Below are 56,428 nucleotides of genomic sequence, written 5' to 3'. Positions count from 1 at the left end.
CGGTAGCCGAGGAAGGCCCCTACGCGGGCGACGGCCGCGGCGAAGTCGATCGCGCCGAACACCACCATGCGGGCGGCGGGCGCGAAGGAGTTCACGAAGAGGGTCAGGTCGTCGCCGCGCCGCTCGCCGTCGTGGCCGACGTGCAGCAGCCCGGTGCGGCCGGCGGCCAGCATGCCGCGGGCGTCGTCGGCGACGGCGTCGTCCAGCCGCTGCGCCCCCAGCGAGCCCGAGGCCCGGTCCGGCCACAGCACCAGCCGGCGGCCCAGCCGGTCGTCCGGCCCGGCGACCACGGTGACGACGGCGACCGGCTCGTGCCGCCCGACCGACTCGGCGATGTCGCCCAGCTCGGGGAACGACTCGCGCGACACCGGCTCGACGAAGACGTCGAGGATCCCGCCGCAGGTCAGCCCGACGGCGAAGGCGTCGTCGTCGCTGACGCCGTAGCGCTGCAGGACCGGGGTGCCGGACTCGACGGCGTCCTTGGCCTCCTCGTAGACCGCGCCCTCGACGCAGCCGCCGGAGACGCTGCCCACCGCGGTGCCGTCGGGGCCGACGAGCATCGCCGCACCCGCCGGCCGGGGCGCCGAGCGCCAGGTGCCCACCACCGTGCCCACGCCGACGGTCTCCCCCGCCTGCCACCAGCCGATCAGCTCATCGAGAACGTCCCGCATGCGCGATCACCCCTGTCAGCTCCTCGAACGCGGCCATGCTGTGCCCGGCCACGAAGGCGTCGATCGACGGCAGCGCCGCCTGCATGCCGCCGGTCAGCGGCTCGTAGCCGCTGCGGCCCTTGTGCGGGTTGACCCAGACCACGGCGTGCGCGAGCCGGCGCAGCCGCGCCATCTGCTCGCCCAGCAGCTCCGTGCCGCCGCGCTCCCAGCCGTCGCTGCAGACGACGACGATCGCGCCGCGGGCCGTGCCGCGCTGCCCCCACCGATCCAGGAACGCCTTGAGCACCTCGCCCAGCCGCGTGCCGCCGGACCAGTCGGGGATCGCCGAGCCGCTGGCGGCGAGCGCCCGGTCGGCGTCGCGCAGCCGCAGCTCGCGGGTGACGCGGGTCAGCCGGGTGCCGATGGTGAACACCTCTGTCGAGGCGGGCCGGGCCCGCACCGCCGCGTGCGCGAAGCGCAGCAGCGCGTCGGCGTAGGGGGCCATCGAGCCGGAGACGTCGACCAGCAGGACGACGCGGCGCGGGCGCGGCCGGCGCCGGCGGTGCATCAGGCGGGTCACCTCACCGCCCTCGCGCAGCGCCCGGCGGACGGTTCGGGCGGGGTGGACCTGCCCCAGGGAGCTCGGCCGGCGCCGGCGGGCCGGCCGCATGGGCTGGGCCGGCACCAGCAGGGCGAACAGCCGGCGCAGGTGCTCCCGCTCGGCGATCGTCAGCTCGGCGACGTCGCGGTGCCGCAGCAGCTCCTCGGCGCTGGCCTTGGCGGCGAGGTCGGGGGTGTCGGGGTCGTCGTCCCCGCTGCCGGTCCCGGCGTCCAGCGGGGCCGATGCGGCCAGCTGCGGCGGTTCGTGCTGAGCCGGGCGCGAGCGCCGGGGGCGCTCGCCGGAGAACCAGGCGGCGAACGCGGCGTCGTAGCGATCCAGGTCGTCCGGTCCCGAGCAGAGGGTCAGTCGTCCGGCCCAGTAGACGTCGGAGGGCTGGAGCACGTCGAGGTGTCCGAGGGCGCCGAGCATCGCCTCGACGCGGTCGGGCGAGGCCGCCACGCCGGCGGTCCGCAGCGTCCGGGCGAAGCCGAGCACGGTGTCGACCACGTCGCGCCTAGGCACCGAAGAGGGCCTCCTTCACCGCACCCTGGACCCGCTCGGTGTCCTCCCGGTACTTGAGGACAGCGCCGAGCGTGCGCGCGGCCAGGTCGGGGTCGAGCTCCTTCGCGCCCAGCGTGTGCAGCGCCGTGGCCCAGTCCATCGCCTCGGCGATGCCGGGCGGCTTGAGCAGGTCCAGGGTGCGCAGCTTTGCGGTCGCCCGGGCCACCTCGCGGGCCAGCTGCTCGGTGACGTCGGGCAGCCGGCGCCGCAGGATCGCCACCTCGCGGTCGAAGTCGGGGTGCTGCAGCCAGTGGTAGAGGCAGCGCCGCTTGAGCGCGTCGTGCACCTCGCGGGTGCGGTTGGAGGTGAGGACGACCAGCGGCGGGGTCTGCGCCCGCACCGTGCCGAGCTCGGGGATGGAGATGGTGAAGTCGCTGAGCACCTCGAGCAGGAACGCCTCGAACTCGTCGTCGGCGCGGTCCACCTCGTCGACCAGCAGCACGCTGGGGGAGTCCTCGAGCGCGCGCAGCAGCGGGCGGGCGAGCAGGAACCGCCGGTCGTAGAGCGAGGCCTCCAGCTGCTCGGTGTCGCCGGTCGCGTGGGCGGCCTCGGCGGCCCGCAGGTGCAGCAGCTGGCGGCCGAAGTCCCAGTCGTAGAGCGCCTGGCTGGCCTCCAGCCCCTCGTAGCACTGCAGCCGGTGCAGCGGCCGGCCGGTGACCTCGGCCAGCGCGTGCGCCAGCGCGGTCTTGCCCACACCCGCCTCGCCCTCGAGGAACAGCGGCCGGTGCATGGCCAGCGCCAGGTAGGCGGCCGTCGCCAGCCCCTCGTCGGGCAGGTAGCCGGTCCGCTCCAGGGCGGCGGCCAGCTCGTCGGGGTCGGCGGGGACCGTGCGCTCGCTCACACGCAGCAGCATCCCACCCGGCGCCACCCACCCGTCGGCGGCGGGAGACGATGAGCCCATGCCGACTCCCGACGCCCTCGCCGCGGGCGACGACCTGCGGGCCTTCGTCGACGCGTCCCCCTCGCCGTCGCACGCCGTCGCCGAGCTCGCGCGGCGGCTGACCGCCGCCGGCTTCACCGAGCTGGCCGAGGCCGACCGCTGGGCCCCGGCCCCGGGCGGCCGGCACTTCGTGGTGCGGCACGGCAGCATCGTCGCGTTCCGGGTCGGGACGGCGGCGCCCGCGGAGAGCGGCTTCCGCGTGGTCGGCGCGCACACCGACTCCCCCACCTTCAAGGTCCGGCCGAACTCCGACGTCCGCCAGGCCGGCTACCGCCTGGTCGGCGTGGAGCCCTACGGCGGCGGGCTGTGGCACACCTGGCTCGACCGCGAGCTCACCGTCGCCGGGCGGGTGGCGCTCCGAGGTGGGACGACCACCCTGGTCCGGCTGCCGGGCGCGCCGCTCCGGCTGCCGTCGCTGGCCATCCACCTCGACCGCGGCGTGCGGGAGGGGCTGACCCTCGATCCGCAGCGCCACCTGGTGCCGGTCTGGTCACGCGACCTGGGCGACGAGCCGGGGCTGCTCGCCGCGCTGGCCGAGGCCGCCGGCGTCGACGTGGCCGACGTGGTGGGGCACGACCTCGTGCTCGCCGACACCCAGCCGGCGGGCCGGGCTGGGGCCGACGGCACCTGGATCGCCGCGCCGCGGCTGGACAACCTCGCCTCGTGCCACGCCGGGCTGCTGGCCCTGCTGGCCGCGCCGGCGGGGGAACGCACCCAGGTGCTGGTCTGCAACGACCACGAGGAGGTGGGCAGCGGCTCGATGGCCGGCGCCCGCGGCAGCTTCCTCGAGGACGTGCTCCGCCGGCTGGCCGGCCTCGCCGATCCCGCGGACGCGCAGGCGGTGCACCGGGCGATCGCGCGCTCGGTGCTGGTGTCGGCCGACATGGCGCACGCGGTGCACCCGACCCGGTCCGACCGGCACGAGCCGGCGCACCAGCCGCAGCTGGGCGGCGGCCCCGTGCTGAAGGTCAACGCGAACCAGTCCTACGCGACCGACGCCGCGACCGGCGGCTGGTTCCGGGAGCGCTGCGCCGAGGCGGGCGTCCCGCTGCAGATGTTCGTCACCCGCGCCGACCTGCCCTGCGGGAGCACGATCGGCCCGCTGACGGCCACCCGGCTCGGGATCGCGACGGTCGACGTCGGCGCCCCGATGCTGGCCATGCACTCCTGCCGGGAGCTGACCTCGGCGCTCGACGTCCCGCACGTGGTGTCGGCCCTGACCGCCTGCCTGGCGGACTGACCGACGGCGGGCAGCCCGGCGGCCGGCCGGGGCATCGTGGTCGCCCGGCCGGCCGCGGCTGATCCGGCCCCCTCCGAGGAGGGGTGCTGTGTCACATGCGCCGGTCGTCCCGGGCGCCGTCCACCTCGATCTCCTCCTTGCGGACGTCGGCGCTGACGGTCTCCTGGTCGGTGACGGTCTCCTTGTCCAGGCGGACGCGCTCGACGGGGACGGCCTCCTTCTCCACCACGGGGCGCTCGGCGCGGAGCGTGACCTCGTGCTCCTCCTCGCTGATGGCGGGGCCGTCCAGCGCGTTGCCGACGTTCGCGTCGGTGATCGGCTCGCGCTCGACGCGGACCTCCTCGCGGCTCACCGGCACGGTCTCGGTCACGTTCTCGGTGACCACGTACTTGCGCAGGCGGGCGCGGCCGACCTCCTCGCTGCGGGTACCGACGTTCAGCCGCTCCTCGGAGCGGGTCATGGCGTCGTCGGTGGTCGGGCCGGAGGTGTCGTGGCCGACCGTCCCGTGGCGGTTGACGTCGGTCGTGCCGCCCGCGGCCATCCCGGTGCCCGCCGTCCCCGTCCCGGCCATGCCGGTCGTGGACTCGGTGGTCGTCATGGTGTCGGTGGTCCGCCCGGTCGTGCCGGTGCCGGTGCCCATGCCGTAGTAGTGGTAGAGCTCCTGCTCCTCCTGCGGGGACAGGTGACCGTCGGTGTCGATCTTGGGGGCGTCCTTGACCCGCTCCTTGCTGATCGGTACGCGGAGGCCGTCATCGGTCAGGTCGGCGTCCCGGATGGGGACGAAGGACTCCTTCGTGCCGAACATGCCGGTCTTGACGGTGACCCACTCCGGCCGTCCCGTCTCGTCGTCGAGGTAGACCTCGGAGGCGGAGCCGATCTTCTGCCCGGACTCGTCGTAGACGTCCTTGCCGATCACGCGGTCGAGGGTTTCGGTGCCGATCATCGTTGGGTTCGCTCCCATCTCAGCGGTGTTCGCGGTCACTCTTCTGGGTGACCCCCACCGGCACGGCGAAACGGCCGCGGCCGGTTCGCATCGGTCCGCGACGGGTGTCCGGGCGCCCTGCCGGACCGGCGGGTACCTGTGACCCGGTATCGCTCCTGGCCGGTTTCCGCAGGTCACCGGCCGATGCGCGGGGCACAACCGGATCGGCCGTTGCACAGTCCAACGACCGGCGGGACCGGTGACGGTCCGCGACCGGGCCGCGCCCGGGCGTGTCGGAACGGTCCGCTCTCCGGCGCGTCGTCGCCGTGCGGCGGGTCCGGCTGCTCAGCATGGAGGCATGCCGCCGCGTTCCCCCTACGACAACCTCGTCCACCCGCGCACGGTCAAGAAGCCGTCACCGCAGGTGGAGGCGGAGCACGACCTCGTGGTGGAGGACCCGAGCTCGGGCTTCGTCGGAGCCGTGGTGCGGTGCGAGAAGGACGTCGTCCACCTGGAGGACCGCTTCGGGAAGGTGCGCGCCTACCCCCTGGGCCCCGGCTTCTGGGTCGACGGCCGGCCGGTGGTCCTGGTGCGGCCCAAGCCGAAGGCGCCGGCCGGCCCGGCCCGCAGCGCATCCGGCTCCACCTACGTGGCCGGCGCCCGCGCCCGGGTCGCGCGCGAGGGCCGCATCTACGTCGAGGGCAAGCACGACGCCGAGCTCGTCGAGAAGGTGTGGGGCCACGACCTGCGGATCGAGGGCGTCGTCGTCGAGCCGCTGCACGGCGTGGACGACCTGCCGGGCATCGTGCGCGAGTTCCGCCCGTCCTCCGGCCGGCGGCTCGGCGTGCTCGTGGACCACCTGGTGCGCGGCTCCAAGGAGAGCCGGATCGCCGAGCAGATCACCGGCGAGCACGCCCTGGTCGTCGGCCACCCGTACATCGACATCTGGCAGGCGGTGAAGCCCTCGGTCGTCGGGATCGCGGCCTGGCCGACCGTGCCGAAGGGCGAGGACTGGAAGACCGGCGTCTGCAGGCGGCTGGGCTGGGAGGACGACACCGGCTACGTGTGGGCCCAGCGGATCCTGGCCCGCGTGCGCACCTGGACCGACCTCGAGCCGCAGCTGATCGGCCGGGTCGAGGAGCTCATCGACTTCGTGACGACGGACTAGCCCATCCGGCGGGCCATCGGCAGGCGGGACCGCACGAACAGGCCGGTGACGGCGACGGCCACCAGCGGGACGGCGATCCCGACGGCCGCCAGCACTCCCCACGGGACGTCCACCACCGGCTGGGCGCCCGAACCGTAGTCGGTGCTGGTCAGCGGGTAGGCGACCGCGATCCCGGGCGCGATGCCGACGAGCACCCCGAGCAGCGCCCCTCCCCCGCCGACCACCGCGGCCGAGGCCATCGCCATGAACCGGCGGGTCCGCGGCGCCGCGCCGACGGCGGCGAGGGTGGCGAAGTCCGGCCGGGCGTCGGTGAGCGCCAGCCCCGTGGCGGTGAGCGTGGCGATCAGCACCAGGGCGCCGCCGACCAGGACGAGGATCACGCGCGCCAGGGCGAGGTCGTCCTGCCAGCCCCGCTCGACGGAGATCCCGCCCTCGCCCGCCGTGACGGCCAGCGCCTCGTCGATCCGCTGCTCCTGCGCCTCGGTCACCGGGTCGTCCGGTCCGCCGGTGACCAGGCCGGTGGTCTCCACCGGGATCGGCAGCCGGTCCAGCAGGGACGGGGGGACGACGACGAGCGCGGGCACGCTGATCGCCCGCTGCGTGGCGCCGGGCAGCTGCACCTCCACCGCGGGCAGCTGCGCCGTGCCGAGCGTCGTGCTGCCGCCCGCGCCGTCGTACCGCGCGCCGGCCAGGGTCACCACCCCGTCCTCGCCGACGGCGCCGTCCCCGAGCACGGCGACCCGGCCGGCGTCGACCGCCGCCAGCACCTCATCGGGGACCTGGTCGCCGGCGACCGCACGCAGCGCGGCGGAGTCGGCGACGAGCAGCTCGCCGGCGGTCGTCATGACGTTCGACCCGACCGGGAACCAGCGGCAGGAGGTGACGGCGCCGGTGCAGCCGTCCTCGATCGCGACCAGTTCGTCCTGCACCCCCGTCCCGGCGTAGGTGTTGCCGCGCAGCCGGTGCACCGGACGGTCCGGCGCCTCGCCCTCCAGCACGGCCACCACCGCGTCCCAGTCGGATTCCGCCATGTCCGTGCCGCCGTGCACCTGACCCGCGCCCAGCGGGGCCGACGGCACGTAGTCGCGCCGCGCCTGGGCGCTGTCGCTGGCGCTGCCGATGACCAGCGCGGTGATGCCGGCGACCGTCGCCATGACGGCGGCGACGGCGGGCGCGGTCCGGCTGCGGTTCCGGGTGGCATCCCGGACGGCCAGCCGGCCGGGCACCGGCAGCCGCTCCGCGAGCGGGGCGAGCAGGCCCACCAACCAGGGGGTGGCGACCACGATGCCGATGATCAGCAGCGCCGCTCCGGCGGCGACGGCGAGTTCCGTGCCCCGCGCGCCGAGGACGACGAGGGCCAACCCCGCGGCGCCGGCCACCAGGCCGGCCACCGGGGAACGCCAGGAGGTGCGGATCTGCCCGCGCCGGCCGGCCAGGGCGTCGACGACGTCGGTGCGCGCCGCCTGCCGTGCCGGGAACCAGGCGGCCGCCAGCCCCGCGAGCACCGCGACCGCCACGACCAGCAGCACCTCGAGGACCGGGACGTCGAACGGCCCGAACACCAGGTCGGTGCGCGCCTCGATGACCGGGACCGCCGCGGCGGCCAACCCGATCCCGGCCGCCGCGCCCAGGACCCCGGCCCCGCCGCCGAGGACCACGCCGTTGGCGAGCACGATCCGGCGCAGGTCGCCGGCCGAGCCGCCGGTGGCGCCGATCAGGGCCAGGTCGCGCCGCTGCCTGCGGACGCCGACGGCGAAGGCGGGGCCGGCCAGCAGCACCACCTCCAGGACGAGTGCGGCCACGACCAGGGCGATGACCGCGATCTCGGCGGCATCGCTGCCCGGCTGGGAGTAGCCGACGGCCTGCGGCGGCAGCCAGGCGGCCTCCGGCGGCGGGTCCAGGGCCACCTCGCGGGAGAGGACGGAGAGCCCGCGCCGGTTGAGCGCCTGCACCGCGGCCCAGTCCAGACCCGCGGGCACGTCGGCGAAGAACCGGCTCAGCGGGTCGGACAGCAGGTCGGCGTCCTCGCCCGGGACGACGAGCAGGTCGCCGGACTCGAAGGGCCGGCGCACGACGCCGACGACCTCCGCGGGGACCTCGTCGCGGGTGAGCGCGACCTCCTCGCCGAGGCCGCCGACGCGGTCGGCGACGTCCGGGCTGACCGCGACCTCCCCGGGCCGGTCCGGGAGCCGGCCGTCGAGCACCTCGTAGCGGCCGTCGATCATCGGGTCCGCGGCGTCCTCGGCGTACGCCTCCACGCGGGCGTAGCCCCCGTCGGTGCGCAGGTAGAGCCAGCCGGTTGCGGCCTCCACCAACCGGGAACCGGCCGGGAGCAGGCCCTGCACCTCGTCCGCGGTCCACGGCGGGTCGGCGAACCGCCCCTTCCCCCAGACGATGCCCGTCGCGGGGTCGGCCCAGACCTCCTGCCGGGACTCCCCGGTGATCCGCACGTCGGCGCCACCGAGGCGTGCGGGCAGCTCCTCGGCCGCGGTGACGCCCTCGGTCCGGAACAGCGTGTCGCCCCCGGTGATCACCAGCACCGGCAACCCGACCATGAGCACGACCAGCAGCGTGCGGCCCCTGTGCCGCCGCGCGTCACGCCGCGCGATGCGCAGCGCCAGCCGCCACCGGGACAGCCAGCCGCTCACGCCCCGCCGCCGGCGGTCAGCAGCGACTCCGCCCCCGCGGCCGGGCCGCTCTGGTCGACCACGACGCCGTCGCGCAGGAAGACCACCCGGTCGGCCCACGCGGCGTGCCGGGCCTCGTGCGTGACGAGGACGCCGGCGGCGCCGGCCTCGCAGCGGGCGCGGAGCACGCGCAGCACCTCCTCGCCGGTGGTGGAGTCCAGCGCCCCGGTGGGCTCGTCGGCGAGGAGCAGCCGGCGCGGCCCCACCAGCGCGCGGGCGATCGCCACCCGCTGCTGCTGGCCGCCGGACATGTCGTCGGGGAAGCGCCCGGCGAGGTGGCCGACACCGACCTCGTCCAGCGCGTCGCGGGCCGCCCGCCGGGCGAGCCCGCCGCGGGTGCCGTCGAGCTCCAGCGGCAGCGAGACGTTCTCCAGCGCGGTGAGCGAGGGCAGCAGGTTGAGGTCCTGGAAGACGTACCCGATGCTGCGCCGGCGGACGGCGGCCACCTGGGCGGCCGACAGCTCGGCGAGGTCGCGGTCCTCGACCAGCACCCGGCCGGCGGTGGGGGTGTCGAGCCCGCCGGCGACGTGCAGCAGCGTGGACTTGCCCGACCCCGAGGGGCCCATGACCGCCACCAGCTCGCCGGGGTGCACCGCGAGGTCCACGCCGCGCAGCGCGTGCACGACCGTGTCGCCCTGCCGGTGCTCGCGGGTGACGCCGGACAGGACCAGCACCGGGGCGCTCACCGCCGCACCGCCGGACCGGTCGTGGAGACAGGGACGACGGCGTTCTGCGGACGGGCGGCGGCGGCCCGCGCGACGCGCGCCTCGCAGTGGTCCAGCCAGCGGATCTCGGCCTCGGCGCGGAAGACCAGCGAGTCGAGCACCAGCGACCAGGCGAGGTCGTCGCCGGCTGCGCGGGTCTTCAGCCGGGTGAGCTCCTGCAGCGCGGTCATCGTGCCGGTCCGCTGCGTCTGGACGACGGAGAGGACGTCGACGCCCGGCGTCGTCACGGCCAGCGCCAGCTTGATGGCCAGCTCGTCGCGCGGCGCGCCCTTGGGGCTGACCGGGGAGGCGAACCAGCCGCGCACCTCGGCGTGCCCGGTGTCGGTCAGCCGGTAGGCGATGCGGCCGTCGGGATCGGGGTCGCCGTCCTGGGCGACGAGGCCGTCGCGCTCGAGCCGGTCGAGGGTCGAGTAGACCTGCCCGACGTTCAGCGGCCAGGTGGCTCCGGTGGCAGCGTCGAACTCGGCGCGCAGCTGGTAGCCGTGGCGGGGACCGCGCTCCAGGAGCGCGAGCAGACCGTGTCGGATGGACATGGATACGGAGTATGCATACTCGGTATGCCCACGTCCAGCGTCTAGGCACCGACACGCGAACGGTCCCGTCCGCGGCGCGGACGGGCCCGTTCGGGGTGGTTCAGCCGGGGATGTAGTTGAAGGTGTCGGGATCGGGTCCGGTGCGCTCGGCGCGGTCCAGCCCGGTCAGCGTGGCCATGTCGTCCTGGCCCAGCTCGAAGTCGAACAGCGCGAAGTTCTGCGCCATGCGTTCGCGGGACACGGACTTCGGGAAGACGACGTCGCCGCGCTGGACGTGCCAGCGGAGCACGACCTGCGCCGGGGTCCGGCCCACCCGCTCGGCGATCGCGGTGATCGCCGGGTCGTCGAGGACCTTGCCCTGCGCGATGGGCGACCACGCCTCGGTGACGATGCCGTGCTGGGCGTCGAAGGCGCGGACGTCGTCCTGCGCGAGGTAGGGGTGCACCTCGATCTGGTTGACCGCCGGGACCACCTCGGTCTCGTCGAACAGCCGGTTCAGGTGGTGCGGGTTGAAGTTCGAGACGCCGATCGCGCGGCAGCGGCCGGACCGGTAGATCTCCTCCATCGCCTTCCAGGTCTCGACGTAGTCGACGTCGATGCCCGGCAGCGGCCAGTGGATGAGGAACAGGTCGAGCTGCTCGAGGCCGAGGTCGGCCAGCGTCCGGTCGAACGCGCGCAGGGCGTCGTCCCGGCGGTGGAAGCCGTTGTTGAGCTTGCTGGTGACGAAGACCTCGGCGCGGTCGAGGCCGGAGCGGGCGATCGCCTCGCCGACACCCTTCTCGTTGCCGTACATCTCGGCGGTGTCGATGTGCCGGTAGCCGACCTCGAGCGCCTGGGCGACGACGTCGGCGGTGTCCTCCGGCGGGACCTGGTAGACGCCGAAACCGAGCTGCGGGATCTCGACGCCGTTGTTGAGGGCGATGCCGGGCACTGGGGCAGAAGCCACAGGGATGTCCTTTCCACGGTCGGGGGGAGAGCCGGGGCCGCCGCGATCGGCGGTGCACAACCGGCCCGTCGCGCCCTACCCGTTGATGCGGTCCTCAACCAAGGTCGCGGCAGGAGAGCCCTCGGCCGCGTCGCGGGAGCGCAGCAACGGCGCCCCGAGCAGCGCGAGCACGGCGGCCATCGCCGCCGCCGTCGCGGGGACGGCGAAGGCCTCCTCGGCGCCCCACGCGTCGACGGCGGCCCCGGCCAGCGCCGAGCCGGCCGTGACACCGACGGTGAGCCCGGTGATCGTCCACGCCAGCGACTCGGTCAGCACGCCGGGGGCGACGCGCGACTCGACCAGCGAGGTTCCCGAGACCAGCACCGGTGCGATGGTCAGCCCGGCGAGGAACCCGCAGGCGACCAGCACCGGCAGCGAGCCGACGCCCCACAGCAGCTGCGCGGCCAGTGCGAAGGCGAGCGCCGTCCCGACGAAGCGCTGGGCCAGCGTGCCGGGCAGCTTCGCCAGGCCGTAGGCGAGCCCGGCGACCAGGCTGCCGCCCGCGAACACCGCCAGCACCAGGCCGGACAGCGCCTGCGCGCCCTCGTGCTCGGCGAACCCGACGACGACGACGTCGATCGCGCCGAACACGGTGCCCACCGCCAGGTAGGTGACCGTGACGACCAGCAGCGCCGGGGTCAGCACCGACCGGCGCCTGCGGGGCGCGGCGTCGTCGACCGGGTGCAGCGGCGGCTCGGTCGCGCGCAGCCCGGAGAGCCAGAAGCCGCCGACGACGCCGGAGACGATGCCGGTGAGGAAGCCGACCGGCGGGGCGATCAGCGTCGCCAGCAGCGTGACCAGGGGCGGGCCGAGCACGAAGACCACCTCGTCGGCGACGGCCTCGAAGGCGTAGGCGGTCTGCGTGCCCTCCCGGTCCAGCGCGGCGGACCAGCGCGCCCGCACCATCGAGCCGATGTTCGGCCCGAAACCGCCGGTGAGCGCGGCGAGCGCGAACCAGCTCCACCGCGGGGCACCGACCTCGACCGCGGTGACGAACGCGATCCCCGCCAGCAGCAGGCCGACCATGGCGACCCGCAGCACGGGGCCCTGGCCCCGGCGGTCCATCGCCCGCGCCCACTGCGGGCCGGCGAGCGCGAAGCTCAGCGCCAGGGTGCCCGACACCGCGCCGGCCACGCCGTAGCTGCCGGTCTCGCCCTCCACCAGGAGGACCGCGCCCAGACCCAGCATGGGGGCCGGGAGGCGGCCCACCCAGCCGGCGGCGGAGAAGGCGAGGGCGCCGGGAACGGCGAACAGGCGCAGGTAGGGACCGAACAGCTTGCGGGGGAACACGGGCTTCTCGCGCTTCCTGGCCACGGGCGAGTGCGGGTCTCGTGCTCCGCCGGGCTCTCGGGTGGCGGCGCGAGCCTAGCCGCGGCCGGGTGGACGGCGGCACCGCGTTTCGTCGTCCGCGCGGCTACATTCGGGCCATGACCGGCGCCGAGCTCCCCGATCCGGTGGTGCGCCGCGCCGACCCGGTGCCCGCCCCCGGGTCCGGCGGGCTGGTCGACCGGCACGGCCGGGTGGCCACCGACCTCCGCGTGTCGCTCACCGACCGCTGCAACCTGCGCTGCACCTACTGCATGCCGCCCGAGGGCCTCCAGTGGCTGCCCAAGGTGGAGCAGCTCACCGACGACGAGGTCGTCCGGCTGGTGCGCATCGGCGTCGAGCAGCTGGGCATCCGCGAGGTCCGCTTCACCGGCGGCGAGCCGCTGCTGCGGCCCGGCCTGCCGGGGATCGTGGCGGCGGCGACCGCGCTGCGGCCGCGACCCGAGGTGAGCCTCACGACGAACGCGATCGGCCTGTCGCGGATGGCGCCGGCGCTGGCGGAGGCCGGGCTCGACCGGATCAACGTCAGCCTCGACACCCTCGACCGCGACCGCTTCAAGCAGCTCACCCACCGCGACCGGCTCGACGACGTCCTGGCCGGGCTGGCGGCGGCGCAGGCGGCCGGGCTGACCCCGGTCAAGGTCAACGCCGTCCTGCTGCACGGCCTCAACGACGTCGACGCCGTCCCGCTGCTGGAGTTCTGCGTGGAGCACGGCTACCAGCTGCGCTTCATCGAGCAGATGCCGCTGGACGCGCACCACGCCTGGACCCGGGGCCGCATGGTCACCGCCGAGGACATCCTCGAGCGGCTCTCGGCCCGGTTCGCGCTGACGCCGGACTCCGAGGAGCGCGGCTCGGCGCCGGCGGAGCGCTGGCTGGTCGACGGCGGCCCGGCGACGGTCGGCGTCATCGCCTCGGTGACCCGCTCGTTCTGCGGCGCCTGCGACCGGACCCGGCTCACCGCCGACGGCCAGGTGCGCAACTGCCTGTTCGCCCGCGAGGAGTCCGACCTGCGGACGCCGCTGCGCGAGGGCGCCACCGACCAGGAGCTGGCCGACCGGTGGCGGATCGCGACCCTGGGCAAGCTGCCCGGCCACGGCATCGACGACCCCAGCTTCCTGCAGCCCAGCCGCCCCATGTCGGCGATCGGGGGCTGAGCGGTGTCGTCCACCCGCCCCGCCACCCCGGCGACCGTCACCGTGCGCTACTTCGCCGGGGCCCGCGCGGCCTCCGGCGTCGACACCGAGCAGCGCGAGGCCGGCTCGCTCGACGAGCTGGTCGGGCAGATCGTGGCCGACCACGGCGAGCGGCTGGAGCGGGTGCTGACGGCGTGCTCGTTCCTGGTCGACGGAACCACGACCCGCGACCGGGCGTTGGCCCTGACGCCGGGCGCCGTGGTGGACGTGCTGCCCCCGTTCGCAGGAGGCTGAGCGCATGAGCATCTTCGAGAAGGCCAAGGCCAAGGCGGAGGAGCTGCTCGGCCGGGCCGAGCAGGTGTACGGCGAGTCCCACGGCGATGCCGCGGCCACCGCCGCCGGCGAGGCGCACATCGCCGAGGCGGAGGCCGAGGAAGAGGCGCTGGAGCGCCGGGAGCACCCGCACCGCTCCGACGACGACGGGCTCGCCGGCGCGCGCTGACCGCCGGGTCCGCGGTTGGGCGGGGGCGCCGCGGGGAACAACGGTCGACATGGTTCCGGAAGGGATCAGCGACATGGCCCCGTGGCCGGACTGGTGCTCGGCCGCGGAGGGAGCGCTGCGCTTCCTGCACGAGCACGTCGGCTGGGACCTGTGGATGGTGACCCAGGTGGTCGACGGCCGGCAGGTGGTCCTGCTGGCCGAACCGCCCGACTCGGTGCGGCCGGGGCTGGTGCTGCCGTGGGCGGACAGCTTCTGCCGGCAGATGGTCGAGGGGACCGCGCCGCGGCTGGCGACCGTGACGGCCGCGGTGCCGGCCTACGCGTCCCGGACCACCGGGCCGCTCCAGGACATCGCGGCCTACGTCGGCATCCCGCTGGTCACCCGCGACGGCGAGCTGTTCGGCACGCTCTGCGGCGTCGCCTACCGGGCCAAGCCGCGCAGCGCGGTCCGTGAGCTGTCCGTCATCGAGGCAGCGGCCCGGATGCTGAGCACGCTGATGGCGGCCGGCATGGACCCGCCTCCGCTCCCGGAGCCCCTGACGTGATCAGGGGACGCCCGGTCAGGGGCAGGCGACCCACTCCTCCTCGCCGTCGGTGAAGACCTGCCGCTTCCAGATCGGCAGCCGCTTCTTCACCTCGTCGACGAGCTCCGCGCAGGCCGCGAACGCCTGACCGCGGTGCGAGGCGCTGACCGCGCAGGCCAGTGCCACGTCGCCGATGCCCAGCAGCCCGATCCGGTGGCTGACCGCGATGGCGTGCACGTCCTCGCGGGCCGCGAACTCCTCGGCCAGCTCCCGGATGACCTGCTCGGCGGTCGGGTGGCCCACGTACTCCAGCTCGGCGACCGAGCGGCCGCCGTCGTGGTCGCGGACCACCCCGGAGAAGCTGACGACGGCGCCGGCGGCCTTGTCGGCGACGGCCTCCTCGTGCTCGGCGACCGACAGCGGCGCGTCGACGACTCGGGCGATCATCGGGCTGGCGATCACGGCGCCGACGGTACCCCGGGCGGCGGGACGTCGAGGTCGGCCGGATCGGCCAGACCGGTGCAGTCGACCTCGGTCACCTCGTGCTCGGCGAGGTACCGGCGGGCGCCCTCGTCGCCGGTCGCGCTCCCGATGACGCCGGCCCAGTGCTCACGGCCCAGCAGCACCGGGTGGCTGCGGACGCCGTCGTAGGTGGCGACCGCGAGGGCGCCCGGCGCGGCGTGCGCGGCGACGGCGGCCAGCGCCGCCGGGGTCATGCCCGGCATGTCCACGAGGGTGATGAGCGCGGCGTCGACCGTGCCGGGGAACCCCCGCAGGCCCTCCAGCCCGGTGCGCAGGGAGGAGGCCATGCCGGTCTCCCACTCCGCGTTCGCGAGCACGGTGGCGCCGGTGAGGTCGGCGGTGCGCCAGACGTCGAGCGCCTGCGCACCGAGCACGACGAGCACGACGTCGCAGGCCGCCCGCGCCGTCCGCACCGCCCGCTCGACCAGCAGGCTCCCCTCGAACTCGACGAGGGCCTTGGGCATCCCGTAGCGGCGGCCGCCCCCGGCGGCCAGGACGACGGCGGCTGTGGTCATGCCCCCACCCTCTCAGCGCTCGTAGACGGACACCTCGGAGGCCTTGACCGCGGCCCACACCTCGTCGCCGGGGACCAGGCCCAGCTCCGCGAAGGCGGTCGCGGTGACGTCGCCGACCAGGGGCACCTCGCCGCCCAGGTCGCAGCGGACCGTCGCACCGTGCGGGGTCGCCCCGGTGAGCCGCAGCCGCCAGACGTTGCGGGGGCTGCCGTCCGGGCGGCTGCGGTACAGCGCGACGGACTCGGGGCGGACGGCGGCGAAGACCGGTCCGCGCACCTCCTCGGCGACCGCGACGACCCCGCCGTCGTCCAGCCGGACCGTCGTCCCCTCGCCCGTGCCCGGCAGCAGCGAGAGGCCGACCAGCCGCGCGACGTAGTCGGTGCGCGGGTGGCGGGCGACCTCCGCGGGCGCGCCCTCCTGCACGACCCGGCCGCCTTCGACGACGACGACCCGGTCCGCGAGCGCCATCGCGTCGACCGGATCGTGGGTGACGAGCACCGTGCTGCCCCGGAACGCGGCGAGGTGGCGGCGCAGCTCGGCGCGCACGGTCAGCCGGGTGCGGGCGTCCAGCGCGGACAGCGGCTCGTCGAGCAGGAGCAGGGCCGGATCCCCGACCAGCGCCCTGGCCAGCGCCGCCCGCTGCGCCTGACCGCCGGAGAGCTGCGCCGGCCGTCGGTCGCCCAGGTCGCCGAGGCCGACGCGGTCGAGCCAGGCCGCGGCGGCGGCCCGGCGTCCCGCCCTGGGCACGCCGCGGGTGCGCAGCCCGTAGCCGACGTTGTCCGTCACGCTGAGGTGCGGGAAGAGCAGCGCGTCCTGGAAGACCATGCCCAGTGCGCGGCGGTGCGGGGGCAGACGCGTTCCCGCGGGAACGTCGTCCCAGGGGTTCCCGTCGACGGTCACGCGCCCGTCGTCCGGGGGCAGCAGCCCGGCGAGCACCCGGAGCAGCGTCGACTTGCCGGCCCCGTTGGGGCCGAGGACGGCGAGCACCTCGCCGTCGGCGACCTCCAGGTCGAGTTCCACGTGCAACATCCCGCGCTGGACGCGCACCCGGGCGGAGAGGCTCACGACGCCGCCCCGCGCAGCCAGCGGTCGCGCAGCAGCAGGAGCGTGGCCAGGGAGACGCCGAGCAGCACCAGCGAGAGCACGACCGCGGCCTCCGGGTCGCGCTGCAGGGCGAGGTAGACGGCCAGCGGCATCGTCTGCGTGGTGCCCGGGAAGTTGCCGGCGAAGGTGATGGTGGCGCCGAACTCGCCGAGCGCGCGAGCCCAGCAGAGCACCGCGCCCGCGGCGATCCCGGGCGCGACCAGCGGCAGCGTGACCGTGCGGAACGTCGTCCACCGGTCGGCACCGAGGGTGGCCGCGACGTCCTCGAAGCGGGCATCGGCCGCGCGCAGCGCGCCCTCGACGCTGATGACGAGGAAGGGCATCGCGACGAACGTCTCGGCGATCACGACGGCGGTCGTGGTGAAGGGGATGGTGATCCCGAAGGCGTCGTCGAGCCAGCTGCCGACGATCCCCTGCCGGCCGAGCACCAGGAACAGCGCGACGCCGCCGACCACGGGCGGCAGCACCAGCGGCACGGTCACCAGGGCCCGGAGCACGCTGCGGCCGCGGATGCGCGAGCGGGCGAGCACCCAGGCCAGCGGGACGCCGAGCAAGAGGGACGCGCCGGTGGCCGCCGTCGCGGAGACGAGGGAGAGCCGCAGCGCCTCCCCCACGCCCGGAGCGGTGAGCTGCTCGCCCAGCGACGACCAGGGGGTGCGGACCAGCAGGCCGATCACCGGCAGGACCAGGAAGGCGACCGCCAGGGCCGCCGGCACCACCAGCGGGAGCGGGACGCCGGTGCCCTCGCGCGGCCGGCTCACGGTTCGCGGAAGCCGGCGTCGGCCAGCGCCTCGCGGCCGCGGTCGGAGCGCAGCAGCTCCACGAACGCCTGCGCCGCGGCAGGGTTGGGGGCGTCGGCGAGGACGCAGACGGGGTACACGTTGAGCGCCTCCTCCGCGTCCGGCACCGGGATGCCCTCGACCTCCCCGCCGGCGGTGGCGACGTCGGAGGCGTAGACGAGGGCGGCATCGACCTCGCCCAGCTCGACCTTGGTGAGGGCCGCGCGCACGTCCTCGTCGAGCGTGTCCGGGGCAGCCGTGATCCCGGCCGAGGCCAGCACCTGCTCGGCGGCGCTGCCGCAGGGGACCTCGGGGGCGCAGAGCGCGACCGCCAGCTCGTCGCGGCCCAGATCGGCCAGCCCGGTCACGCCGCCGGGGTTGCCGCGGGGGACGGCGATCTCGAGGACGTTGGCGGCGAAGACCTCCGGCCGGTCCGCCAGCCCGGCGTCGACCACCACCTGCATCTGCGGCTCGTCGGCCGAGGCGAAGACGTCCACCGGTGCGCTCTGGGTGATCTGGGTGGCCAGCGCGGAGCTGCCGGCGAAGTTGAACCGGACCTCGAGGCCGGCGTTCTCGTCCTCCAGCTGGTCGCCGAGCTCGGTGAAGACGTCGGTGAGCGAGGCCGCGGCGAAGACGGTGAGCGTGCCGCTCGGGCCGTTCCCGTCGTCGCCGGACGCGTCGGTACCGCAGCCGGCGAGGAGCCCGGTCGCGGCGAGCAGCGCGAGGCGGCGCCTCACGGCACGTCCACGCTGACCTGCGTGGCCTTGACCGTGGCCACGGCCCGCACGCCGACCTCCAGGCCGAGCTCGTCGGCGGCCTCCCGCGACATGAGCGAGACGATCCGGAAGGGCCCGGCCTGCAGCTCGACCTGGGCCATCACCGTGTCGCGCACGACACCGGTGACGATGCCGGTGAGCCGGTTGCGGGCCGACGACGGCGTCGTCCCGGGCTCGGGTGCCTCGCGCAGGCCCGCGGCCAGCCGGGCGAGCTCGACCCCGTCGACGGTGGCCGGTCCGCCGCCGTCCCGGTGCGCGGTGAGCCGTCCGGCGTCCAGCCACCGGCGGACGGTGTCGTCGCTCACCCCCAGCAGGGCGGCGGCCTCGGCGATCCGGTAGCGGTGCGGCACGGCGGCACTGTAGCTCCGCGACTGCGGATGTCCATAGGCGCAGCCCCTCCGCATCCGCGGAACAGCGGACCTGTGGACAGACCCTCGCCGTCCACAGGCCGTCGACCGCGCCGTCGGCGGGACGGGGCAGCATGCCGCACGTGGACGACGACGCCTGGCTCACGGACCTGCTCCGCCGCCGGTTCGACGCGGCTGCTGCCCAGGAGCTGGCCGCCCGCCTCGCCCGGCAGGTCCCCGACGTCGACGCGGGCGGGCTGACCACTCGTGCGCTGACCGAGGCGCTCGACGAGGTCTGGGAGCGCGGCTGGCAGCCGGCCGATGTCGCGCACGCGGCCCGGCGGGACGCCACCGCCGGGTCGGTCCCGCTCGTGGTCGCGCTGATCGGGGCGCACGCGCGGCGGACGGAGGCCGAGCGGCGGGCGCCGGCGGCCTGGGTGGAGCAGCTGCGCGACCTCGGTGCGCTCGACGCCGGCGACGGTGACGTCCTCCCGGAGTGGCAGCGGGCGCAGCGCCGTCCGCCGGCGGAGGCGTGGCGGATCGTGCTGCAGCTCGCCGGCGTCCTGCGCGGCGCCGCGCGGATCGAGGTGCTGGTGCCGCCGCCGTCGCGGTGGGGGCCGGCCCCGTCGGAGCCGGCCGCGCCGTCAGCGCCGGGCGAGGAGCGCGCCCTGCGCCGGATACGGGGGCTGCTGGCCAAGGCCGAATCCACCGAGTTCGCCGAGGAGGCGGAGGCGCTCACCGCGAAGGCGCAGGAGCTGATGACCCGGCACGCGGTGGACGCCGCCCTGCTCGACCCCGGCGCCCGCCCCGCCGGTGCGGGCGTGGACACGCGACGGGTGCACGTCGCCGACCCGTACGTCCGGGCCAAGATGCAGCTCCTCGCGGCGGTCGCCGAGGCCAACGACGTCCGGCTGGTCTGGTACCAGGGGCTCGGGATCGCCAACCTCGTGGGCGGGCGGGCCGACCTCGACGCCGTCGAGCTGCTGTTCACCTCGCTGCTGCTGCAGGTCGCCCAGGCCCTCGGTGCCGCCGAGCGGCGCGACGCCCGCGCTGCCGGCTCGCGGACGTTCCGTCGGGCCTTCCTGCTCGGCTACGGGCAGCGCGTCGGCGAGCGGCTGCAGACCGCGCGACGGGACGCCACCGCGGCCGCCGCCGCGGAGACCGGGGTGGACCTGCTGCCGGTGCTGCGCGACCGCCGCGAGGCGGTCGATGCGGCGCTCGCGGAGCTCTTCCCAAGAGTCCGCGCCGGCCGCAGCCGGTCGTCGGTCGACGCCGGCGGCTGGTACGCGGGGCGGTCGGCGGCCGAACGCGCCGATGTCGGGACCCGCCGCTCCCCGCTGACCTGAGCGCCCGCACGTTCCCGCGGGAACGTGCGCCGCGATGGCCCCGCCCAGCTTCAGCGCGCTGACCTGCGGAAACTGTCGGAGCCCGCTCCTACTGTTCGAACATGGGTGCGAATGCGGACGGCGGCCGGGTGCCGCTGGCGGAGCTGGCGCTGGCGATCACCACCGGGGCGGTGCGGATGGCGGCGGCCACCGCTGCCTGGTTGCGGCTGGTGCGGGACTTCGACGAGCTGGAGGGCTGGGCCGGGGCGGGCATCACGTCCTGCGCGCACTGGCTGGCCTGGCAGTGCGGCATGGGGCCGGGCGCGGCCCGGGAGCACGTGCGCGTGGCCCGGGCCCTGGCCGGCCTGCCGCGGATCGAGGCCGCCTTCGCCGCCGGCCGGCTCTCGTTCTCCAAGGTGCGGGCGCTGACCCGGATCGCCGATCCGTCCTGTGAGCAGCCGCTGCTGGAGTTCGCGCTCACCGCGACGGCGTCGCAGACGGAGCGGTTCTGCCGGTCCTGGCGCCGGGTCGACGACGCCGCCGACCACACCCGGCGCGGGCAGCGCGAGCAGTCCTTCGAGCACTGGTTCGACGACGACGGCACGCTCACCATCAAGGTCCGCATGCCGGCCGACCGGGGCGCGGAGGTGATGACCGCGATCGAGTCCCGGGTCGAGCGAGACGCCCGCCGTGAACGCGCCCAGGCCGAGCTGGCCGCCGCCGCGCACGAGCGGATCCGCGCCGCGGGCGGCAGCGTCGACCCGGAGGTCGAGCAGCGGTGCCTGGACGACACCACCGCCCCGCTGGTGCGGGAACGCACCACCGCCCGCCGCATCGCCGCGTTCGCCGACCTGGTCACCCGCCCCGACACCGACCGGCGGGCCGGCGACCCACCCCGTCGCGAGGTCGTCGTGCACGTCGACGCCGACGTGCTGGCCGCCGACACCGCGGCCGGGCGCGCCTACGTCGACGGCGGGCCGGCGCTCACCGCCGCCCAGGCCCGGCGGCTGCTGTGCGAGGCCACCGTCGTCGCGATGATCGAGCGCGGCCGCGAGCCGCTGGCCCTGGGCCGGCGTCGCCGGCTGGCCAGCAAGGCGCAGAGGCAGGCGCTGCTGCGCCGGGACGGCGGCTGCGTGCGGCCGGGCTGCCCGGAAACCCGCATCGAGCGGCTGCACGCCCACCACACCCGGCACTGGATCTTCGGCGGGCGCACCGACATCGAGGGCATGGTGCTGCTCTGCGACGTCGACCACGGCCTCGTGCACGACCACGACCTGGTGATCAGCCGCCGGAACGGCACCCTCGTGGTCACCGGTCCGGACGGGCGCCGGGTCTGGGGCGGCGCCGACGCCGCGTTCACCACCGGTCTGGACGGACCCGCACCCGACCCGGCCGGCGGCGACGACCCCTTCGCCGGCGTCCACCCGGTCGACACGACCGCGGGCCGGCGCCCCGGCGGCGCTCCCGCGGCCGGCGAGATCCCCAGCGCGACGGAACCCGCCACCGGTCCAGGTGCCCACCTCCTCACCCGACGCCCGCTGCCGGCCGGTCCGGCACGGAGGACGCCCTCGCGCCACCCGCGGTCGAGGCCCACCGAACGGCGATCCGAGCTCCGACCGCGCCGGCGGCCCGGGCCGCGGCGTGCACCGACCGCCTCGACCGCCACGTCGCGGGCAGCGGAACGGGAGAGCAGGCGGATCGACCGGGCGCTCTTCCCCGACGGAGCACCCGCGCTGCACGTCCCCGGCAACGTGCCCCACGAGCGGCTGGACATGGCCTACGCGATCGGTGTCCTCATGACCAACCGCGACCTCGTCCGCCGGCTCGCCGCGGAGCAGGAGGTCCGCACCCGCACCGGCGTTCCCGCGGGAACGCCGTGAGCCGCACCTCTCCGCGCGACCGACCCGAACCCGCGTTCCCGCAGGAACGCGGGTGAGCACGGGCACCGTTTGCCGCGGCGCGGCACCGGGGACACGGAGCCGGTGCCGCGCACCTCGCCCTCCGCCCCGTCCGACGTCGACCCCGCGGAGGAGAAGCCCGCGGAGGAGAACCCCGCGGGGGCCACCGCCTCGGTCCGCACCCGCCGCATCCGCGAGTTCGCCCGCGACGTCCTCGGCTACGAGAGCTTCCGGCCGGGCCAGGAACTAGCGATGCAGGCGGTCGTCGGCGGGCACGACACCCTCGCCGTCCTGCCCTCGGGCGCCGGCAAGACGGCGATCTACCAGGTCGCCGGTCAGCTCCTCGACGGCCCGGTCGTGGTCGTCTCGCCGCTGATCGCCCTGCAGCGCGACCAGGTGGACCGGCTCACCGAGCTCGAGGACCGCGCCGGCCGCGCGGCCCAGCTCAACTCCACGCTCTCGGCCGGCGACCACCGCGAGGTGCTCGAGCAGGTCGGTGACGGAACGGTCCGCTTCGTCTTCCTCGCCCCCGAGCAGCTGGCCAAGCCGGAGGTGGTCGACGCGCTCGAGGCCGCGCACCCCGCCCTCTTCGTCGTCGACGAGGCGCACTGCGTGAGCGCCTGGGGTCACGACTTCCGCCCCGACTACCTGAGACTCGGCCCCGTCGTCGAGCAGCTCGGCCACCCGACCGTCCTCGCGCTCACCGCCACCGCCGCCCCGCCGGTGCGGGCCGAGATCGTCGAGCGGCTGGGCATGCGCGAGCCGGAGATCGTGGTCGCCGGGTTCGACCGGCCCGAGATCCGGCTGGAGGTCGAGCAGCACGCCGACGCCCACGGCAAGGACCGCGCCGTCCTCGACCGGGTGCTCGCCGAGATCGGGGAGGGCCGCGGCCCGGGCATCGTCTACAGCGCCACCCGCAAGGGCACCGAGCAGATCGCCGCCGACCTGGCCGACCGCGGGCTGCGCGCGCGGCACTACCACGCAGGCCTGAACAAGGGCGACCGCGAGGACACCCAACGGGCGTGGATGGACGACGAGCTGGACGTCGTCGTCGCGACCACCGCGTTCGGCATGGGCATCGACAAGCCCGGCACCCGCTTCGTCGTCCACGCCGAGCCGGCGGACTCGATCGACAGCTACTACCAGGAGATCGGCCGGGCCGGTCGCGACGGCGACCCGGCCCTCGCCCTGCTCGTCTACCGGCAGGAGGACCTCGGCCTGCGCCGCTTCTTCGCCGCCGGCGCCCCCGCCGAGGAGGAGCTGCAGCAGGTCGCCGGGCTGGTGGCCGCCGCCCCCGCCGCCGGCCTCGAGGACGGCGTCGACGTCAAGACCCTCCGCGAGGAGACCGGCCGGGCCGCCACCCCGCTGGCCCGCGACCTCAACCTGCTCGAGCAGGTCTCCGCCGTCGTCCTGGACGAGGACGGCGCCGCGCACCCCGCCGACGGCGCCCCCAGCCCGGGCGACGCCGCCGCGGCCGCCCGCGAGCTCGCCGAGCACCACGAGCGGGTCGACCAGAGCCGCGTCGAGATGATGCGCGGCTACGCCGAGACCACCGAGTGCCGCCGCCAGTTCCTGCTCGGCTACTTCGGCGAGCAGCTCGACGAGCCCTGCGGCAACTGCGACAACTGCGACGCCGGCACCGCCCAGGAGCACCCGGGCGCCGACGACCACGACACCCCGTTCCCGGTCGAGACGCCGGTCGAGCACAGCGAGTGGGGCCCCGGCGTCGTCATGCGCGTCGAGGACGACCGGATCACCGTGCTGTTCGACGAGGTCGGCTACAAGACCCTCGGGCTGGCCGCCGTCGTCGACAACGACCTGCTGCGCGCCCGCGGCTGAACGGCTCTCGAGCTGCGGGCACCGCGCCGGGGCTTGATCATCAGCACCAGGACGGGTCGGCGCCTCGAAGGAACGGGCCGGACGACCCCAGGAGGAGGAGTGCACGCGTGAAGGTCCTCGGCATCAACGCGATCTACCACGACCCCGCGGCGGCCCTCGTCGTCGACGGGAAGACCGTGGCCGCCGCGGAGGAGGAGCGGTTCAGCCGGCGCAAGCACGGCAAGCGACCGCTGCCCTGGAGCGCCTGGGAGCTGCCCGAGCTCTCCGCCGCCTGGTGCCTGGCCCAGGCCGGCATCCGCCCCGAGGAGCTCGACGCGGTCGCCTACTCGTTCGACCCGGGCCTGATGACGACGCCCGAGGAGACCGGCCTGTTCGACGACGGCGACGTCATGCGCAAGCAGTACGCCGAGATGGCCCCGGACTTCCTCGCCCACGCGCTGCCCGGCCTGGACCCCGCCAAGGTCCGCTTCGTCAAGCACCACGTCGCGCACGCCGCGTCCGCCGGGCTCGCCGCCCCGCAGCGGGACAACGCCGTCCTCGTCCTCGACGGCCGCGGCGAGGCGCACAGCCACCTGGCCGGCCGCTACGTCGACGGGCAGTTGGAGGTCCTCGCCGGGCAGGCGCTCCCCCACTCGCTGGGCCTGATGTACGAGGAGCTCACCGACCACCTCGGCTTCCTGCGCAGCTCCGACGAGTTCAAGGTCATGGCGATGGCCTCGTACGGCAAGCCGCGCTTCCTCGGCGAGCTGTCGGAGCTGATCCGCGCGACCGACGACGGCGGGTTCCGCACCGAGAAGATCGACTTCGCCGAGTTCGCGCCCCGCCTCGGCAAGGGCGACGACTGGACGGAGGCGCACGCCGACCTCGCCGCCAGCGTGCAGACCCGCCTCGAGGAGGTGCTCGTCGACCTCGCCCGCTGGGTGCACGAGCAGACCGGGGAGAAGACCCTGACCCTGGCCGGCGGCACCGCGCTCAACTGCGTCGCCAACACCCGCATCCTGGCCGAGAGCCCGTTCGAGCAGGTCTGGGTGCAGCCGGCGGCCGGCGACGCCGGCACGGCCCTGGGTGCCGCGCTGCACGTGGCCCGCGAGCTCGGTGAGCAGACCCAGCCGATGCCCGGCGCCGCGCTCGGCCGCGGCTGGAGCGACGACGAGATCGAGCAGGTCCTCGTCACCGCGGCGATCGACTACGAGCGCCCGGACGACGTCGCCGAGGCGGTCGCGGAGGTGCTCGCCGACAACGGCATCGTCGCCTGGCTCCAGGGGCGCAGCGAGTACGGCCCCCGCGCGCTGGGCCACCGCTCGCTGCTGGCCCATCCCGGGCACGAGGCCAACCTCGAGCGGATGAACAACGTGAAGGGCCGCGAGCAGTTCCGCCCCGTCGCGCCCATGGTGCTGCTGGAGCGGGCGCCGGAGATCTTCAGCCGGGGACCCATCCCGTCGCCGTACATGCTCTTCGTGCACGACGTCGCCGAGGAGTGGCGCGAGCGCATCCCCACGGTCACCCACGTCGACGGGACGGCGCGGATCCAGACCATCGACCCCGACAAGCAGCCGCTGGTGCACCGCATGATCTCCGCGTTCGAGCGGCGCACGGGCATCCCGGTCGTGGTCAACACCAGCCTCAACACCGCCGGCCGGCCGATGGTCGACGACCCGCGCGACGCCCTGGAGTGCTTCGGCTCGGCTCCGGTCGACCTGCTCGCCATCGGCCCGTTCGTCGTCCGCCGGGCGAAGGCCACCTCGCGCACCGGCGACTGACCGGGACCCGGCCCGGCGCGGCGAACCGCCGGGCCGGTCGGCGCCGAACACGGGGGGATCCGTCCGTCCCGCCGCCGGTCCGGGTGACGATCCGGTTGCGAGACCCCCGACCGGGTGATCTGCCGTTACCGCAGGTCCGGCCAGGGGTACAGCGGATCACGACCGTCCAGAACCGGCGGCACACCTACCTCCGGGAGGAACACATGGCCGCATCCGCGGACCGCTCCGCCGCACGTCGGGGCAAGACCTGGCCCGAGCTGCTGGCGCTCGCCTTCGGTGCGATCTACCTGCTGATCGGCATCGTCGGCTTCTTCATCACCGGGTTCGGGAACTTCTTCGGCAACGAGAACGGCGCCACCGCCCACCACGTGGACGAGAACCTGCTCGGGTTCATGATCAACCCGTTCCACAACGTGGTGCACATCCTGATCGGTGCTGCCGGTCTGCTCCTGGCCCGCACGCTGGCCGGGGCCCGCACCTACGGCTGGCTGCTGGCCGTGGGCTACGGCGCCGCGTTCATCTACGGCCTGTTCGCCGTCGGCGAGGACTGGGACTTCCTGAACCTCAACGGCGCGGACAACGTCCTGCACATCCTGACCGCCGCGGTGGGCCTCGCCATCGCGCTGGGACCGGTGAACGACCGGGCGGACGCCCGTCGCGCCTGACCCGCGCCCGGCACGACCGACCGACGATCCGGCCCTCCTCCCTCCGCGCACGCGGGGGGAGGAGGGCCGGACCGCGTCCGGGCACGGAACGCGCGCCCGGCGGCTCCCGACCCTGGCGGGAGGGGACGAACGGCTCTCCGGCCGCCCCCGTCACCCGCCCAGACTGGACGGCGTTCGAGGTCCCACTCCGCCGAGGAGCGCGCCGTGAGAGCAACCCGGTCTGCCATCGTCCTCGCCGTCATCGGTGTGCTGCTCCTGGCCGCGGCCGCGGTCGTGCGCTTCGCCGTCGTCCCGGCGGTCAGCAAGCTGCCCACCGACCTCGACATCACCCTGGAGTTCTAGGGCACCTACTCCGGCCTCGATCCCGCCGCGCTCTCCGGCCAGAGCGCCCAGGTGCTCGTCCAGGACGTGCCGGTCACCGCCACCCGCCAGGTGACCGCCGACTCCGTGGACGGCGACACCATGGTCGTGACCAGGACCCTCGAGCGCAGCATCGGCGGCACGGAGGAACCCGCCCAGGAGCTGCGCTACGCCGTCGACCGGGAGACCGCGGAGTCGGTCGCCCCGCCGGACGACGCGGAGGGCGTCCTGGACAGCGAGGGCCTGGTCTTCACGCTGCCGATCGACCCGTCCACCGACGACGGCGAGTACACGCTGTGGGACCAGACCACCGAGACCGCCAACCCGCTGGAGTACGCGGGCACCGAGACCCTCGAGGGGCGCACCGTCCGCGAGTTCCGGTCCACCGCGGCGGGGCCGGTGGCCGATCCCGAGGCGCTGGGCCTGCCGACGGCGCTGCCGCGTGCCGCGCTGGCCGCCCTCGGCCCGGCGCTGGCCGACCTGGTCCCGCCCCAGGTGGCCGCCCAGCTGCCGGCGATCCTGCCGCAGCTGCCCGCGCAGATCCCCCTGAGCTACGACTCCAGGACCGAGGCCACCCTCTTCGCCGACGCCGAGCTGGGCGCCACCATCTCGGGCGCGAGCACCCAGGAGATCACCGCCCGGCTGGCCCTCGGCCCGACCGAACTGGAGGTGCCGTTCTCCACCGTCGAGCTCGCCTCCACCGACCGGTCGATCAGCGACCGCGCCTCCGACACCGCCGACAGCGCGACCCAGCTGACGCTCATCGGCACGGTGGCGCCGCTGGTCGCGCTCGGGCTCGGCCTGCTCCTGCTGGTCCTCGCGGCGTTCCTGGCCCGGCGGGCCGCCACCCGGCGCGGCAGCACCCCGCCGCCGGCCGCCACCCCCGCGTCGCGTCCCCGCCAGCGGGTGTGAGCCCGGGGGCGCCGTGGACGACGACCCGGTCCTGCGCGCGCTGGCCGACGACGACCCGCGCCTGTCGAGCATGCTGCGCCGTGGACGGCCGCGGCGCCGGGCGTGGTGGCCGCTGGTGCCGGCACTGCCGGTCGCGGCCTTCGTGCTGCTGCCCCCGACGACCGCCGTCGGCGTCCTGGCCGTCGCCACCGTCGTCCTCGCGCCGCTGGCCGTCCTCTAGCTGCTGTCCCAGACCCCGCCGCCACCCCCGGGCTGACCGGCCGCGCACCCCCGGTGCGACGCGGGTCACGTCCGCCGCTAGCGTGCGGGCATGGACTTCGCTCTCTCCGCCAAGGCCGAGGACGCCTGCGCCCGTGCGTGGGACTTCATGCGCGAGCACGTGTTCCCCGCCGAGCCCGTCTACGACGCCTGGCGCGCCGAGCGGGGCCACGACAACCACGAGCACCCGCCGGTCCTGGAGGAGCTGAAGGCCGAGGCGCGCAAGCGCGGGCTGTGGAACCTCTTCCACCACGAGCTGGGCGGGCTGTCCAACCTGGAGTACGCCTCCGTCGCCGAGATCACCGGCTGGTCGCCGGTCATCGCCCCCGAGGCGATGAACGTGGGCGCGCCGGACACCGGCAACATGGAGACGCTCATGCTGTTCGGCACGCCCGAGCAGAAGGAGCGCTGGCTCGACCCGCTGCTCGAGGGCGAGATCCGCTCGGGCTTCGCGATGACCGAGCCCGACGTCGCCAGCTCCGACGCGCGCAACATCCAGACCTCGATCGTCCGGGACGGCGACGAGTACGTGATCAACGGCCGCAAGTGGTGGACCTCGGGTGCCGCCGACGAGCGGTGCCAGATCTTCATCGTCATGGGCAAGACCGACCCCGACGGGCCGCCGCACCGGCAGCAGTCGATGGTCCTCGTCCCCCGCGACACCCCCGGCCTGGAGATCATCCGGCACCTGCCGGTCTTCGGGTACCAGGACCAGCACGGACACTCGGAGCTGCGGTTCACCGACGTCCGCGTGCCGGTCGGCAACATCCTGTCCGGCGAGGGCGACGGCTTCATGATCGCCCAGGCCCGGCTGGGCCCCGGCCGGATCCACCACTGCATGCGCGCCATCGGCATGGCCGAGCGGGCGCTCGCGCTCATGGTGGAGCGGACCAAGAACCGGGTGGCGTTCGGCCGTCCGCTGGCCGACCAGGGCACCGTGCGCGAGGCGATCGCGCTGTCCCGCATCGAGATCGACCAGGCGCGCCTCTACGTGCTCAAGACCGCCGACCTGATCGACAAGTACGGGGCCAAGGGCGCCAAGACCGAGATCTCCGCGATCAAGGTGGCCGCACCGCGGGTGGCCCTCGACGTCATCGACCGCGCCATCCAGGTGCACGGCGGCGCCGGCGTCAGCAACGACACCGTGCTCGCCCGGTTCTACGCCTCGGCGCGCACGCTGCGGATCGTCGACGGCCCCGACGCCGTGCACATCCGCGGCGTCGCCAAGGAGGAGCTCGCCCGGGAGCGCCCCTTCACCGGCTGATCCCGCGCTCGGGGGCCTACGGCGCGACCGTGCCCCCGAGCGAGCCGCCGGCCAGCTTCGCCATCAGCTGGGTGCGGTCGAGCCCGACCGCGGCGAGCGCATCGGCGTCCCGAGCGGTGTCCAGCCGATCGGGGAGCTCGGCCTCCACGCGGTCGGCGGTGTCGTTGTCGCCCTCGGTGCGCAGGATCCGCACCAGCTCCTGCCTGTCGAGTTCCACGACCGCGAGTGTGACGCGGCTCACCTGCTGCCGCAAAGCGACGGTCAGCCGCCGGTCGTCGCCCGCCGGTGGAGGAACCCGCCGACCCCGGCGACGACGAGGCCGACCACGAGTTGCGCGATGCCCCAGCCGGACCGGTCGCTGCCGAACCATGTCACCGACGAGAGCAGCAGGACGACGGCGACGCCGAGCACGAACAGCGCGATCTGCCGCTCCCGGCGGGAGTTCCGGGAGGGTTCGGGAGAGCCGGAGGTCATGCGTCCGGGTCTACCAGACGCGCAGCGGTGGTCCCGAGCGGGCAGACCAGCAGGATCTCGTCGCGGTCGTCGCCCGGGGCCACCCGGATCGCCCCCGGCAGCCGGCCGACCTCGGTGTAGCCGAGGCCGCGGTAGAAGGCGTCGACGCCGGTGCCGTCCCGGGTGGAGAGGGTGAGGAACTCGTAGCCGCGCTCACGCGCGATGCGGTGCACGCCCAGCACGAGCGCCCGGCCCAGGCCGTCCCCCTGCCGCGACGGGTGCACCTGCACGCGCACCACGCTGCCCCAGTGCCGGCGCAGCGGGCTGCCGTTGGCCGTCAGCGCCGCGAACCCGGCGGTGGCGCCGTCGACCGCGAGCACGCAGAGCACGTCGCGGCCGGCGGCCGCGCCCTCCACCAGCTTGTCGAGCACCGGCGCGACGTCGTCCGCGGTGACCGGCGGGACGAACCCGACCGCGCCGCCGGCGTTGGTGACGTCGACCCAGCAGGCCAGCAGCTCGGCCCGGAGGGTGTCGTCGACGGCGGTCACGGGGCGGACGTCGACCTCGGGCACGCCCCCATCCTCCCGCGCGGCGCGCGGGCGCCTGCCCGCGGGGCTTGTCAGGCAAGCAGCTGCTTGCCTATGCTCCGGTCGTGGGCGACGTGTTCAAGGCCCTCGCCGATCCGACCCGCCGCGCGATCCTCGACGAGCTGCAGGAGCGCTCCGGCCAGACGCTGTTCGAGCTGATCAACCGGCTGGTCTCCCGGCACGGGCTCAGCTCCTCGCGCCAGGCCGTCTCCCAGCACCTCGACGTCCTCGAGGCCGCCGGGCTGGTCCGGACCCGGCGCGAGGGCCGCTACAAGTTCCACGACCTGGACACCTCACCCCTGCGCGCCATCACCGAGCGGTGGCGCATCCCACCCGCCACCGACCCCCGAGGAGGGACCCCGTGCGGATCACCCTGACCAGCGTGCACGTCGACGACCAGGAGAAGGCGCTGCGCTTCTACACCGACGTGCTCGGCTTCGTGAAGAAGAACGACGTGCCGCTCGGCGAGCACCGCTGGCTCACCGTCGTCTCCCCCGAGGCCCCCGACGGCGTGGAGCTCGTGCTCGAGCCCGACCAGCACCCCGCCGCGCAGGCGTACAAGAAGGGGCTCGTCGCCGACGGGATCCCGTACAACTCCTTCACCGTGGCCGACGTGCAGCAGGAGTACGAGCGGCTGACCGCCCTCGGCGTCCGGTTCACCCAGCCGCCCACGCAGATGGGCCCGGTCACCACCGCCGTCCTCGACGACACCTGCGGCAACCTGGTGCAGATCGCCGCCATGTGACGGGGGTCAGCCGTTCTTCGACGGCGGCTTCCCGGCGGCCAGCGCCTCCTCGGCCTGCACCCGGTCGTAGGCGCAGGCGTCGCCGACCTCGGTGACGACCTCCCCGCCGGCCTCCGGCGGCGCCGAGCCCGTCGACGGCTCGCCACCGGAGACCCCGTCCCCCGTCCCGTTGCCGTCGTCCGGCGCACCGGACGGCGCACCGGACGGCGCCGCCGGCGCGGGGTCGAGGGCCGCCGACACGATCGAGCGCATCAGGTCGTAGTCCGGGTAGGCCGGGGTGATCACCGAGACGTCGAAGACCACGCTGCGGATCTCGGCGTCCTTGACCAGGAAGCCGAGGTCGACGAAGTCGCCCAGCGCCGACCGGGGGATGTCGGTGAACAGGATGTCCTGCGTCATGCGCGCCAGCTCCTGGTACTTCGTGAGCAGGGTGCCGGGATCGGCGGCGTCGACGATCGCACCGATGGTGCAGCGCTGCCGCGCCATCCGGTCGTAGTCGGTCAACCCGAAGCGGCCGCGGGCGAACTGCAGCGCGGTGAACCCGTCCATGTGCTGGTCGGGGCCCGGCGCGATGTAGTCGTCGGGGAGCTCGCCGGTGCCCGGGTCCCCGTTGATCGGCACCCAGTAGTTGACGTTGACCGTGATGCCGCCCAGCGCGTCGACCAGCCGGCTGAACCCGTCGAGGTTGACCAGCACGTAGTAGTCGATGTCCAGCCCGAGCGCCTCGCCGACGCCGAGCTTGAGGAAGTCGGCGCCGGGGTTGTCGGTGGGGCCCAGGATGTCGGGGTGCTGCGCCGGGCCGTTGCGGTACACCGCGTTGAGCAGGCTCTCGCTCTCGCTGCCGGCGTCGAAGCCCTCGGGGTAGACGGCGGCCAACGGGCTGTCCGCCGGGAACGGCAGCTCCTCGAGGTTGCGCGGCAGGCTGAACAGCGTCGTGTCACCGGTGTCGGTGTCGATGCTGGCCACGATCACCGTGTCGGTGCGCACCCCCTCGCGCCCCTCGCCGCCGTCCCCGCCCAGCAGGAGCACGTTCACCCGCTCCTGGTCCCCGAACGGGTCGGGGGAGTCGTCGACGGTCGCCGACTGCCCGTCGTCGGTGAACACCCCGGCGATGAGGTCGCGCTGCGTCATGGCCAGCCGCCCGGTGAACACCGCCGGCGCGACGACGGCGGCGACCAGCACGAGCACGACGGCGGCGCCGAGCACGTGCCGCCCCCGCCCGGTGCCGCGCGGCACCAGCAGCACGTAGCCGGCGACGACGACGGCGCACCACAGGGCGGCGACCACCGCGATCGCCACCACGATCCAGGTCAGCGAGCCGGTGTCGACCGCCGCGCGCACCGCCGTCCGCCGTCCGCCGGTCGCCAGCCACACCGCGAGGCCGCCCAGCAGCAGGAACACCGCGAGCACGATGCCGCCGAGCAGGCGACGGCGCGCGGCGAGGAAGCCGGTGCCGGGGAGCACCGCGTTGAGCGCGGTCCAGCCGAGCGCGCTGCCGAAGCTGCGAGCTCGCGCCGGGCGCGAGGGTGGGGACCCGGGGGCCTGCTCGGGGGTCGCGGGATCGGTGCTCACGCGGCCGCCGCGGCGGAGGGGTCCCGGGTCACCAGGCCATGCTCCCACCACCGGCCCCACCTGCGCCCCGGGGGAACCGGGCCGGCGGTGGGGTACCCCCGACCGGGCGACACCGGTCCGTACCCTGGGTGCCCGTGCGCCTGGCCACCTGGAACGTGAACTCCATCCGCAGCCGAGCCGATCGGGTGGCAGCCTTCCTGCAGCGGCACGACGTCGACGTGCTGGCGCTGCAGGAGACCAAGTGCCGCGACGACCAGTTCCCCGAGATGGTGTTCTCCGCGCTCGGCTACGAGGTCGCGCACGTGGGCCACTCCCAGTGGAACGGCGTCGCGATCCTGTCCCGGATCGGCCTCGAGGACGTCGAGATCGGCTTCGCCGGCATGCCGTCCTGGTCGTCGAAGGAGGGGCAGGACCCGGCCCCGGAGGCACGGGCGCTGGGCGCCACCTGCGGCGGCGTGCGGGTGTGGAGCCTCTACGTGCCCAACGGCCGCACGCTGGCCGACCCGCACCTGCAGTACAAGCTCGAGTGGCTGGCCGCGCTGCGCACGACCGCCGCCGGCTGGCTCGCCGAGGACCCCCAGGCCCCGGTCGCCCTGGTCGGCGACTGGAACATCGCGCCGCAGGACGACGACGTGTGGGACATGTCGGTCTTCGCGCACTCCACCCACGTCTCCCCGCCCGAGCGGGAGGCCTTCCGGGCCATCGTGGACGCCGGCTACGCCGACGTCGTCCGGCCGCTGGCCCCCGGTCCGGGCGTCTACACGTACTGGGACTACACGCAGCTGCGCTTCCCCCGCCGCGAGGGCATGCGGATCGACTTCGTGCTGGGCTCCCCCGCGCTGGCCGGGCGGGTGACCGGGGCGCTCATCGACCGCGAGGAGCGCAAGGGCAAGGGCGCCAGCGACCACGCCCCCGTGCTCGTCGACCTGGCGGAGTAGCGGGTGCTCGTGCTCCTGCCCCCGTCGGAGACCAAGCGCGCCGGCGGCGACGGTGCTCCGCTGGACCTGGCCGCGTTGCGCACGCCCGAGCTCACGCCGGTGCGGACCGAGCTGGTCGAGGCGCTGGTGGAGCTGGCCGACGACGTGCCCGCCTCCCGGGCCGCGCTCGGGGTCTCGCCGACGCAGGACGAGGAGATCGCTCGCAACGCCGCGCTGCGGACCAGCCCGACGCTGCCCGCGCTCGACCGCTACACCGGGGTGCTCTACGACGCCCTCGACGTCGGCTCGATGACGCGGGCGCAGCGGACTCGGGCCGACGCCCGGCTGGCCGTGGGATCGGCGCTGTTCGGGCTGGCCCGCGGCACCGACCGCATCCCGGCCTACCGCCTCTCCGCCGGCTCCGCGCTCCCCGGCCTGCCCACGCTGCGCGCGCTGTGGAAGCCGGCGCTCGGCCCCGTGCTGGCGGGCGTCGAGGGCCTCGTCGTCGACCTGCGCAGCGGCTCCTACGCCGCGCTCGCCCCGGTGCCGGGCGCGGTCACCGTGCAGGTGCTCAGCGAGCGCCCCGACGGCACCCGCGCCGTCGTCTCGCACTTCAACAAGGCGCACAAGGGCCGCCTGGCGCGGCTGCTGGCCACCACGACCGCGGAACCCGACGGCGTCGTGCGGCTGCGGGGGCTGCTGAGGCGGGCGGGGTTGCACGTGGAACACGACGGCGGCACCGCCTTGACGCTGGTCGTCCCCGCGACCTGACCGCCGCGCGGCGGTTGCGCGTGGTTGCGTAGCGGGCCGCGGGCGTGACATAACTTCATGTCGAGCGGCGTGGCCCGGAGCACCCGGGGCCCGCCGGCCAGTTTCCCGGGGAATCCCCGGCAGGAAGGCACGCGTGGACCCCTCCCCCGACCGGGCGAGCGGCGGACCCGCCGACGGTCCGGAGAGCGGAGCGCGGCCGTCGGACGGGCTCTCCCCCGCCGAGCAGCTGGCCGAGCTGCAGGCGCGCTACGAGCACGAGCGGCTGCGCTGGGAGCTGGCCAAGGAGGCCGGCGAGGTCGGCACCTTCGACTACGAGCCGTCCACCGGGCGGCTGCTGTGGGACGAGCAGCTGCAGCGGATGTTCGGCTACGACCCGGCCACCTTCGACCAGTCGCTGGACGCCTTCAACGCCCGCGTGCACCCCGACGACATGCGCTGGCACGCGGACGCCCTGCAGGCCAGCGTGGACACCGTCGGCGAGTACGACGTCGAGTACCGGATCGTCCTGCCCGGCGGCGAGACGCGCTGGATCCACGCGCGCGGCCGGCACCTCCCCGGCCCCGACGGCCGCACCGACCACCTGATCGGCGCCGCCTACGACACCACCGGCGAGCGCGAGGAGGCCACGCGGGTCACCCGGATGCTCGAGGCGATGCCGGCCGGCTTCTACTCGCTGGACCGGGAGTGGCGGTTCACGCACGTCAACGCGGAGGCCGAGCGGCTCCTCGGCCGCAGCCGCGACGAGCTGCTGGACCACGTGCTCTGGGAGGCCTTCCCCGCCACGGTGGGCAGCGTCTTCGAGGAGGGCTACCGCAAGGCGGTCGACAGCGACGAGCCGATCTCCTTCGACGCGTACTACCCCGCACCGCTGGACGGCTGGTACGAGGTGCGCGCCTGGCCCACGCCCGACGGGCTGTCGGTCTACTTCCTCGAGGTCACCGAGCGGCGGGCCGCCCAGGAGCGGGCGGAGCGGTCGACCCGCCAGCTGGCGATCCTGGCGCAGGTCAGCGCCGAGCTGGCCGGCACGCTGGACGCCGAGGTGGCCACCGCCCGCCTCCCCCGGCTGGTCGTGCCCGCGCTGGCCGACTACTGCGTGGTCACCGTCATCGGCGCCGACGGGCAGCCCCGCGACGTCGGCAGCTGGCACGTCGACCCGGCCGCGCGGCCGCTGCTGGAGCGCTACCGCGAGGTGCGGCTGGACGCCATGCCCATGACCGCCCCGGTGGCGCGGGCGCTGCACACCGGGCAGGCGGCGACCTTCAGCGGCACGGAGGTGCTCGACGTGCTCCCTCCCGGGCCGGCGAAGGAGCTGCTCGCGCTGCTCGCCCCCGACACCGAGGTGGCGCTACCGCTGCGCGCCCGCGGGCGGACCGTCGGCCTGCTCACCCTGTTCTTCAACGCCGGGCACCCGCCGTCGGACGATGACGTCGTCGTCGCCCAGGACGTCGCCGACCGCGCCGGTCTCGCCCTGGACAACGCCCGCCTCTTCGGCGCCCAGCAGCAGCTGGCCGAGGGCCTGCAGCGCAGCCTGCTCACCGATCCCCCGGAGCCCGACCACGCCGAGATCGCGGTGCGCTACCTGCCGGCCGCCGAGGCGGCCCGCGTCGGCGGGGACTGGTACGACGCGTTCCTCCAGCCCAGCGGCACCACCATGCTGGTGATCGGCGACGTCGTCGGCCACGACACCGCCGCCGCCGCGGCGATGGGCCAGCTGCGCGGCCTGCTCCGCGGGATCGCCACCTACAGCGACGCCGGACCGGTCGAGGTGCTGCGCGGGCTCGACGCCTCGATGACGATGCTCCAGGTGGGCACCCTGGCCACCGCGGCCGTGGCCCGCTTCGAGCAGACGCCCGAGGAGTTCGACCGCGGCATCACCCGGATGCGCTGGGCGAACGCCGGGCACCTGCCGCCGCTCGTCGTCAACCCCGACGGGAGCGTGGCCGAGCTGGCCGCGTGGATCGGCGACCTGATGCTCGGGGTCGACGCCGCCGCCGAGCGCCGCGAGTCGGTGGTCACGCTCGACCGCGGCTCCACGGTCCTGCTCTACACCGACGGGCTGGTCGAGCGGCGGGACGCCGACCTGGATCAGGGCCTGGTCCGGCTCCGCGACGCGCTGGTCGAGCTGGCGCACCTGCCGCTGGACGAGCTGCTCGACGAGCTGCTGGAGCGGCTCGTGCAGGGCCGCCCGGACGACGACGTCGCCCTCGTCGCCGTCCGCCTCCACCCGCAGGACCGGCCCCGCCCGGCCGAGGCCGGCCCCAACCGGGTGCCCCCGAACGTGCCACCGGAGCGGCTCCCCTGATCAGCCGCGGTCGCGGCGGACGGTCGCCTTCCGGCCCTTGATCATGGTGGCCTTGAGCGCCCGGACGACGTCGTCGGCCGCCGGCTCGGGGACCTCCACGAGCGCGAACCGCTGGTGGATCTCGATCGAGCCGATGTCGCGTCCCTTCAGCTCGGTCTCGCCGGTGATCGCGCCGACCAGGTCGCCCGGCCGGATGCCGGCCTCGCGGCCGAGCCCCACCCACAGCCGCGTCGCCGGACCGCCGGAGGACCGGCCGCCGCGGCCGCCCTCGCCGCCCCGCTCCGGACGCCGTCCGCCCTTGTCGCCGCGGTTGTCGGGGCGGAAGGAGACCTGCGGGATCTCCTCGTCGTCGTCGGTGCCGCCGCCGGCCTCGTGCGCGAGCTTCACCGCGGCCAGGGCCACCTCCACGAGGTCGAACTCGTCGGCGAGGGTCTCGACGACGACGCGGAACCGGTCGAGGTCGTCCTCGAGCAGGCTCTCGCGCAGCGCCGCGCGGGTCAGGTCGAGCCGCCGGGCGCGCAGGTCGGCGACCGTGGGGACCTTCTCCACGGTGATCTTCGCGCCGGCAACCTTCTCGATGGTCTTCAGCTGCCGGTGCTCGCGGGGCTCGGCGAGCGTGATCGCCACGCCCTCGCGGCCGGCCCGGCCGACCCGGCCGATGCGGTGCACGTAGGACTCCGGCGCCGACGGCACGTCGTAGTTGACGACGTGCGTGAGCTGCTCGATGTCCAGCCCGCGGGCGGCGACGTCGGTGGCGACCAGCAGGTCCGCCGTGCCGCTGCGCACCCGGCCCATCACCTTGTCCCGCTGCTCCTGGCTCATCCCGCCGTGCAGCGGCTCGGCCCGGTAGCCGCGGGCGTTGAGGGTGTCGGCGAGGGTGTCGACCTCCTCCCGGGTGCGGCAGAAGACGATGGCCGCCGTCGGCGACTCGACGTCCAGGATGCGGCCCAGCGCGGCCGGCTTGGCCGCCCGCGGGACCACGTAGGCGGTCTGCCGGACCCGCGGCGCCTCGCCGGCCGCCGCCTGCTCGCGGGCGATGGTGATGCGGGCGGGGTCGCGGAGGTGCCGCCGGGCCAGGGCGTCCAGCCGGCGCGGCATCGTGGCCGAGAAGAGCACCGTCTGCCGCTCCTCGGGGGTCTCGTCGAGGATCGCCTCGAGGTCCTCGGCGAAGCCCATGTCGAGCATCTCGTCGGCCTCGTCGAGGACCACGGTGGCCACCGAGCCCAGGTCGAGCGCGCCCCGGTTGACCAGGTCCAGCGCCCGGCCCGGCGTGGCGACGACGACGTCCACCCCGGCCTGCAACGACTTCAGCTGGCGCACGATCGGGGCGCCGCCGTAGACGGGCAGCACCCGGCTGCCCATCTCCTTGCCGTACCGGTGCAGCGCCTCCGACACCTGGACGGCGAGCTCGCGGGTGGGGACGAGGACCAACGCGGCCGGCGTCCTCTCGGTGCGGTGCGCGGGCAGCCGCTGCAGCACGGGCAGGGAGAACGCGGCGGTCTTGCCGGTGCCCGTGGCCGCCTGCCCCAGGAGGTCGCGGCCGTCGACCAGCGGCGGGATCGCCTCCAGCTGGATCGGCGTCGGCTCTTCGTAGCCGAGGGCGCCGAGCGCCTGCAGCAGCTCGGGGCGCAGGCCCAGGTCGTCGAAGGTCGGGCCGTGCTGGGTGTCGTCCTGGTCGGTGCTCATCGGCTCCATCGTTCCTCCCGGGGCCCGACGTCGCGCGGGCGGGCATCTGGCACGCTCGTGGCGTGACCGCCGCCACCGACGACCTCTGCTTCCGCCCGGCCACCGAGCTGGCCGCGCTCCTGCGCGCGAAGGAGGTGTCGGCCCGCGAGCTGCTGGACGCGCACCTGGACCGGATGGACCGGGTCGGGGACCGGGTGAACGCCGTCGTCACCCGGGACGACGATGCCGCGCGGGCCGCCGCCGACGCCGCCGACGCGGCGCTGGCCGCGGGGGAGCCGGTGGGTCCGCTGCACGGGCTGCCCGTGGCGCACAAGGACACCCACGCCACCGGCGGCATGCGGACGACCATGGGCTCCCCGCTGTTCGCCGACGCGGTGCCCGAGCACGACGAGCTGGTGGTCGCCCGGCTGAAGGCGGCCGGCGCGATCCGGGTGGGCAAGACCAACGTGCCCGAGTTCGAGGCCGGCTCGCACACCTTCAACCCGGTCTTCGGCGTCACGCACAACCCGTACCGGCACGGGCTGTCGGCCGGTGGGTCCAGCGGCGGTGCGGCCGCCGCGCTGGCCGCGGGCTTCGTACCGCTGGCCGAGGGCAACGACACCGGCGGCTCCCTGCGCAACCCGGCCGCGTTCTGCAACGTGGTCGGGCTGCGGCCCACCCCCGGCCGCGTGCCCGCCTGGCCGGCGCCGCTGGGCTGGTACCCGCTGCGCGTGCAGGGCCCGATGGGGCGCACCGTGGCCGACGTCGCGCTGCAGCTGTCGGTGATCGCCGGGCCGGATCCGCGGGCGCCGCTCTCGCTGGGCGACGACCCCGCGGGCTTCGCCGCGCCGCTGCCCGAGGACCTCACCGGGCTGCGGGTCGCGTGGGCGCCGGACCTGGGCGGGCGGGTGACCGTCGACCCGGCCGTCACCTCGGTCCTGGCCGCGTCGCTGCCGGTGCTCGAGCAGCTCGGCGCGACGGTCGAGGAGGCCTGCCCCGACCTCTCCGGCGCCGACGACGTCTTCGGCACGCTGCGCGCCTGGTTCTTCGCCGCCGTGCACCTGGAGCGCTCGCGCCAGCACCCGGAGCTGGTCAAGGAGAGCGTGCGCTGGAACGCCGAGATGGGCGCCAAGCTCACCGGCGCCGACGTCGCCCGCGCCGAGGCGACCCGCACCCGGCTGCACGAGCGGGTGGTGGAGTTCTTCGACCGCTACGACGTGCTGGTCGCGCCCACCACGCAGGTGCTGCCGTTCCCGGTCGAGCTGGAGTACCCGACCGAGATCGGCGGGGTGCCGCAGGACAACTACCTGGAGTGGATGCGCTCCTGCACGCTGATCTCCGCCACCGGCTGCCCCGCGCTGTCCGTGCCCGGCGGGTTCACGCCGGACGGGCTGCCGGTCGGGCTGCAGGTCGTCGGGCCGCCGCGCGCCGAGCGGCGGGTGCTGGAGGTGGGGCACGCGTTCGAGCAGGCCACCCGCTTCGGCGAGCGCCGTCCGTCCCTATGACCCCGTCTGCGGGTGTCTAGCCCCGGAGCTAGACAGCCGCAGACGACGTCAGCTTTCGGTACCGAAAGCTGGGTCGGGTCGTGCTCTGCGGTGCTCTAGCTCTCTCTAGCCGAGGGGCTAGAGAACCGCAGACGGCGCTACTTCCCGTCCGGTCGAGGCAGCCGGCGGGCCTCGCGGCGCTTGCGCAGCCCGCGCAGGGTGCGCACCGCGACCAGCAGCTCGGCCAGGTCGTGGCGGTCGCCGCCGGTGATGTCGGCCAGCTGCGCCGCGGCCCGCGCCTGCGACGGGTCCCACGCCTCGGCCCAGGCTGCGACCAGCGCGTGCGGGTCGTCGTCGTCCCCGCGGCGCAGGCTCAGCACGTCCTCGGTGAGGGAGGACTGCTCCATCTGCAGGTCGTCGCGCAGCGACGCCCGCGCCATCGACGGCCAGCGCCGGTCGCGGGGCAGGGCGATCACCAGCTCGCGCAGCGGCACCAGGCCCAGCCGCTCGGCCAGGCACTGCATGACCTGCCCGGCCATGGCCACCGGCGCCCCGGTGCGCTCGGTGACGACGGCGAGGTCCAGCGCGGCCGGCATGAGCGGGGCGGCCGCGACGTCGGCGGCGAGGTCCTCCGGCACACCCGCCTCCTCCAGCCGCCCGGCGCGCTCGGCGTAGGCCCGCGCCTCGACGCCGAGCAGCCAGCTCCGCAGCCCGGCCCGCACCGCCTGGACCGCCGGGGCGAACCGCTCCGTCACCTCGCCGATCGAGGGCCCCGGCTCGCTGCTGACGTCGCGCTGGCGCAGCAGCCAGCGGGTGGCCCGCTCGGCCAGCCGGCCGGCCTCGCTGCGCAGCTCGACCTGCACCGTCGCGGCGACCCGGTTGTCCAGCGGGCGCACGGCGTCCCACAGCGCGTCGACCCCGAACACCGAACGGGCCACGGCGTGCGCCCGGACCACGGTGGCCAGCGGGACGCCGGTCTCCTCGACGAGCCGGAACAGGCCGGTGACCCCCGCGACGTTGACCGCCCGGTTGGTCAGCGCGGTCGCGATGATCTCCCGGCGCAGCGCGTGGCCGGTGATCGCGGCGGGGAAGCGCTCGCGCAGCGGCGCGGGGAAGTACTCGACGAGCAGCTCCTCCAGCGCGGGGTCGTCGGGCAGGCCGGACCCCAGCACCGCCTCCCCGGCCTGCAGCTTCGCGTAGGCGAGCAGCACCGACAGCTCCGGGCTGGTGAGCGCCTGCCCGTCGCGCCGGCGCTCGGCCAGCTGCCGGTCGTCCGGCAGCGCCTCCACGGCGCGGTTGAGCCGGCCCGAGCGCTCCAGGGCGCGGATGAACCGCTGGTGGGCGTCGAGCAGGCTGCGCGCCGACGTGGTCTCGACCGCCAGCACGGCGTTCTGCGCGTGGTTGTCGGTGAGCACCTGGGCGGCGATCTCGTCGGTCATCTCGGCGAGCAGCGCGGCGCGGGCGTCGGCGTCGATGCGGCCCTCGTCGACCGCGCGGTTGAGCGCGATCTTGATGTTGACCTCGTGGTCGGAGGTGTCGACACCGGCGGAGTTGTCGATGGCGTCGGTGTTCACCCGGCCGCCGGCCAGCGCGTACTCGATCCGGCCGCGCTGGGTGAGGCCGAGGTTGCCGCCCTCCCCCACGACCCGGACCCGCAGCTGCCCGCCGTCCACGCGGACGGCGTCGTTGGCCTTGTCCCCCACGTCCAGCGCGCTCTCCGACGCCGCCTTGACGTAGGTGCCGATGCCGCCGTTGAACAGCAGGTCGACCGGGGCCAGCAGGATCGCGCGGATCAGCTCGACCGGGCTGAGCGCGGAGATGCTGCCGGGCAGGCCCAGGGCCGCGCGCATCTCCTCCGACACGGGGACCGACTTCGCCGTCCGCGGCCACACCCCGCCGCCGCGGCTGATCAGCGAGGCGTCGTAGTCCGCCCACGAGGAGCGCGGCAGCGCGAACAGCCGCTGCCGCTCGGCGAAGGACGCCGCCGCGTCGGGCGTCGGGTCGACGAACACGTGCCGGTGGTCGAAGGCCGCCACCAGCCGGATGTGCCGCGACAGCAGCATGCCGTTGCCGAAGACGTCGCCGGACATGTCGCCGACGCCGACGACGGTGACGTCCTGCTCCTGCACGTCGACGTCGAGCTCGCGGAAGTGGCGGGTGACCGACTCCCACGCGCCGCGGGCGGTGATGCCCATGGCCTTGTGGTCGTAGCCGACCGAGCCGCCGGACGCGAAGGCGTCGCCCAGCCAGAAGCCGCGCTCCAGCGCCACCGAGTTGGCGAGGTCGGAGAAGGTCGCCGTCCCCTTGTCGGCGGCGACGACGAGGTAGTAGTCGTCGCCGTCGTGCCGGACGACCTTCTCCGGCGGGACGACAGCCCCCTCGACCAGGTTGTCGGTGAGCGCGAGCAGCGCGCCGATGAAGATCCGGTAGCAGGCCTGCCCCTCGGCCACCTGGGCGTCGCGGGAGCCGTCGGCCGGCGGGTTCTTGACCACGAACCCGCCCTTGGCGCCGGTCGGCACGATGACGGTGTTCTTCACCATCTGCGCCTTGACCAGGCCGAGGATCTCGGTGCGCAGGTCCTCCCGGCGGTCGGACCAGCGCAGCCCGCCGCGGGCGACCTTGCCGAAGCGCAGGTGCACGCCCATCACGCGGGGCGAGCTCACCCACACCTCGTGCGCGGGCCGGGGCTCGGGCAGGTCGGGCACCGACGAGGGGTCGATCTTCAGCGCCAGCGCCGGGTGCGGCGGGGCGGACATCGCGTAGTAGGTGGTCCGCTGGGTGGCGAGGATGGCGGCCAGCAGCGAGGAGAGCACCCGGTCGGCGTCGAGCGAGGCGACCTCGCCGATCGAGGACCGGATCGACTCGGCCAGCACCCGCTGCCGCTCCTCCCGGCCGCCGGTGCGCCCGGGCGAGAAGCGGGTCTCGAACAGCGCGACCATCCGGGCGACGACGTCGGGGTGGCCGGCCAGCGTCCGCTCGACGTAGGTCTGGCCGAACGGCAGCCCGCCCTGGCGCAGCCACTGCACGTAGGCCCGCACGACGCTCACCTGGCGCCAGTTCAGCCCGGCGAGCATGACCAGCGCACCCAGGCCGTCGTCCTCGGCGTCGCCGCGCCAGACGGCACCCACGGCCTCGGTGAACCGCTCCGGCAGCGAGCGCAGCAGCGGCAGCTCCGCCGGCGGGACCGCCTGGGCGATGGTGATGCCGAAGTCGTAGATCCAGGTCGGCGGGGCGCCGATGCGGTCGATCTCGTACGGCCGCTCGTCGACGACGTCCACGCCCATGTTCTGCAGCAGCGGCAGCACCTCGGACAGCAGCAGCCGCTCCCCCACCCGGTAGACCGACAGCCGCCGCTCCCCCGGGCCGCCGCCGGCCGGCGTCCACAGCCGCATGGCCAGCTGCCCCTCGGACAGCGCCTCCAGCCGCACCAGGTCCTCGACGGCCCGGCCGGCCGGGAAGTCCTGCTGGTAGGCGGCCGGGAAGGCGTCGGCGATCCGCGCGAAGACGTTCTCGGCGTCGGCGCCGAAGCGCTCGGCGAGCGCGTCCTGCAGGTCGTCGGTCCAGCTGCGCGCGGCCGCGGCCAGCTCGGCCTGCAGCGCCTCGGCGTCGACCGTCGGCGGCTTCGGCCCCCGCCGGACGGCGACGCGGACGACGAAGTGCAGCCGCGCCAGGACCGACTCGGTGGAGCGGGCGGTGTACTCGATGCTGGTGCCGTTCAGCCGCTCCAGCAGGAGCTGCTGCATCGCCAGCCGGACCTCGGTCGTGTACCGGTCGCGCGGCAGGTAGACCAGCGCCGACCAGAACCGGCCGGTCGGGTCCTGGCGCAGGAACAGCCGGGTCTGCCGGCGCTCCTGCAGGTGGTGCACGGCCATCGCCACCGGCAGCAGCTCGTCCGCACCGACCTGCAGCAGCTCGTCGCGCGGGTAGGTCTCGAGGACGTCGAGCAGCTCCTTGCCGGTGTGGCTGTCGGCCGGGACCCCGGAGCGGGCGACCACCTCCGCCACCCGGCGCCGCACCAGCGGCACGTCCAGCACGCTGCTGGTGTAGGCCGCCGACGGGAAGACGCCGACGAACCGGTGCTGGCGGGTGCCGCCGTCGCCGTCCGGCAGGCTCACCGCGACCAGGTCCAGCCACGACCGCCGGTGGACCGTCGAGCGGATGTCGGCCTTGGTCATCGTCAGCAGGTGGTGCGCGGGCACCCGGGCGGCCTCGGGCATCGCCGCGGCGTCCTTCGCCCCGGCCCCGCCGCTCATGTCGGCGTCGCTGCGCAGCACGCCCAGCCCGCTGCCGGGGAGGGCACGGGCGGTCTGCTTGCCGGAGCGGCCGGGCTGCAGGTCCACGTCGCGCGCGCCCAGCAGCACGAAGTTGCCGTCGGCCAGCCAGCGCAGCAGCTCCGCCGCCTCCGCCGGGTCGTCCGCGGGGTCACCGCCGGCGCCCGGGGCGGCGGGGGTCCCCGCCAGGCGGTCGGCGAGGTCGAGCAGCCGGGTGCGCAGCCGTCCGGCGTCCTCGTCGACCGCGCGGACGTCGTCGAGCACGGTGCGCAGGCCGGCGACCAGGTCACCGGCCGCCTCGTCGTCCAGCGGCCCGTCGAGCACGACGGCCATCCAGGACTCGGCGAGCGCGTCCGCGCCGCAGCCGGCCGCGTCGGCGGCGTCGCAGAACGCCTTGATCCGCCCGCGCACGTCGCGCCGCACCACGACGACGGGGTGCACGATGTGCGCCAGCGCGAAGCCCTGCCGCACGACCTCGGCGGTGACCGAGTCGACCAGGAAGGGCATGTCGTCGGTGACCAGGCGCACGACCGCCCGCCCGCCGGCCGACGCGGCGACGTCGACCAGGGCGGCGCCCACCGGCCGCGTCTCGGCGAGCCGCACGTGGCCGAGCGCGAGCTCGGCGAGCTCGCGGGGCTCGTGGCCGATCACCTCGGCGGCGGGCTCGCTCCAGTAGTAGCGCCGCAGCAGCGCCGGCAGGTCACCGGGTGCGCAGCCCGTGGGGTAGGCGTCCTCGCCCAGCTCGGCGACCGCGGCGCGCGCGGCCTCCTCGAGCAGCTGGCGCTTCTCGTCGCGAGCGGCCTCCAGCGCGGCCAGCTCGGTCAGGGAGCCGGTCGCAGGAGCCGCATCCGGTGCGTGCCCCGGGGTCTCCGGGACGACGCCGGTGGTGCTGGCCATGCCGACCGACGCTACTGCGATCGGCACCACTTCTCACGGCGACGCGGCCGACCGGCGCCGGCCGCGTCCGCTCAGCGGTCGAGCAGCTGGTCGGCCACCCAGCCCGCGATGGCCAGGATGAGGCCGCCGAGGACCGCGGTCCCGAACCCGTCGACGGACATCCGGTCGGTGATCGCCGCGGTCAGCCCCAGCAGCGCGGCGTTGATGACCAGCAGGAACAGCCCGAGGGTGAGCAGCACGAACGGCAGCGACAGCAGCCGCAGCACGGGCCCGACGATCGCGTTGACCACGCCGAAGATCAGCCCGATCCACAGGTAGGTGCCGTACTCGCCCAGCGGGCCGTCGGGGTTGGCGGTGATGTCCAGGCCGGGCAGCACGTCGAAGTAGGTGAGTGCGTAGAAGACCGCGGCGAGGATGACCACGCGGGCCAGGAACTTGATCACGTCGGCCACGCTAGCGGCGGCCGCTCCCGCGCAGGGGGATCTCCGCCCGATCGGCGGCCGCGCGACACGCGCTAGGCCGTTCTACCGATCTCTACGGTCCGGGCTAGAGAACGCCATACGGTGCTCGACATGGATCCCGTGCGGAACCCGTACGCGCCCGGCGCGGGGCAGCGCCCGCCCGAGCTGGCCGGCCGCGACACCGAGCTGTCCGCCTTCGACGTCGTCCTCGAGCGGATCGCGCACGGCCGGCCGGAGCGGTCGCTGGTGCTCACCGGGCTGCGCGGCGTCGGCAAGACGGTGCTGCTCAACCAGCTGCGCTCGGCGGCCATCTCCCGCGGGTGGGGCACCGGGAAGATCGAGGCCCGCCCGGAGCAGTCGCTGCGCCGGCCGGTGTCCTCCGCGCTGCACATGGCCCTGCGCGAGCTCGGCCCGCGGCACGGCGACCAGGACTCGGTCGCCGAGGTGCTGGGTGTGGTCAAGGCGTTCGCGCAGCGGGTGGCGCCGGCCGACGCGAAGGTCCGCGACCGCTGGCAGCCCGGCATCGACGTCCCCGCCGCGACCGGCCGGGCCGACTCCGGGGACATGGAGATCGACCTGGTCGAGCTGCTCAGCGACGCCGCGGGGGTCGCCGCGGACATCGGCAGCGGGATCGCGCTGTTCATCGACGAGATGCAGGACATCGCCCCGGACGACGTCTCCGCCATCTGCGCCGCCTGCCACGAGCTGTCCCAGCAGGGCTCACCGCTGATCGTCGTCGGTGCCGGGCTCCCCCACCTGCCCGCCGTCCTGTCGGCGTCCAAGAGCTACTCGGAGCGGCTGTTCCGCTACCTGCGCATCGACCGGCTCGACCGCGACGCCGCCGACCGCGCGCTGCTCGCACCGGCCGAGCGGGAGGGCGTCGAGTTCGAGCAGGGCGCGCTGGACGCCCTCTACGAGGCCGCCGACGGCTACCCCTACTTCGTCCAGGCCTACGGCAAGGTCACCTGGGACCTCGCCGCCTCCTCCCCCATCACCGCCGACGACGTCGCGATGGCCGCCCCCGTCGCCGAGGCGGAGCTGGCCGTCGGGTTCTTCGGCTCCCGCTACGACCGGGCCACCCCCGCGGAGCGGGAGTACATGCACGCCATGGCGCAGCTGGGCGGTCCCGGCGGCGCGGCGGTGGCGACGTCGGAGGTCGCGGTCTCGCTGGGCCGCAAGCCGGCGTCCCTCTCCCCCGCGCGCGACTCGCTGATCAAGAAGGGCCTGGTCTACTCGGCCGAGCGCGGCCAGATCGCCTTCACCGTGCCGCACTTCGGCCGCTACCTGCTGCGCCAGCCCGACTAGGGGGTTCGGCCCGGCCACGACCGGGCACCGCCCGCCCCGTGCCGGTGTGGGTGGAAGCGGGGCTGTGGGGGCTGCTGGGCGGCCTGGCGCTGGTGCTGGGTGCCGCGGTCGCCTGGTTCGCGCGGGTGCCCCCGGCGGTGGTCGCCGGGGTCATGGCCTTCGGCTCGGGCGTGCTGATCTCCGCGGTCGCCTTCGACCTGGTCGAGGAGGCCGCGGAGAGCGGCGGCCTGGGCCCGACCGCGGCCGGCTTCCTCGGCGGCGCGGTGGTCTACCTCGCCGCCAACGCGGCGCTGGCGCGCCGCGGCGCCCGGCACCGCAAGCGCTCGGGGGACCAGCAGCCCTCGGAGGACCAGCAGCAGGGCAGCGGCGCGGCCATCGCGGTCGGCGCGCTGCTGGACGGCGTCCCCGAGTCCGTCGTGCTCGGCGTCGGCCTGCTCGGCGGCGGGACCGTGAGCCTGCCGGTGCTGGCCGCCGTCGTCGTCTCGAACGTGCCCGAGGGGCTGTCCAGCGCGGCCGGGATGAAGCGCAGCGGCCGGTCGGCGGGCTACGTCTTCGGCGTCTGGGGCGGCATCGCCGCGGCCAGCGGGCTGTCCGCGCTCGTCGGCTACCTGGCGCTGGGCTCCGCACCGCCCGAGGTCATCGCGGTGATCACCGCGGTGGCGGCGGGCGCGATCCTCACCATGATCGCCGACACGATGATCCCCGAGGCGTTCGAGCGGACGCGCACCCTCACCGGGCTGATCACGGCGCTCGGCTTCCTCGCCGCCTTCGCGATCGAGCAGGCCTGACCGGTCAGGGCAGCGGCAGCGCGGGCGGCAGCACCTCGGGGCCGGCGTCGACCGGGCGCTCGCTGCCCAGCGGGTGCGCTCGCACGGCCAGGAGCGCGACGTCGTCCTCGACGTCGGGCCCCAGCATCCCGGTGAGCAGCAGGTCGCACAGCTCGTCGAGCGGCAGCTCGGCCCGGGCGGCGAGCAGCTCGCGCAACCGCTCCCGCCCCTCGTCGAGCAGGACCCCGCGGCGCTCGAACAGCCCGTCGGTGAACAGCAGCAGCGTGCTGCCCTCCGGCAGCGCGGCCAGCCCGTCGGTCCGCGGGCCCAGCCAGCCGATGCCCACCGGCGGCCCGACGGGCGCCTCGAGGTCGACCACCGAGCCGTCGGCCAGCAGCAGCAGCGGGTCGGGGTGCCCGGCGGTGGCCCAGCGCAGGCGGCGCGCCGGGGTGCCGTCGGGGTCCACGCCCAGCTCGACCCGCGCCACCAGCGCCGTCGCCATGGCCGGGACCTCGAGCCCGACGAGCGCGTGGTCCACGCGGCGCAGCACGCCGCCCGGCTCCTCGAGCCGGTCGTAGGCGATGCCGCGGACCAGGGTCTTGATCTGCCCCATGGCGGCCGCGGCCTCGATGTCGTGCCCCATGACGTCGCCGATGACCAGCACCGTGTCGCCGTCGGGCTGCAGGAAGGCGTCGTACCAGTCGCCGCCGATGGCCACGCCCTGCGTCGCGGGCCGGTAGCGCACCGCCAGCTCCAGCTGGTCGGGCTGCACGGGCGGGGAGAGCAGGGTGAGCTGGAGCCGCTCGGCGACCCGCTGCGCGGCGGCCGAGAGCCGGGCGTTGTCCAGGGCCAGGGCGGCCCGCCGCGAGGCGATCTCCGCGGCACGCAGCTCGGCCTCGGTGTGCGCGCCGCGCTGGGCCCCGTTGACGAGGGTGAAGGCGCCGAAGACCTCACCGCGGGCGACCAGCGGGAAGGTGGCGACGGCGGCCGGACCCAGCGGCTCGAGCGCCAGTCGGCTCGCCTCGTCGGCGACCATCGTGCGGATGTGCTCGTCGGTCAGCTCACCGATGACGACCGGCTGCCCGCTGCGCAGCGCGGTGGGCACCGGGGCGGTGGACCGGTTGGAGGCGACGCGCGCGTCGGCGTAGCGGTGCATCGCCGCGACCATCGCCGGGTCGCTGTGCGCGCGGCCGACGTCGCGACGGGTCCCGTCGGGGTCGACGACGCTCACCAGGCACCAGTCGGTGAGAACCGGGACGACGAGGTCGGCGAACCGCTGGACCGCCTCGTCCACGTCGAGCGTGGACGTCATGGCCAGGTTGATGTCGCCCAGCAGCATCAGGTGGCGGCCGGCCACCTCGGCCTCCGCGGCGGCCCGCGCCAGCTCCACGGCGGCGGCCTCGCGCGCAGCGACCGCGTCGGCCCGCTCCTCGTCGGCGCGCCGGCGCTCGGTCACGTCGTCGTAGGTGACCACGAGGCCGGCGTCGGTGAGGAAGGCGTCGGCGCGGAACCACGTGCTCAGCGGCCCGAACCACGCCTCGACGCCGTCGCTCGTGCCGGTCTCGCGCACGCTGCGGTAGAGCTGCTCGAACGGGCCGCCCACCGCCTCGGGGAACTCGGTCCAGACGTGCCGTCCGACGAGGCCCTCGACGGTGCGCCCGAGCACCCGCGCACCGGCCGGGTTGATGTATCGGAAGCGCCAGGCGTCGTCCAGGACGAACAGCGGGCGCTCCATGCCCTCGACGGCCTGCACCAGCAGGTCGCCGGGCGGCGCCGCGTCGTCCGAGGTCATGGGCCCCACTCTGCCGCATGCACCACCGGATCCCGGCATGCCCGCAACCCTGGGTGACCACAAACTCACCCCGCAGGACGACGCGGGGAGCCGGGACGGGGCTCCTTGGCAGCCGCGCGACGGGCCGCCAGAATCCGGGGGCCACGCCGGGTCCTCCGCCCGCGCGGGCGCTCCAGCCCCGGGGCCACCGCGGAGAGAGCACCGGTCGCCGGTGCGCGAAGGGGGGTGGGGCGGTGCAGGCGGAAGGCCCGGCCGGCGTCCCGCGCCCGTCGCTGGGCATCCCCGGGCCGGCCGGTGACCGCCGCGCGGCGGACCTGATCCGCGTCCTGGAGAGCATGCCGGCGGCGTTCTGCCTGCTCGACCACGACTGGCGGTTCCGCTACGTCAACGGGGAGGCCGAGCGGCTCATGGCGCTCCCCCGCGAGGACGTCCTCGGCCGGTCGCTGTGGGACGCCTTCCCCGGCGTCGCCGGGAGCGTCTACGAGGAGCGGTACCGGACCTGCGTCGCCACCGGGGAACCGGTCCGCTTCGAGGCGTCCCACCCCGACTCCGCCGACAGCTGGTACGAGGTGCGGGCGTGGCCGGGGCCGCACGGGCTGGCGGTCTACCTGCTGGACGTCACCGACCGGCGCGACGCCGAGGACCTCGCCCGGCGGGCGACCGCGCGCGCCGCGCTGGTCTCGCGGATCACCGCGGAGCTGGCCGAGGCCGCCGACCCGGAGTCGGCCCTCGCCCGGCTGGCCCGGCTGGTGGTGCCCACGCTCACCGACGCCTGCATCGTCACCGTCGTCGACCGCGAGGGCCGTGCCCGCGACGTCGGCTCCTGGCACCGCGACCGCGGCCGGCGCGCGCTGCTCGCCGAGTACGCGCAGGTGCGGCTGGAGACGCTCCCCAGCACCTCGCCCGTCGCCCGGGCGCTGTCGGCGGGCACGCCGGTGACCGAACCGGTGCGCGCGATCCTGCCGCTGCTGCGCCCCGGCCCGGCGCGCGACCTGCTCGAGGCGCTGCGACCGGAGACCGCGGTGGTGCTGCCGCTGCTCGCCGAGGGCCGGCCGGTCGGCGTCCTGACGCTCTACCACGACCGGGACCGGGCGGTCCGGGACGAGGACCTGGAGACCGCCCGCCAGGTCGCGGTGCAGGCCGGCCAGGCGGTGGCCCGGGTCCACCTGCAGCACCGCCGGGCCGAGCTGGCCGAGGCCCTGCAGCGCAGCCTGCTGACCGATCCCCCCGACACCGGCGACGCCGAGGTCGCCGTGCGCTACGTGCCCGCGGCGGAGGCCGCGCGCGTGGGGGGCGACTGGTACGACGCCTTCCTGCAGCGCACCGGCGATCCGGTGATCGTGATCGGCGACGTGGTCGGGCACGACACCCGTGCGGCCGCGGCGATGGGGCAGCTGCGCGGCCTCCTGCGCGGCATCGCGCACCACAGCGGCGCCGGCCCGGCCGAGGTGCTGCACGGGCTCGACCGGGCGATGTGCGACATGCACACCGACACCCTGGCCACCGCGGCGGTGGCCCGGTTCGAGCGGTCCGGCACGGGATCGCTCGCCCGGATGCGGCTGTGCAACGCGGGGCACCCGCCGCCGATGGCGCTGGCGCCCGACGGCACGGTCACCGTCCTCGGGGATCCCGTCGGCGACCTGATGCTGGGGGTGGACGGCGACGCCGGGCGGCGGGAGCGGCTGGTGGAGCTGCCGCCGGGGACGACGGTGCTGCTCTACACCGACGGCCTGGTCGAGCGCCGCGACGGCACCCTCGACGAGGGGCTCGAACGGCTGGCCGGATCCCTGCGCGGGCTGGCCGGCCGGCCGCTGGAGCAGCTCTGCGGCCTGGTGCTCGAGCGCATGCTCACCGGCACCCCCCAGGACGACGTCGCGCTCGTCGCCGTCCGCCTCTCCGCGGTGTGAGCCAGGTTGCTCCGCACGACCGGTTTTCGGCCCGCTCCGCTGGGCATCCCGGCTCTGGTCCAGCAGAGGGCACCCGAGGGGGAGGCATGGGACGACGTCTGACGTGGCCGCTGCGGTCGCGCCCGGACGGCCGCGGCGACGTGTGGCGGTGGGACCTCCGCGCCCTCGGCGACCTGCCCGCCGCCCGTGCCCGCCTGCGCGCGCGGCTGAGCGGCGCCGGGTGCCCGGTCGAGGACGACGACCCCTCCGGTGAGCAGGTCGTCCTCGCCTTCGACGAGCTGGCGTCCAACGCCCTGCGGCACGGGGAGAGGCCGGTCGTCGCCACGGTCGTCGCCGGCAGCGGCGGGTGGCTGCTCGACGTCAGCGACCACTCCCCCGAGGTGATGCCCACCCCGGCGGTCGACCGCGATCCCGCGCAGGGCGGCCTGGGGCTGCACATGGTCGCGCTCATGTCGCTGGCGCACGGCTGGTACGTCGACGGCGGTCGCAAGCACGTGTGGGCGTGCCTGCCCAGCGCCTCCGACGAGCGGGCGGCCGTCCCCGCCTGACCGGTGTTCCACGTGCAACACCCGTCCCGCGGACGGGCCGGGAACGGCGACGCCCCGGGAACGGGGAACCGGAGTTCCGCCGTCCCGGGGCGTCCGCGGTCGGGAGCGGGGCGGGTGCCCGCGCCGTCAGGAGGGCAGGACCAGCGAGAGGCCGCCCTTGCCGTAGCCCGGCACGTCGATGGCCAGGTCGATCCGGTTGAAGCCGGCGAGCATGCCCGCCAGGTCACCGGGGACGTCCTCGCCGCAGGCGTAGAGCTTGTGCAGCTTGGAGTGCGGGGCACCCGGGGTGTTGAACAGCGCGGAGAGCACGTTCACCACCTCGTGCAGCGCCTCGACCATCATGCCGCTCAGCTCGCCGTCCTCCTCGACGGCGTCCTGCGCACCCCCGGGGGGCAGCAGGGCGAGGGCCGCGCCGGTGTAGGCCGACGCACCCAGGTCCATCAGGCACAGCGCGTTGACGTTCATGTACGGGTCGACGTACACCGCGACGGAGACCGGGCGGTCCGGCGCCGGGGTGACCGGGTCGCCCGGGTTGACCGTCACCGGCTTGCCCACCAGGCCGGTGAGCATGTCGCGGACGTCCTTCGCCGCGGGCAGCTGGACGGTGCCGGTAGTCATGCGATCACCCCGCTCAGCGCCTCCTGGAAGGTCTCCTCGTTGAACGGCTTCGCGATGAGGAACAGCGCGCCGGCGTTGGCGGCCTTCTCCCGCATCTCGGGCGAGCCCTCCGAGGTGACGAAGCCGAACGGCACGGCGGAGCCGGAGGCGCGCAACGCCTGCAGGCACTCGATGCCGGTCATGTTCGGCATGTTCCAGTCGGACAGGACGAGGTCGGGGCTCTCCGAGCCGACCTTGGCCAGCGCGTCGGCGCCGTCCTCGGCCTCGACGATCTCGTGGTCGTCGTAACCGGCCTGACGCAGCGTGCGGATGACGATCTGCCGCATGACGCGGCTGTCGTCGGCGACCAGGATCTTCACAGCGGTACCTCGTTTCTCGGCAGTGGGTTCGGGATCAGGGGGCGGTCGGCAGGGGCGGGAGGGCGCCCTGCACGGAGATGGAGACGGGCTCGCCGCGCCACAGCACGTCGATGCGGCACAGGTCGCCGGGGTTGCGGACCGCGGGCGCCTCGCCGACCTCCGGCAGGCTCAGCCCCGAGGGGCCGGGCAGCGCGGCCTTGACGTTGCCGCCGACGACGTTGGCGATCTCGCCGAAGGCGTCGACGACGTCCTCCTCCTCGAGCACCTCCGGGGAGGCCTCGCGGAGCAGCGCGCGGGAGAGCTCCTCGGCCGTGCGCCGGCCGGTGGTGAGCACGATGCTGCCGGTCCAGGGCCCGACGACGTCGACCCAGCTGGAGACGGGGTCGACCGGGGCGTCGCCGGGGAGCGGGACGAGGATCTCGTCCTCCCCCACCAGCGCGACCCAGGCCTCCTGGGCGATCGACTCGACGGTCGCCTCGTCGATCAGGTCGGTGATGAGCGGCCGCGCGTCGCTGCCGCGACGGCGCTCGCCGGTGTCGGTGGCGGTCACAGCGAGGCCTCCTGGGGGAGCAGGCCGAGCAGCGCGAGCTTGTCGCGGATGGCGTCGGCGGTGAACGGCTTGATCACGTACTCGTGGGCGCCGGCGGCCAGCGCCTTCACGATCTGGGTCTGCTCGCTCTCGGAGGTGACCATCATGATCGTCATCGAGCGCCACGCCGGGTTCGAGCGGACGGCCGAGACGAACTGCAGCCCGTCCATGACCGGCATGTTCCAGTCGACGCAGACCAGCTCCGGCAGCCAGCCGCCGTCGAGGACGTCGAGCCCCTCGCGACCGTGGCCGGCCTGCTGCGTCTCGTACCCGAGACCCTCGAGGATCCCCGAGACGATCCGGCGCATGGCGCGGGAGTCGTCGATCACCAGAGCGCGCATCACTTCCCCTTCAGCGGGCGGTAGGCGGAGCTGCGGCCGACGACGACCCGCTCCCAGGAGTCGTCCACCCCGAGCGTGGTCTCCGCCGCGCCGAGGAACAGCCACCCGTCGGGGCGCATGACGTCGCGCACCCGGCGGAGGATCGCCTGCTTCGTGGGCAGGTCGAAGTAGATGAGGACGTTGCGCAGGTAGACCACGTCGAACGGGCCCATCCGCGGGAACGGCGCCGCGAGGTTGCACTCACTCGCGGTCACCATCCGGCGCAGCGCCGGGGCGACCTCCCACTCGCTGCCGGCCCGCGTGAAGTGGCGGACCAGCATCGGCGCGGGCAGACCGCGGTTGACCTCCAGCTGCGAGAACCGGCCGGCGCGGGTCCGCTCGACCATCTCCCGCGAGATGTCGGTGGCGGTGATCGACACCCGGGACGCCGCGTTGGGCAACGCGTCCTCGAGCAGCATCGCGATCGTGTACGCCTCCTGCCCGCTCGAGCAGGCGGCGGACCAGATGTGCAGCCGCTCGTTGGGCCCCCGGTCGGCCAGCAGCGCCGGCAGCACCGTGGAGGTCAGCGCGGTGAACGGGTCCCCGTCGCGGAACCACGAGGTCTCGTTGGTGGTGAGCGCCTCGACGATGCGCCGGGTGCTGTCCGGGTCGGGACGGGTGCGCACCTTCTCCACGAACTGGGAGACGTCGGGGACGCCGGCCTGGCGGGCGATCGGCAGCAGCCGGGCCTCCACCAGGTACTCCTTGCCCGGCTGGAGCACGATCGCGCTCTCCCGGTGCACCAGCTGGCGAACCCAGTCGAAGCTGGTCGTGGTGAGCGTCATCGCGCACCTCCTGTGACGATGGCGGAGCTCCGGGTCGGCACGACGCCGGAGAGGTGGCGCTGGATCGCCTCGGCGACCCGGTCCAGGGGCAGGACCTCGTCGGCGAAGCCGGCCTGGGTGACCGCGCCGGGCATGCCCCAGACCACCGAGGTGGCCTGGTCCTGGGCCAGGACGGTGCCGCCTGCGGCGCGGATCTCGCCCGCGCCGTTGCGCCCGTCGGCCCCCATGCCGGTGAGCACGACGCCGAGCACGGCGCCGTCGTAGGCGGCCACGGCCGAGCGGAACAGCGGGTCGACGGCCGGGCGGCAGAAGTTCTCCGGCGGGCCCTGCGTGAGGCCGGTCGTGTGCGTGCCCCGGCCGGCGCGGACGACCAGGTGGTGGTCGCCCGGGGCGAGGTGCACGGTGCCGGGCTGCAGCGGGACCCCGTCGGATGCCTCCACCACCCGCAGCGGGCAGAGCCGGTCCAGGCGCTGGGCGAACTGACGGGTGAAGACCGGCGGCATGTGCTGGACGAGGAGCACGGGCACCGGCAGCGACGCGGGCAGCAGGGGCAGCATCTTCGCCAGCGCCTCGGGGCCACCGGTGGAGGAACCGATCACCAGGACCGCCGGCTTCTTGCCCGGCTGCGTGCGGGGTGCGGGCGGCCGCGGCGGGGGGGCCGGCGCGGCGGCGCGGGCCGGGCCCGTGGTGACCGGCCGACCGGTGAGGGCCTTGATCTTGGGGATGAGCTGCTCGCGCACGCTCTCCATCGACTGCGCCACGCTGCCGACGTTGGCCGGCTTGGTGACGTAGTCGTTCGCGCCCGCCGACAGCGCGTCGAGGGTCGCCGTGGCGCCGCGCTCGGTGAGCGTGCTGAACATGATGATCGGGACCCGGCTGCGCAGGCCGCGGATGGCGCGCACCGCCTCGATGCCGTTCATCTCCGGCATCTCGATGTCCATCGTGATCAGGTCGGGCTTCAGCTGGTCGAGCTTGCTGACGGCGACCCTGCCGTTGACCGCGGTGCCGACGACATCGATGCCGGGATCCTCGGACAGCACGTCCGTGACGATCTTGCGGACGACGACCGAGTCGTCGACCACCATCACCCTGATCGGGTTCACGCGTGTCCTCCCGCTCCCTGCTGAGGCCAGCCCCAGCAGGCTGTGCATTGCTGTATCGGCACCATTTCCCGATGCTTGAGCAGGATCGGTTGTGCACATCCGGATGATCTTCCGGGTTCGTCCCGTCGCCTCGTCCGCACCAAGAGCATCGGGTGCCACAGGAGAATTGTGAAGGCGGCCGGATCAACCGTTACTGAATTCCCGGGCGACCGTTCCGGAAATGGCTGCACGACCATTTGTCGACACGGCGGTGAGGTGGTGCGGGAGACCCTGCAGGAACCCGCGGGGCCGTGGTGGGCTCGTCGTGGACCTGCGGGAACGGGTGCGGGACCCGGGAGGAGCGGCGGCGCTCAGCGACCGGCGGTGCGCTCCAGCGGTGCGCGCAGCACGTGCAGCGAGTCCTCGGCGAGGAGGTCACCCATGGCGATGCCCTGGACGACGCCGGCCACGGCGTTCCAGGCGCCGGCGGCACCGTCGCGCAGGTCGAAGCCGCCGTCCAGGAAGGCCTGGACGGCGTGCAGTTGCGCGGTGGCCAGAACGCGGGTGCGTCCCGACACGTGGGCGGCCCACGAGGCCTCGTGCATGGCGGTCGCCCACGGGCGGTGCTGGGCCCGGCCCTCGTCGACCGCGACCCGCCAGCGGGCCCGGCCGGCGTCGTCGAGGGCGCGCACGGAGGCCAGGAAGGCGGCCAGCTCGCCGGTGGCCGGGCCGAGGTCCAGCGCCTCCGGGCCGGCCGGCGCGGCGTCGTCGAGGACGCGGTCGAAGGAGGCGGTCAGCTCGCGGCGCACCAGCGGCGGCAGCACGCCGGCCGCCCAGAAGCCGACGGCGGCGTCGGCGAGCACGTCGGCCGCCTCGTCCCGCAGGTCGGGGTCGAGCAGCGCGACCGCGGGGTGCTCGGCACCCAGGACGTCGTCGCGCAGCAGCCGCTCCAGCGTCGGCGCGTCGCCGATCGTGCCCTGCTCCAGCTGCTCGACGAGCACCGCGGCCCGGTCGCCGGCGGCGCGGGCACCCGCGGCAGCGGTGCGGACGTGCGGCACCGACATCGCCATCTCGCGGGCCTTGCGGGAGCGGACGGCCAGCACCAGCCGCTGGTCGCGCTCCAGGCCGCGGGCGGGGTGCCGGGCGGCCACGGCGGCCAGCGCGTCGGCGTCGGCCTGCAGGGCGGTGAGCAGCACGTCGGCCACCGAGCGGCCGGCGGGGAGACGGACCAGGTCGAACCCGAGGGTGGCGGCACTGACCAGCGTGTACGGCACGGCAGCGCCTCCAGGACCGGGGAACGGGCTGGTCCCATGCTGGCCGCCCGGGCCCGGAAGCGCCACGCGGCCGT

54 protein-coding genes and 1 pseudogene (1 of these 55 cut by a window edge) are annotated in these 56,428 nt (G+C 75.2%); 25 read left to right on the top strand and 30 right to left on the bottom strand.

Going from position 1 to position 56,428, the window contains the following annotated elements:
• The 3 genes in view from DQ241_RS01565 to DQ241_RS01555 are tightly spaced (each overlapping or abutting the next) and all read right to left on the bottom strand, a layout consistent with a single transcriptional unit that may run on beyond the window.
• On the bottom strand, positions 1-671 hold the 5' portion of the coding sequence (locus DQ241_RS01565) for an XdhC/CoxI family protein (RefSeq protein ID WP_113828399.1). 451 nt of this gene lie to the left of the window's left edge; the window shows 671 of its 1,122 coding nt (coding positions 1-671); the start codon lies at positions 669-671; its stop codon lies off the left edge, out of view.
• Complete coding sequence (locus DQ241_RS01560) at positions 652-1,773, bottom strand: VWA domain-containing protein (protein ID WP_113828398.1); 1,122 nt, start codon at positions 1,771-1,773, stop codon at positions 652-654. The genes DQ241_RS01565 and DQ241_RS01560 overlap by 20 nt, the downstream gene beginning before the upstream one ends.
• On the bottom strand, positions 1,766-2,653 hold the full coding sequence (locus DQ241_RS01555) for a MoxR family ATPase (protein WP_233492144.1): 888 nt from the start codon (positions 2,651-2,653) through the stop codon (positions 1,766-1,768). The genes DQ241_RS01560 and DQ241_RS01555 overlap by 8 nt, the downstream gene beginning before the upstream one ends.
• A 58-nt stretch (positions 2,654-2,711) precedes the next feature.
• Here DQ241_RS01555 and DQ241_RS01550 point away from each other — a divergent pair, with 58 nt between their 5' ends.
• Entirely contained in the window at positions 2,712-3,992 is a 1,281-nt protein-coding gene (locus DQ241_RS01550) for a M18 family aminopeptidase (protein ID WP_113828396.1), read from the top strand.
• Between the two features lie 91 nt (positions 3,993-4,083).
• Here the strand turns inward: DQ241_RS01550 and DQ241_RS01545 are convergent, their stop codons facing one another.
• Positions 4,084-4,935, bottom strand: coding sequence for a DUF2382 domain-containing protein (locus DQ241_RS01545; RefSeq protein ID WP_113828395.1), 852 nt, complete (start codon positions 4,933-4,935; stop codon positions 4,084-4,086).
• 337 nt (positions 4,936-5,272) lie between these two features.
• Between DQ241_RS01545 and DQ241_RS01540 the strand changes: the two genes are divergently transcribed.
• On the top strand, positions 5,273-6,082 hold the full coding sequence (locus DQ241_RS01540) for a DUF3097 domain-containing protein (protein WP_113828394.1): 810 nt from the start codon (positions 5,273-5,275) through the stop codon (positions 6,080-6,082).
• Here the strand turns inward: DQ241_RS01540 and DQ241_RS01535 are convergent.
• From DQ241_RS01535 to DQ241_RS01515, 5 genes are all read right to left on the bottom strand, one after another.
• The gene (locus tag DQ241_RS01535; RefSeq protein WP_113828393.1) at positions 6,079-8,730 is read right to left on the bottom strand and encodes an FtsX-like permease family protein; all 2,652 of its coding nucleotides are present in this window, start codon (positions 8,728-8,730) and stop codon (positions 6,079-6,081) included. The two genes, DQ241_RS01540 and DQ241_RS01535, sit on opposite strands and share 4 nt — an antisense overlap.
• Positions 8,727-9,455 carry an ABC transporter ATP-binding protein gene (locus DQ241_RS01530; protein WP_113828392.1) on the bottom strand — a complete coding sequence of 243 codons (729 nt, stop codon included), beginning with the start codon at positions 9,453-9,455 and terminating at the stop codon, positions 8,727-8,729. Before DQ241_RS01530 ends, DQ241_RS01535 begins: the two co-directional genes overlap by 4 nt.
• Positions 9,452-10,027, bottom strand: coding sequence for a PadR family transcriptional regulator (locus DQ241_RS01525; protein WP_113828391.1), 576 nt, complete (start codon positions 10,025-10,027; stop codon positions 9,452-9,454). The genes DQ241_RS01530 and DQ241_RS01525 overlap by 4 nt, the downstream gene beginning before the upstream one ends.
• A 100-nt stretch (positions 10,028-10,127) precedes the next feature.
• Positions 10,128-10,973, bottom strand: coding sequence for an aldo/keto reductase (locus DQ241_RS01520; protein ID WP_233492143.1), 846 nt, complete (start codon positions 10,971-10,973; stop codon positions 10,128-10,130).
• Positions 10,974-11,048: 75 nt separating this feature from the next.
• Entirely contained in the window at positions 11,049-12,326 is a 1,278-nt protein-coding gene (locus tag DQ241_RS01515; protein WP_233492142.1) for an MFS transporter, read from the bottom strand.
• Positions 12,327-12,439: 113 nt separating this feature from the next.
• On the opposite strand from DQ241_RS01515, the gene moaA reads away from it, so the two are divergent.
• From moaA to DQ241_RS01495, 4 genes are all read left to right on the top strand, one after another.
• Positions 12,440-13,495: a GTP 3',8-cyclase MoaA gene (moaA, locus tag DQ241_RS01510; protein ID WP_199583969.1), complete on the top strand. Its 1,056-nt coding sequence runs from the start codon at positions 12,440-12,442 to the stop codon at positions 13,493-13,495.
• A 3-nt stretch (positions 13,496-13,498) separates the two neighbouring features.
• On the top strand, positions 13,499-13,768 hold the full coding sequence (locus DQ241_RS01505; protein ID WP_113828389.1) for a MoaD/ThiS family protein: 270 nt from the start codon (positions 13,499-13,501) through the stop codon (positions 13,766-13,768).
• Between the two features lie 4 nt (positions 13,769-13,772).
• Complete coding sequence (locus DQ241_RS01500) at positions 13,773-13,976, top strand: hypothetical protein (protein ID WP_113828388.1); 204 nt, start codon at positions 13,773-13,775, stop codon at positions 13,974-13,976.
• 73 nt (positions 13,977-14,049) lie between these two features.
• Entirely contained in the window at positions 14,050-14,520 is a 471-nt protein-coding gene (locus DQ241_RS01495; RefSeq protein ID WP_233492141.1) for a histidine kinase, read from the top strand.
• 15 nt (positions 14,521-14,535) lie between these two features.
• Here the strand turns inward: DQ241_RS01495 and DQ241_RS01490 are convergent, their stop codons facing one another.
• The 6 genes from DQ241_RS01490 to DQ241_RS20990 are packed head-to-tail and all read right to left on the bottom strand — an operon-like array spanning position 14,536 to position 18,545.
• On the bottom strand, positions 14,536-14,961 hold the full coding sequence (locus DQ241_RS01490) for a molybdenum cofactor biosynthesis protein MoaE (protein ID WP_233492140.1): 426 nt from the start codon (positions 14,959-14,961) through the stop codon (positions 14,536-14,538).
• Entirely contained in the window at positions 14,958-15,536 is a 579-nt protein-coding gene (locus tag DQ241_RS01485; RefSeq protein ID WP_113828386.1) for an NTP transferase domain-containing protein, read from the bottom strand. Before DQ241_RS01485 ends, DQ241_RS01490 begins: the two co-directional genes overlap by 4 nt.
• Positions 15,537-15,548: 12 nt before the next feature.
• On the bottom strand, positions 15,549-16,601 hold the full coding sequence (locus tag DQ241_RS01480) for an ABC transporter ATP-binding protein (RefSeq protein ID WP_113828385.1): 1,053 nt from the start codon (positions 16,599-16,601) through the stop codon (positions 15,549-15,551).
• Complete coding sequence (locus tag DQ241_RS01475) at positions 16,598-17,401, bottom strand: ABC transporter permease (protein ID WP_113828384.1); 804 nt, start codon at positions 17,399-17,401, stop codon at positions 16,598-16,600. The genes DQ241_RS01480 and DQ241_RS01475 overlap by 4 nt, the downstream gene beginning before the upstream one ends.
• On the bottom strand, positions 17,398-18,156 hold the full coding sequence (gene modA / locus DQ241_RS20995; protein WP_113828383.1) for a molybdate ABC transporter substrate-binding protein: 759 nt from the start codon (positions 18,154-18,156) through the stop codon (positions 17,398-17,400). The genes DQ241_RS01475 and modA overlap by 4 nt, the downstream gene beginning before the upstream one ends.
• Positions 18,153-18,545 carry a molybdopterin-binding protein gene (locus tag DQ241_RS20990; RefSeq protein WP_233492139.1) on the bottom strand — a complete coding sequence of 131 codons (393 nt, stop codon included), beginning with the start codon at positions 18,543-18,545 and terminating at the stop codon, positions 18,153-18,155. The genes modA and DQ241_RS20990 overlap by 4 nt, the downstream gene beginning before the upstream one ends.
• 140 nt (positions 18,546-18,685) lie before the next feature.
• Between DQ241_RS20990 and DQ241_RS01460 the strand changes: the two genes are divergently transcribed.
• The 9 genes and pseudogenes from DQ241_RS01460 to DQ241_RS01420 all read left to right on the top strand — a co-directional run bounded on the left by DQ241_RS01460 (position 18,686) and on the right by DQ241_RS01420 (position 28,823).
• Positions 18,686-19,888 carry a DUF2786 domain-containing protein gene (locus DQ241_RS01460; RefSeq protein WP_158545851.1) on the top strand — a complete coding sequence of 401 codons (1,203 nt, stop codon included), beginning with the start codon at positions 18,686-18,688 and terminating at the stop codon, positions 19,886-19,888.
• A 101-nt stretch (positions 19,889-19,989) separates the two neighbouring features.
• Positions 19,990-21,747, top strand: a complete 1,758-nt coding sequence (locus tag DQ241_RS01455) for an HNH endonuclease signature motif containing protein (RefSeq protein WP_199583967.1) — start codon at positions 19,990-19,992, stop codon at positions 21,745-21,747.
• Between the two features lie 102 nt (positions 21,748-21,849).
• Positions 21,850-23,604: an ATP-dependent DNA helicase RecQ gene (locus DQ241_RS01450; RefSeq protein WP_113828895.1), complete on the top strand. Its 1,755-nt coding sequence runs from the start codon at positions 21,850-21,852 to the stop codon at positions 23,602-23,604.
• Between the two features lie 107 nt (positions 23,605-23,711).
• The gene (locus DQ241_RS01445) at positions 23,712-25,364 is read left to right on the top strand and encodes a carbamoyltransferase C-terminal domain-containing protein (protein ID WP_113828380.1); all 1,653 of its coding nucleotides are present in this window, start codon (positions 23,712-23,714) and stop codon (positions 25,362-25,364) included.
• A gap of 203 nt (positions 25,365-25,567) precedes the next feature.
• On the top strand, positions 25,568-26,029 hold the full coding sequence (locus DQ241_RS01440; RefSeq protein ID WP_113828379.1) for a DUF4383 domain-containing protein: 462 nt from the start codon (positions 25,568-25,570) through the stop codon (positions 26,027-26,029).
• 204 nt (positions 26,030-26,233) lie between these two features.
• Positions 26,234-26,371 carry a DUF3068 domain-containing protein gene (locus tag DQ241_RS01435; RefSeq protein WP_113828378.1) on the top strand — a complete coding sequence of 46 codons (138 nt, stop codon included), beginning with the start codon at positions 26,234-26,236 and terminating at the stop codon, positions 26,369-26,371.
• A 21-nt stretch (positions 26,372-26,392) separates the two neighbouring features.
• A pseudogene (locus DQ241_RS01430) lies at positions 26,393-27,301 on the top strand (porin PorA family protein); the annotation flags it as partial.
• A 13-nt stretch (positions 27,302-27,314) separates the two neighbouring features.
• A complete protein-coding gene (locus DQ241_RS01425; RefSeq protein ID WP_113828376.1) occupies positions 27,315-27,521 on the top strand; it encodes a hypothetical protein in 207 nt (68 codons plus the stop codon).
• A gap of 90 nt (positions 27,522-27,611) precedes the next feature.
• The gene (locus tag DQ241_RS01420; protein ID WP_113828374.1) at positions 27,612-28,823 is read left to right on the top strand and encodes an acyl-CoA dehydrogenase family protein; all 1,212 of its coding nucleotides are present in this window, start codon (positions 27,612-27,614) and stop codon (positions 28,821-28,823) included.
• Between the two features lie 16 nt (positions 28,824-28,839).
• Here DQ241_RS01420 and DQ241_RS01415 read toward each other — a convergent pair whose 3' ends face one another.
• Genes DQ241_RS01415 through DQ241_RS01410 form a run of 3 tightly spaced genes read right to left on the bottom strand, consistent with a single transcriptional unit; the run spans position 28,840 to position 29,848 of the window.
• Entirely contained in the window at positions 28,840-29,040 is a 201-nt protein-coding gene (locus DQ241_RS01415) for a hypothetical protein (RefSeq protein WP_113828894.1), read from the bottom strand.
• Positions 29,041-29,084: 44 nt separating this feature from the next.
• The gene (locus tag DQ241_RS20750) at positions 29,085-29,297 is read right to left on the bottom strand and encodes a hypothetical protein (protein ID WP_199583965.1); all 213 of its coding nucleotides are present in this window, start codon (positions 29,295-29,297) and stop codon (positions 29,085-29,087) included.
• On the bottom strand, positions 29,294-29,848 hold the full coding sequence (locus DQ241_RS01410) for a GNAT family N-acetyltransferase (protein WP_199583963.1): 555 nt from the start codon (positions 29,846-29,848) through the stop codon (positions 29,294-29,296). The genes DQ241_RS20750 and DQ241_RS01410 overlap by 4 nt, the downstream gene beginning before the upstream one ends.
• An 80-nt stretch (positions 29,849-29,928) precedes the next feature.
• Here DQ241_RS01410 and DQ241_RS01405 point away from each other — a divergent pair, with 80 nt between their 5' ends.
• Entirely contained in the window at positions 29,929-30,240 is a 312-nt protein-coding gene (locus tag DQ241_RS01405; RefSeq protein ID WP_113828372.1) for a helix-turn-helix transcriptional regulator, read from the top strand.
• Complete coding sequence (locus tag DQ241_RS01400; RefSeq protein WP_113828370.1) at positions 30,225-30,608, top strand: VOC family protein; 384 nt, start codon at positions 30,225-30,227, stop codon at positions 30,606-30,608. Before DQ241_RS01405 ends, DQ241_RS01400 begins: the two co-directional genes overlap by 16 nt.
• 6 nt (positions 30,609-30,614) lie before the next feature.
• Here the strand turns inward: DQ241_RS01400 and DQ241_RS01395 are convergent, their stop codons facing one another.
• Entirely contained in the window at positions 30,615-32,180 is a 1,566-nt protein-coding gene (locus DQ241_RS01395) for an LCP family protein (RefSeq protein ID WP_113828368.1), read from the bottom strand.
• A 134-nt stretch (positions 32,181-32,314) separates the two neighbouring features.
• On the opposite strand from DQ241_RS01395, the gene DQ241_RS01390 reads away from it, so the two are divergent.
• From DQ241_RS01390 to DQ241_RS01380, 3 genes are all read left to right on the top strand, one after another.
• Positions 32,315-33,118, top strand: coding sequence for an exodeoxyribonuclease III (locus DQ241_RS01390; RefSeq protein ID WP_113828893.1), 804 nt, complete (start codon positions 32,315-32,317; stop codon positions 33,116-33,118).
• Positions 33,119-33,121: 3 nt separating this feature from the next.
• Positions 33,122-33,868 carry a peroxide stress protein YaaA gene (gene yaaA, locus DQ241_RS01385; protein ID WP_113828366.1) on the top strand — a complete coding sequence of 249 codons (747 nt, stop codon included), beginning with the start codon at positions 33,122-33,124 and terminating at the stop codon, positions 33,866-33,868.
• Positions 33,869-34,001: 133 nt separating this feature from the next.
• The gene (locus tag DQ241_RS01380; RefSeq protein ID WP_233492138.1) at positions 34,002-36,170 is read left to right on the top strand and encodes a SpoIIE family protein phosphatase; all 2,169 of its coding nucleotides are present in this window, start codon (positions 34,002-34,004) and stop codon (positions 36,168-36,170) included.
• Here DQ241_RS01380 and DQ241_RS01375 read toward each other — a convergent pair whose 3' ends face one another.
• Positions 36,171-37,856, bottom strand: coding sequence for a DEAD/DEAH box helicase (locus DQ241_RS01375; protein ID WP_199583961.1), 1,686 nt, complete (start codon positions 37,854-37,856; stop codon positions 36,171-36,173).
• Positions 37,857-37,918: 62 nt separating this feature from the next.
• Between DQ241_RS01375 and DQ241_RS01370 the strand changes: the two genes are divergently transcribed.
• Positions 37,919-39,340, top strand: a complete 1,422-nt coding sequence (locus DQ241_RS01370; RefSeq protein WP_113828360.1) for an amidase — start codon at positions 37,919-37,921, stop codon at positions 39,338-39,340.
• Positions 39,341-39,477: 137 nt separating this feature from the next.
• Here the strand turns inward: DQ241_RS01370 and DQ241_RS01365 are convergent, their stop codons facing one another.
• Positions 39,478-44,487, bottom strand: coding sequence for an NAD-glutamate dehydrogenase (locus DQ241_RS01365; protein WP_113828358.1), 5,010 nt, complete (start codon positions 44,485-44,487; stop codon positions 39,478-39,480).
• 71 nt (positions 44,488-44,558) lie between these two features.
• Positions 44,559-44,930: a phage holin family protein gene (locus DQ241_RS01360; protein WP_113828892.1), complete on the bottom strand. Its 372-nt coding sequence runs from the start codon at positions 44,928-44,930 to the stop codon at positions 44,559-44,561.
• A 129-nt stretch (positions 44,931-45,059) separates the two neighbouring features.
• Between DQ241_RS01360 and DQ241_RS01355 the strand changes: the two genes are divergently transcribed.
• Together DQ241_RS01355 and DQ241_RS01350 are read left to right on the top strand one after the other, a co-directional pair.
• Positions 45,060-46,253 carry an ATP-binding protein gene (locus tag DQ241_RS01355; RefSeq protein WP_113828891.1) on the top strand — a complete coding sequence of 398 codons (1,194 nt, stop codon included), beginning with the start codon at positions 45,060-45,062 and terminating at the stop codon, positions 46,251-46,253.
• Between the two features lie 38 nt (positions 46,254-46,291).
• On the top strand, positions 46,292-47,041 hold the full coding sequence (locus DQ241_RS01350) for a ZIP family metal transporter (RefSeq protein WP_113828356.1): 750 nt from the start codon (positions 46,292-46,294) through the stop codon (positions 47,039-47,041).
• Between the two features lie 4 nt (positions 47,042-47,045).
• On the opposite strand, the gene DQ241_RS01345 is transcribed toward DQ241_RS01350, so the two are convergent.
• A complete protein-coding gene (locus DQ241_RS01345; protein ID WP_158545850.1) occupies positions 47,046-48,812 on the bottom strand; it encodes a SpoIIE family protein phosphatase in 1,767 nt (588 codons plus the stop codon).
• A gap of 233 nt (positions 48,813-49,045) precedes the next feature.
• Here DQ241_RS01345 and DQ241_RS01340 point away from each other — a divergent pair, with 233 nt between their 5' ends.
• Both DQ241_RS01340 and DQ241_RS01335 read left to right on the top strand, forming a co-directional pair.
• Positions 49,046-50,719, top strand: coding sequence for a SpoIIE family protein phosphatase (locus DQ241_RS01340; protein ID WP_233492137.1), 1,674 nt, complete (start codon positions 49,046-49,048; stop codon positions 50,717-50,719).
• An 86-nt stretch (positions 50,720-50,805) separates the two neighbouring features.
• Positions 50,806-51,267: an ATP-binding protein gene (locus tag DQ241_RS01335; RefSeq protein ID WP_113828352.1), complete on the top strand. Its 462-nt coding sequence runs from the start codon at positions 50,806-50,808 to the stop codon at positions 51,265-51,267.
• 126 nt (positions 51,268-51,393) lie between these two features.
• On the opposite strand, the gene DQ241_RS01330 is transcribed toward DQ241_RS01335, so the two are convergent.
• The 7 genes from DQ241_RS01330 to DQ241_RS01300 form a co-directional block, all read right to left on the bottom strand.
• On the bottom strand, positions 51,394-51,885 hold the full coding sequence (locus DQ241_RS01330) for a hypothetical protein (RefSeq protein ID WP_113828350.1): 492 nt from the start codon (positions 51,883-51,885) through the stop codon (positions 51,394-51,396).
• On the bottom strand, positions 51,882-52,244 hold the full coding sequence (locus tag DQ241_RS01325) for a response regulator (RefSeq protein WP_113828348.1): 363 nt from the start codon (positions 52,242-52,244) through the stop codon (positions 51,882-51,884). The genes DQ241_RS01330 and DQ241_RS01325 overlap by 4 nt, the downstream gene beginning before the upstream one ends.
• A 34-nt stretch (positions 52,245-52,278) precedes the next feature.
• A complete protein-coding gene (locus tag DQ241_RS01320; RefSeq protein ID WP_113828346.1) occupies positions 52,279-52,794 on the bottom strand; it encodes a chemotaxis protein CheX in 516 nt (171 codons plus the stop codon).
• On the bottom strand, positions 52,791-53,174 hold the full coding sequence (locus DQ241_RS01315) for a response regulator (protein WP_113828344.1): 384 nt from the start codon (positions 53,172-53,174) through the stop codon (positions 52,791-52,793). Before DQ241_RS01315 ends, DQ241_RS01320 begins: the two co-directional genes overlap by 4 nt.
• Positions 53,174-53,998, bottom strand: a complete 825-nt coding sequence (locus DQ241_RS01310; protein WP_113828342.1) for a protein-glutamate O-methyltransferase CheR — start codon at positions 53,996-53,998, stop codon at positions 53,174-53,176. Before DQ241_RS01310 ends, DQ241_RS01315 begins: the two co-directional genes overlap by 1 nt.
• Positions 53,995-55,101, bottom strand: coding sequence for a chemotaxis response regulator protein-glutamate methylesterase (locus DQ241_RS01305; protein ID WP_113828340.1), 1,107 nt, complete (start codon positions 55,099-55,101; stop codon positions 53,995-53,997). The genes DQ241_RS01310 and DQ241_RS01305 overlap by 4 nt, the downstream gene beginning before the upstream one ends.
• A 350-nt stretch (positions 55,102-55,451) precedes the next feature.
• On the bottom strand, positions 55,452-56,354 hold the full coding sequence (locus DQ241_RS01300; RefSeq protein WP_113828338.1) for a hypothetical protein: 903 nt from the start codon (positions 56,352-56,354) through the stop codon (positions 55,452-55,454).
• Positions 56,355-56,428 lie beyond the last annotated feature (74 nt).

Origin of the sequence: Blastococcus sp. TF02A-30, assembly GCF_003319185.1 — a bacterium.
In the GTDB taxonomy this organism is placed as follows: domain Bacteria; phylum Actinomycetota; class Actinomycetes; order Mycobacteriales; family Geodermatophilaceae; genus Blastococcus.
Note: the sequence above shows the minus strand (reverse complement) of the source record. Positions and strands in the feature narration are given on the sequence as shown.

Excerpts from the sequence above, each read along its gene's own strand:
- DQ241_RS01315 (WP_113828344.1), bottom strand. The coding sequence starts at position 53,174 with ATGCGCGCTCTGGTGATCGACGACTCCCGCGCCATGCGCCGGATCGTC.
- moaA (WP_199583969.1), top strand. The coding sequence starts at position 12,440 with ATGACCGGCGCCGAGCTCCCCGATCCGGTGGTGCGCCGCGCCGACCCG.
- DQ241_RS01310 (WP_113828342.1), bottom strand. The coding sequence starts at position 53,998 with ATGACGCTCACCACGACCAGCTTCGACTGGGTTCGCCAGCTGGTGCAC.
- DQ241_RS01375 (WP_199583961.1), bottom strand. The coding sequence starts at position 37,856 with ATGAGCACCGACCAGGACGACACCCAGCACGGCCCGACCTTCGACGAC.
- DQ241_RS01330 (WP_113828350.1), bottom strand. The coding sequence starts at position 51,885 with ATGACTACCGGCACCGTCCAGCTGCCCGCGGCGAAGGACGTCCGCGAC.
- DQ241_RS01420 (WP_113828374.1), top strand. The coding sequence starts at position 27,612 with ATGGACTTCGCTCTCTCCGCCAAGGCCGAGGACGCCTGCGCCCGTGCG.
- DQ241_RS01365 (WP_113828358.1), bottom strand. The coding sequence starts at position 44,487 with ATGGCCAGCACCACCGGCGTCGTCCCGGAGACCCCGGGGCACGCACCG.
- DQ241_RS01540 (WP_113828394.1), top strand. The coding sequence starts at position 5,273 with ATGCCGCCGCGTTCCCCCTACGACAACCTCGTCCACCCGCGCACGGTC.
- DQ241_RS01355 (WP_113828891.1), top strand. The coding sequence starts at position 45,060 with ATGGATCCCGTGCGGAACCCGTACGCGCCCGGCGCGGGGCAGCGCCCG.
- DQ241_RS01550 (WP_113828396.1), top strand. The coding sequence starts at position 2,712 with ATGCCGACTCCCGACGCCCTCGCCGCGGGCGACGACCTGCGGGCCTTC.
- DQ241_RS20750 (WP_199583965.1), bottom strand. The coding sequence starts at position 29,297 with ATGACCTCCGGCTCTCCCGAACCCTCCCGGAACTCCCGCCGGGAGCGG.
- DQ241_RS01345 (WP_158545850.1), bottom strand. The coding sequence starts at position 48,812 with ATGACCTCGGACGACGCGGCGCCGCCCGGCGACCTGCTGGTGCAGGCC.
- DQ241_RS01485 (WP_113828386.1), bottom strand. The coding sequence starts at position 15,536 with ATGACCACAGCCGCCGTCGTCCTGGCCGCCGGGGGCGGCCGCCGCTAC.
- DQ241_RS01525 (WP_113828391.1), bottom strand. The coding sequence starts at position 10,027 with ATGTCCATCCGACACGGTCTGCTCGCGCTCCTGGAGCGCGGTCCCCGC.
- DQ241_RS01495 (WP_233492141.1), top strand. The coding sequence starts at position 14,050 with ATGGCCCCGTGGCCGGACTGGTGCTCGGCCGCGGAGGGAGCGCTGCGC.
- DQ241_RS01455 (WP_199583967.1), top strand. The coding sequence starts at position 19,990 with ATGGGTGCGAATGCGGACGGCGGCCGGGTGCCGCTGGCGGAGCTGGCG.
- DQ241_RS01335 (WP_113828352.1), top strand. The coding sequence starts at position 50,806 with ATGGGACGACGTCTGACGTGGCCGCTGCGGTCGCGCCCGGACGGCCGC.
- DQ241_RS01545 (WP_113828395.1), bottom strand. The coding sequence starts at position 4,935 with ATGATCGGCACCGAAACCCTCGACCGCGTGATCGGCAAGGACGTCTAC.
- DQ241_RS01440 (WP_113828379.1), top strand. The coding sequence starts at position 25,568 with ATGGCCGCATCCGCGGACCGCTCCGCCGCACGTCGGGGCAAGACCTGG.
- DQ241_RS01500 (WP_113828388.1), top strand. The coding sequence starts at position 13,773 with ATGAGCATCTTCGAGAAGGCCAAGGCCAAGGCGGAGGAGCTGCTCGGC.